At 70.0% G+C, this 57,671-nt stretch carries 46 protein-coding genes, 1 tRNA gene, 2 rRNA genes and 1 pseudogene (1 of these 50 running past the window's edge); 18 read left to right on the top strand and 32 right to left on the bottom strand.

Going from position 1 to position 57,671, the window contains the following annotated elements; all coding sequences use genetic code 11:
- The 4 genes from CP976_RS31775 to miaA form a co-directional block, all read right to left on the bottom strand.
- A protein-coding gene (locus CP976_RS31775; RefSeq protein WP_150483389.1) for a RelA/SpoT family protein crosses the window boundary here: on the bottom strand, positions 1 to 934 show its start. It extends 1,295 nt beyond the left edge of the window; the window shows 934 of its 2,229 coding nt (coding positions 1-934); the start codon lies at positions 932 to 934; the stop codon falls past the left edge of the window.
- A 293-nt stretch (positions 935 to 1,227) separates the two neighbouring features.
- Positions 1,228 to 2,100 (bottom strand): diaminopimelate epimerase, encoded by an 873-nt coding sequence (gene dapF, locus CP976_RS31770; protein WP_150483388.1) that lies wholly within the window; start codon positions 2,098 to 2,100, stop codon positions 1,228 to 1,230.
- A 150-nt stretch (positions 2,101 to 2,250) separates the two neighbouring features.
- Positions 2,251 to 2,781: a hypothetical protein gene (locus CP976_RS31765; RefSeq protein WP_150485583.1), complete on the bottom strand. Its 531-nt coding sequence runs from the start codon at positions 2,779 to 2,781 to the stop codon at positions 2,251 to 2,253.
- A 108-nt stretch (positions 2,782 to 2,889) separates the two neighbouring features.
- Complete coding sequence (gene miaA / locus CP976_RS31760) at positions 2,890 to 3,828, bottom strand: tRNA (adenosine(37)-N6)-dimethylallyltransferase MiaA (protein ID WP_150483387.1); 939 nt, start codon at positions 3,826 to 3,828, stop codon at positions 2,890 to 2,892.
- 182 nt (positions 3,829 to 4,010) lie between these two features.
- On the opposite strand from miaA, the gene CP976_RS31755 reads away from it, so the two are divergent.
- Together CP976_RS31755 and CP976_RS31750 are read left to right on the top strand one after the other, a co-directional pair.
- The gene (locus CP976_RS31755; RefSeq protein WP_150483386.1) at positions 4,011 to 4,283 is read left to right on the top strand and encodes a hypothetical protein; all 273 of its coding nucleotides are present in this window, start codon (positions 4,011 to 4,013) and stop codon (positions 4,281 to 4,283) included.
- Between the two features lie 26 nt (positions 4,284 to 4,309).
- The gene (locus CP976_RS31750; RefSeq protein WP_150483385.1) at positions 4,310 to 4,681 is read left to right on the top strand and encodes an antitoxin; all 372 of its coding nucleotides are present in this window, start codon (positions 4,310 to 4,312) and stop codon (positions 4,679 to 4,681) included.
- 165 nt (positions 4,682 to 4,846) lie between these two features.
- Here the strand turns inward: CP976_RS31750 and CP976_RS31745 are convergent, their stop codons facing one another.
- The 4 genes from CP976_RS31745 to CP976_RS31730 form a co-directional block, all read right to left on the bottom strand.
- Positions 4,847 to 5,575 (bottom strand): class III extradiol dioxygenase subunit B-like domain-containing protein, encoded by a 729-nt coding sequence (locus CP976_RS31745; RefSeq protein ID WP_150483384.1) that lies wholly within the window; start codon positions 5,573 to 5,575, stop codon positions 4,847 to 4,849.
- Positions 5,576 to 5,752: 177 nt separating this feature from the next.
- Positions 5,753 to 7,276, bottom strand: coding sequence for a tRNA (N6-isopentenyl adenosine(37)-C2)-methylthiotransferase MiaB (gene miaB / locus CP976_RS31740; RefSeq protein WP_150483383.1), 1,524 nt, complete (start codon positions 7,274 to 7,276; stop codon positions 5,753 to 5,755).
- A 64-nt stretch (positions 7,277 to 7,340) separates the two neighbouring features.
- A complete protein-coding gene (locus tag CP976_RS31735) occupies positions 7,341 to 8,033 on the bottom strand; it encodes a response regulator (protein WP_150483382.1) in 693 nt (230 codons plus the stop codon).
- Positions 8,033 to 8,980, bottom strand: a complete 948-nt coding sequence (locus CP976_RS31730; protein WP_150483381.1) for a sensor histidine kinase — start codon at positions 8,978 to 8,980, stop codon at positions 8,033 to 8,035. Before CP976_RS31730 ends, CP976_RS31735 begins: the two co-directional genes overlap by 1 nt.
- Positions 8,981 to 9,214: 234 nt before the next feature.
- Between CP976_RS31730 and CP976_RS31725 the strand changes: the two genes are divergently transcribed.
- The gene (locus CP976_RS31725; RefSeq protein ID WP_150483380.1) at positions 9,215 to 9,700 is read left to right on the top strand and encodes a cation:proton antiporter regulatory subunit; all 486 of its coding nucleotides are present in this window, start codon (positions 9,215 to 9,217) and stop codon (positions 9,698 to 9,700) included.
- A gap of 4 nt (positions 9,701 to 9,704) precedes the next feature.
- Positions 9,705 to 10,928, top strand: coding sequence for a cation:proton antiporter (locus CP976_RS31720; protein ID WP_150483379.1), 1,224 nt, complete (start codon positions 9,705 to 9,707; stop codon positions 10,926 to 10,928).
- A gap of 94 nt (positions 10,929 to 11,022) precedes the next feature.
- Here the strand turns inward: CP976_RS31720 and CP976_RS31715 are convergent, their stop codons facing one another.
- A complete protein-coding gene (locus CP976_RS31715) occupies positions 11,023 to 11,430 on the bottom strand; it encodes a pyrophosphohydrolase domain-containing protein (protein WP_150483378.1) in 408 nt (135 codons plus the stop codon).
- A gap of 108 nt (positions 11,431 to 11,538) precedes the next feature.
- On the opposite strand from CP976_RS31715, the gene CP976_RS31710 reads away from it, so the two are divergent.
- On the top strand, positions 11,539 to 12,540 hold the full coding sequence (locus tag CP976_RS31710) for a TAXI family TRAP transporter solute-binding subunit (protein ID WP_150483377.1): 1,002 nt from the start codon (positions 11,539 to 11,541) through the stop codon (positions 12,538 to 12,540).
- Positions 12,541 to 12,566: 26 nt separating this feature from the next.
- On the opposite strand, the gene CP976_RS31705 is transcribed toward CP976_RS31710, so the two are convergent.
- Positions 12,567 to 13,970, bottom strand: a complete 1,404-nt coding sequence (locus CP976_RS31705; RefSeq protein ID WP_150483376.1) for a sensor histidine kinase — start codon at positions 13,968 to 13,970, stop codon at positions 12,567 to 12,569.
- A 9-nt stretch (positions 13,971 to 13,979) separates the two neighbouring features.
- Positions 13,980 to 14,666, bottom strand: coding sequence for a response regulator transcription factor (locus tag CP976_RS31700; protein WP_086852879.1), 687 nt, complete (start codon positions 14,664 to 14,666; stop codon positions 13,980 to 13,982).
- Positions 14,667 to 14,956: 290 nt separating this feature from the next.
- On the opposite strand from CP976_RS31700, the gene CP976_RS31695 reads away from it, so the two are divergent.
- From CP976_RS31695 to CP976_RS31665, 8 genes are all read left to right on the top strand, one after another.
- Entirely contained in the window at positions 14,957 to 15,733 is a 777-nt protein-coding gene (locus CP976_RS31695; RefSeq protein WP_086600642.1) for an amino acid ABC transporter ATP-binding protein, read from the top strand.
- Positions 15,734 to 15,807: 74 nt separating this feature from the next.
- The gene (locus CP976_RS31690; RefSeq protein WP_190146839.1) at positions 15,808 to 16,653 is read left to right on the top strand and encodes a glutamate ABC transporter substrate-binding protein; all 846 of its coding nucleotides are present in this window, start codon (positions 15,808 to 15,810) and stop codon (positions 16,651 to 16,653) included.
- A gap of 132 nt (positions 16,654 to 16,785) precedes the next feature.
- Positions 16,786 to 17,463, top strand: a complete 678-nt coding sequence (locus CP976_RS31685) for an amino acid ABC transporter permease (RefSeq protein WP_150485582.1) — start codon at positions 16,786 to 16,788, stop codon at positions 17,461 to 17,463.
- Positions 17,460 to 18,368, top strand: a complete 909-nt coding sequence (locus tag CP976_RS31680) for an amino acid ABC transporter permease (RefSeq protein ID WP_150483374.1) — start codon at positions 17,460 to 17,462, stop codon at positions 18,366 to 18,368. Before CP976_RS31685 ends, CP976_RS31680 begins: the two co-directional genes overlap by 4 nt.
- A gap of 282 nt (positions 18,369 to 18,650) precedes the next feature.
- Positions 18,651 to 20,258: an FAD-dependent monooxygenase gene (locus CP976_RS31675; protein WP_150483373.1), complete on the top strand. Its 1,608-nt coding sequence runs from the start codon at positions 18,651 to 18,653 to the stop codon at positions 20,256 to 20,258.
- Positions 20,236 to 20,439: a putative leader peptide gene (locus CP976_RS44715; protein ID WP_425282099.1), complete on the top strand. Its 204-nt coding sequence runs from the start codon at positions 20,236 to 20,238 to the stop codon at positions 20,437 to 20,439. Before CP976_RS31675 ends, CP976_RS44715 begins: the two co-directional genes overlap by 23 nt.
- A gap of 99 nt (positions 20,440 to 20,538) precedes the next feature.
- Complete coding sequence (locus CP976_RS31670) at positions 20,539 to 21,114, top strand: cupin domain-containing protein (protein ID WP_150483372.1); 576 nt, start codon at positions 20,539 to 20,541, stop codon at positions 21,112 to 21,114.
- A 17-nt stretch (positions 21,115 to 21,131) separates the two neighbouring features.
- Positions 21,132 to 21,557, top strand: coding sequence for a rhodanese-like domain-containing protein (locus tag CP976_RS31665; protein ID WP_150485581.1), 426 nt, complete (start codon positions 21,132 to 21,134; stop codon positions 21,555 to 21,557).
- A gap of 48 nt (positions 21,558 to 21,605) precedes the next feature.
- Here CP976_RS31665 and recX read toward each other — a convergent pair whose 3' ends face one another.
- From recX to CP976_RS31645, 4 genes are all read right to left on the bottom strand, one after another.
- On the bottom strand, positions 21,606 to 22,442 hold the full coding sequence (recX, locus tag CP976_RS31660) for a recombination regulator RecX (RefSeq protein ID WP_150483371.1): 837 nt from the start codon (positions 22,440 to 22,442) through the stop codon (positions 21,606 to 21,608).
- A 3-nt stretch (positions 22,443 to 22,445) separates the two neighbouring features.
- On the bottom strand, positions 22,446 to 23,570 hold the full coding sequence (gene recA, locus CP976_RS31655; RefSeq protein WP_150483370.1) for a recombinase RecA: 1,125 nt from the start codon (positions 23,568 to 23,570) through the stop codon (positions 22,446 to 22,448).
- A gap of 231 nt (positions 23,571 to 23,801) precedes the next feature.
- Complete coding sequence (locus CP976_RS31650; RefSeq protein ID WP_150483369.1) at positions 23,802 to 25,085, bottom strand: AI-2E family transporter; 1,284 nt, start codon at positions 25,083 to 25,085, stop codon at positions 23,802 to 23,804.
- Between the two features lie 84 nt (positions 25,086 to 25,169).
- Positions 25,170 to 25,364, bottom strand: coding sequence for a DUF3046 domain-containing protein (locus CP976_RS31645; protein WP_086600650.1), 195 nt, complete (start codon positions 25,362 to 25,364; stop codon positions 25,170 to 25,172).
- A gap of 80 nt (positions 25,365 to 25,444) precedes the next feature.
- Between CP976_RS31645 and CP976_RS31640 the strand changes: the two genes are divergently transcribed.
- Complete coding sequence (locus CP976_RS31640; RefSeq protein ID WP_150483368.1) at positions 25,445 to 26,389, top strand: prenyltransferase/squalene oxidase repeat-containing protein; 945 nt, start codon at positions 25,445 to 25,447, stop codon at positions 26,387 to 26,389.
- On the opposite strand, the gene CP976_RS31635 is transcribed toward CP976_RS31640, so the two are convergent.
- From CP976_RS31635 to CP976_RS31625, 3 genes and pseudogenes are all read right to left on the bottom strand, one after another.
- The gene (locus CP976_RS31635) at positions 26,390 to 26,701 is read right to left on the bottom strand and encodes an AzlD domain-containing protein (RefSeq protein WP_150483367.1); all 312 of its coding nucleotides are present in this window, start codon (positions 26,699 to 26,701) and stop codon (positions 26,390 to 26,392) included.
- On the bottom strand, positions 26,698 to 27,360 hold the full coding sequence (locus tag CP976_RS31630) for an AzlC family ABC transporter permease (protein ID WP_279546003.1): 663 nt from the start codon (positions 27,358 to 27,360) through the stop codon (positions 26,698 to 26,700). The genes CP976_RS31635 and CP976_RS31630 overlap by 4 nt, the downstream gene beginning before the upstream one ends.
- Positions 27,300 to 28,274 (bottom strand): annotated as a pseudogene (locus CP976_RS31625) (helix-turn-helix transcriptional regulator). Before CP976_RS31625 ends, CP976_RS31630 begins: the two are co-directional and overlap by 61 nt.
- A 128-nt stretch (positions 28,275 to 28,402) precedes the next feature.
- Between CP976_RS31625 and CP976_RS31620 the strand changes: the two are divergent.
- The 3 genes from CP976_RS31620 to CP976_RS31610 are packed head-to-tail and all read left to right on the top strand — an operon-like array spanning position 28,403 to position 34,979.
- Positions 28,403 to 33,325 (top strand): ATP-dependent helicase, encoded by a 4,923-nt coding sequence (locus tag CP976_RS31620; RefSeq protein ID WP_150483364.1) that lies wholly within the window; start codon positions 28,403 to 28,405, stop codon positions 33,323 to 33,325.
- 29 nt (positions 33,326 to 33,354) lie between these two features.
- Complete coding sequence (locus CP976_RS31615; protein WP_150483363.1) at positions 33,355 to 34,182, top strand: Fpg/Nei family DNA glycosylase; 828 nt, start codon at positions 33,355 to 33,357, stop codon at positions 34,180 to 34,182.
- A gap of 32 nt (positions 34,183 to 34,214) precedes the next feature.
- Positions 34,215 to 34,979, top strand: coding sequence for an SDR family NAD(P)-dependent oxidoreductase (locus CP976_RS31610; protein ID WP_150483362.1), 765 nt, complete (start codon positions 34,215 to 34,217; stop codon positions 34,977 to 34,979).
- Positions 34,980 to 35,041: 62 nt separating this feature from the next.
- On the opposite strand, the gene CP976_RS31605 is transcribed toward CP976_RS31610, so the two are convergent.
- The 10 genes from CP976_RS31605 to CP976_RS31560 all read right to left on the bottom strand — a co-directional run bounded on the left by CP976_RS31605 (position 35,042) and on the right by CP976_RS31560 (position 50,052).
- On the bottom strand, positions 35,042 to 35,299 hold the full coding sequence (locus CP976_RS31605) for a hypothetical protein (RefSeq protein ID WP_150483361.1): 258 nt from the start codon (positions 35,297 to 35,299) through the stop codon (positions 35,042 to 35,044).
- Between the two features lie 190 nt (positions 35,300 to 35,489).
- Positions 35,490 to 35,960, bottom strand: coding sequence for a Dps family protein (locus CP976_RS31600; protein ID WP_150483360.1), 471 nt, complete (start codon positions 35,958 to 35,960; stop codon positions 35,490 to 35,492).
- 221 nt (positions 35,961 to 36,181) lie between these two features.
- Positions 36,182 to 36,562 carry a helix-turn-helix domain-containing protein gene (locus CP976_RS31595; protein WP_003993396.1) on the bottom strand — a complete coding sequence of 127 codons (381 nt, stop codon included), beginning with the start codon at positions 36,560 to 36,562 and terminating at the stop codon, positions 36,182 to 36,184.
- A 109-nt stretch (positions 36,563 to 36,671) separates the two neighbouring features.
- Complete coding sequence (locus tag CP976_RS31590; protein ID WP_150483359.1) at positions 36,672 to 37,217, bottom strand: CinA family protein; 546 nt, start codon at positions 37,215 to 37,217, stop codon at positions 36,672 to 36,674.
- Positions 37,214 to 38,062: a CDP-diacylglycerol--glycerol-3-phosphate 3-phosphatidyltransferase gene (gene pgsA, locus CP976_RS31585; protein WP_150483358.1), complete on the bottom strand. Its 849-nt coding sequence runs from the start codon at positions 38,060 to 38,062 to the stop codon at positions 37,214 to 37,216. Before pgsA ends, CP976_RS31590 begins: the two co-directional genes overlap by 4 nt.
- Positions 38,059 to 39,540, bottom strand: a complete 1,482-nt coding sequence (gene rimO, locus CP976_RS31580; RefSeq protein ID WP_150483357.1) for a 30S ribosomal protein S12 methylthiotransferase RimO — start codon at positions 39,538 to 39,540, stop codon at positions 38,059 to 38,061. The genes pgsA and rimO overlap by 4 nt, the downstream gene beginning before the upstream one ends.
- Before the next feature lie 92 nt (positions 39,541 to 39,632).
- Positions 39,633 to 40,481 (bottom strand): helix-turn-helix domain-containing protein, encoded by an 849-nt coding sequence (locus CP976_RS31575; protein ID WP_150483356.1) that lies wholly within the window; start codon positions 40,479 to 40,481, stop codon positions 39,633 to 39,635.
- A gap of 263 nt (positions 40,482 to 40,744) precedes the next feature.
- On the bottom strand, positions 40,745 to 43,480 hold the full coding sequence (locus CP976_RS31570; RefSeq protein ID WP_190146840.1) for an FtsK/SpoIIIE family DNA translocase: 2,736 nt from the start codon (positions 43,478 to 43,480) through the stop codon (positions 40,745 to 40,747).
- A 127-nt stretch (positions 43,481 to 43,607) separates the two neighbouring features.
- Positions 43,608 to 44,276 (bottom strand): response regulator, encoded by a 669-nt coding sequence (locus CP976_RS31565; protein WP_150483354.1) that lies wholly within the window; start codon positions 44,274 to 44,276, stop codon positions 43,608 to 43,610.
- Positions 44,277 to 44,583: 307 nt separating this feature from the next.
- Positions 44,584 to 50,052: a HAMP domain-containing protein gene (locus CP976_RS31560; protein WP_150483353.1), complete on the bottom strand. Its 5,469-nt coding sequence runs from the start codon at positions 50,050 to 50,052 to the stop codon at positions 44,584 to 44,586.
- A gap of 378 nt (positions 50,053 to 50,430) precedes the next feature.
- On the opposite strand from CP976_RS31560, the gene CP976_RS31550 reads away from it, so the two are divergent.
- On the top strand, positions 50,431 to 53,184 hold the full coding sequence (locus CP976_RS31550; RefSeq protein WP_150483352.1) for a SpoIIE family protein phosphatase: 2,754 nt from the start codon (positions 50,431 to 50,433) through the stop codon (positions 53,182 to 53,184).
- 43 nt (positions 53,185 to 53,227) lie between these two features.
- Here CP976_RS31550 and CP976_RS31545 read toward each other — a convergent pair.
- The 4 genes from CP976_RS31545 to CP976_RS31530 form a co-directional block, all read right to left on the bottom strand.
- Positions 53,228 to 53,303: transfer RNA gene (locus CP976_RS31545), tRNA-Thr, on the bottom strand.
- 73 nt (positions 53,304 to 53,376) lie between these two features.
- Complete coding sequence (locus CP976_RS31540; RefSeq protein ID WP_150485580.1) at positions 53,377 to 54,039, bottom strand: DegT/DnrJ/EryC1/StrS family aminotransferase; 663 nt, start codon at positions 54,037 to 54,039, stop codon at positions 53,377 to 53,379.
- A gap of 114 nt (positions 54,040 to 54,153) precedes the next feature.
- Positions 54,154 to 54,270: ribosomal RNA gene (gene rrf, locus CP976_RS31535) — 5S ribosomal RNA — on the bottom strand.
- A gap of 95 nt (positions 54,271 to 54,365) precedes the next feature.
- Positions 54,366 to 57,485: ribosomal RNA gene (locus tag CP976_RS31530) — 23S ribosomal RNA — on the bottom strand.
- Positions 57,486 to 57,671 lie beyond the last annotated feature (186 nt).

Genomic DNA, 57,671 nt, shown 5'->3' with positions numbered 1-57,671 from the left:
GGCCGAAGTCGGAGCCGCGGAGCCGGCCGCGTTTGCGGGAGACCCGGTGCACGGAGACGAAGTGACGGGGCCGGATGAGGACTTCGGCCGGGATGTCCGCCTCGCGCAGCACGGTGCGCACCTCGTCGGCGACCTCGGCGAGCGGGTCGTCCGCGCGGGCGGCGTTGCGGACGATCAACTCCCTTGTGTGTTCGTACTCCTCAGGGCGCAGGATCGCGAAGACGAGGTCTTCCAGTTCGGTCTTGAGCGCCTGGACGCCGAGCCGTTCGGCGAGCGGGATCAGCACGTCACGTGTCACCTTGGCGATGCGCTCCTGTTTCTCGGGGCGCATGACGCCGAGGGTGCGCATGTTGTGCAGCCGGTCGGCGAGTTTGATCGACATGACGCGGACGTCGTTGCCGGTGGCGACGAGCATCTTGCGGAAGGTCTCGGGCTCGGCGGCGGCGCCGTAGTCGACCTTCTCCAGTTTGGTGACGCCGTCGACGAGGTAGCGGACCTCCTCGCCGAACTGCTCGCCCACCTGGTCGAGCGTCACATCCGTGTCCTCGACGGTGTCGTGGAGCAGGGAGGCGGTCAACGTCGTGGTCTCGGCGCCGAGTTCGGCGAGAATCAGGGTCACGGCCAGCGGGTGCGTGATGTACGGCTCGCCGCTCTTGCGCATCTGGCCGCGGTGCGAGGACTCGGCCAGGACGTAGGCGCGCCGCAGGGGATCGAGGTCCGCGTCGGGGTGGTGGGCGCGGTGCGCGTCGACGACGTGGCTGATGGCGTCGGGCAGCCGGTCGCGGGCGGCGGGGCCGAGCAGGGCCGCGCGGCCGAGGCGGCGCAGATCGATCCGGGGGCGGGCCTTTCTGCGGGGGGCTGTCGGCGTCACCGGTCCTGACACCGCGCCCGGCATCGGGCCTGGGGTCACGGAATTCGTGGCCTCCGCACTCATGGGCACCTCCGGCTGCGTGGACCGGCGGACGGGGTGCCCCAGGGCGGACACGGCTCAGGGGGCGGCTTCGTCCCCCGTCCGGGCCGGTGCTTGATGCTACCGAGCCCACCATGCCCGGCTGACCGCCTCTCGCCGAGCGTGAAACTGATCACCCATTCGAGGGATGAATGTGAGGTTTGTGCCCCTGTACATCGTGACCCTGATGGTTCTGTTCCCGCCAAGTGGCCGGATCCGTACGGCGGTTTCGGGTCGAGGGGACAGCGCGCGGCACTTTCAGGACGGTCGGCTCCTGCTCACGCGCGCGTGGCGGTGTCCAGCCAGTCCGCGTCGATCTCGCCCTCGGCCACGATCACCGCAGGGCCCGTCATCTCGATCTCGCCGTCGGGCCGCTCGGTGATCACCAGGGTGCCGCCGGGTACGTCCACGGTGTACGTCGCCGGGGTACCGGTGGCCGTCGGGTCGGCGCCGTCGCGCCGGGCGGTGGCCACGGCGACCGCGCACGCGCCCGTGCCGCACGAGCGCGTCTCGCCGGCGCCGCGCTCGTGCACGCGCAGCGCTACGTGCCCGGGGCCGCGGTCGACCACGAACTCGACGTTCACACCGTCCGGGTAGGCGGCGGCCGGGCTGAAGGGCGGCGGGGAGAGCAGGTCACCGGCGTGGGACAGGTCGTCCACGAAGGCGACCGCGTGCGGGTTGCCCATGTTGACGTTCCGCGCGGGCCAGCTGCGCTCACCGACGCTGACCGTGACGTCGCCCTCGGGCAGCACCGCCTTGCCCATGCCCACGGTGACGTCGCCGTCCTTGGCGATGTGCACGGTCTTCACGCCCCCGCGCGTGGCGACCGCGAGGTCCCCTTCGCTGACGTGTCCGGCGCGCTGGAGGTAGCGCGCGAACACCCGCACGCCGTTGCCGCACATCTCCGCGATCGAGCCGTCGCCGTTGCGGTAGTCCATGAACCACTCCGCCTCGGCCGCCATGCCCTTCGCCTCGGGATGCGCCGCGGATCGCACCACGTGCAGCAGTCCGTCACCACCGATACCGGCGCGGCGGTCGCAGAGGGCTGCGACCGCGGCCGGGGGCAGGTCGACGGCGTTCTCGGGGTCCGGGACGATCACGAAGTCGTTCTCGGTGCCGTGGCCCTTGAGGAAGGGGATCCGCGTGCTCATTCCTCGATCGTACGGGGCGCTCCGCGGGTCGAGCCGAAGGAGGGTGCCAGGGGATCGGGCCGTGATTTCGTGCGGGTGCATCGTGGCCTGTCGCGCCCACGCGGCGGAGCCGCATATCGACACAGCCCCGCGCCCCTTATGGGGCGCGCTTCAGCGGAGGCGCGCTACCCGCCAGACCGCCAGTACGACCACCGCGGCCACCATCACCGCGTACGCGAGGACGACCCGCCAGTCGGGTTTGCGACCCGTGCCCTTGGCCGGCAGGCCCGGCCAGGTGTGGCCCACGCGGCGGGCGGCCATCATGCCCCAGCCGGCCGCGCACGAGCAGATCAGCAGCCCGAGCATGGCGATCACGGCTCCGCTGTCGCCGAAGTCGAAGGCGAGCGGGAACGCGAACATCAGGGAGCCGAGCGCGGCCAGGCTCACGATGGGCGCGAGCTGCCAGATGCGCAGCCGGCGCTGCGGGCGCAGCTCGACCTCGACCTCGCCCGCGAACATCTCCTCGGGCTCGGGGCCGTCGTCCGTCACACCCTGTGTCTCGTCGGGCCCGTCGGCGCTGAGACGGTCCGACTCCTGGTCCGGTCCGTCCCCGAGCTCCGGGTCGTCCCGGCGCTCCGGCACATCCCGGTCGGCGGTGATGTGATCGGTGCCTTGTGCGGTGTCGCGAGGGCCGGCCTCCATCGCCACGCGCCCTCCCAACTAGGACTCAACTCGGTCGATCGAAGCTCGATGATGGCACGCCGCCGCAGGCCCGGATGACGGCCTGGGCGTCCCGATGCCATGACGTGATCAGGCTGTAACCGGTCGTTCGACCAAAGACAGCGCGAGCTGCGGAAGTTCTGAGAGATCGGCCGCAGCCCCACTCAACCAGTGCACCCGGGGATCGCGCCTGAACCATGAATCCTGACGGCGCGCGAAGCGCTTGGTGGCACGTACGGTCTCAGCCCGCGCGTCCTCCAGGGTGCACTCCCCGGCGAGCGCCGCGAGCACCTGCTGGTAGCCGAGCGCGCGCGAGGCGGTACGCCCCTCGCGCAACCCCCGCGCCTCCAGCGCGCGCACCTCGTCCACGAGGCCGGCGTCCCACATCCGGTCGACCCGGCGCGCGATGCGCTCGTCCAGTTCGGGCCGGGCCACGTCGACACCGATCTGGATCGTGTCGTACACGGAGTCGTGGCCGGGGAGGTTGGCGGTGAAGGGCCTGCCGGTGATCTCGATCACCTCCAGGGCCCGGACGACCCGGCGGCCGTTGCTCGGCAGGATCGCCCGCGCGGCCTGGGGGTCGGCGGCGGCCAGGCGGGCGTGCAGCGCGCCGGAGCCGCGCAGCGTCAGCTCCTCCTCCAGGCGGGCGCGGACCTCGGGGTCGGTACCGGGGAACTCCAGGTTGTCGACGGCCCCGCGCACATACAGTCCGGAGCCGCCGACCAGGATCGGCCAGCGGCCCTCGGCGAGCAGGGCCTCGATCCGCTCACGGGCCAGGCGCTGGTACTCGGCGACGGACGCCGTGACGGTCACGTCCCAGATGTCCAGGAGGTGATGGGGGACGCCGCCGCGCTCCTCGGGCGTCAGCTTGGCGGTGCCGATGTCCATCCCTCGGTAGAGCTGCATGGAGTCGGCGTTGACGACCTCACCGCCGAGACGCTGGGCCAGGAAGACGCCCAGATCGGACTTTCCGGCCGCAGTTGGTCCGACGACGGCGATGACGCGGGGGGCGGGGGGTGCACTGCTCACCGACCCAGTCTCGCAAACCTCGAACCCTGCTCTCGAACGAGTTACGTGACGCCACGGCCGCGGGGTCGTTGCCCGTTGCGAGGTTCCTGCCGCCGGATCGCAGAGGCGGTGGCCCGGGTCGCGCAAACGGACGCACCGGGCGACGCGGGATTTCGCCCGCACGAGTAACGTATGGAGTGGATATGGGCGTTTTTGCACGACTTCTCCGGCGGTCCAAGGCGACGGAGGAGAAGCCTGCCGAGGCTCAGACCGACAAGGCGACGGCCGGGACCGAGGCGGAGGAAGCGGCAGGGGCAGGGGCAGAGGCGGCGAAGGGGGCTGAGGGGGCAGCGGAAGCGGCCGAGTCGGCGACCGAGGCGGCCGAGGTCACCGAGACCGAGGGCGTCGACATCCCGAAGCAGCAGTCCACCGACAAGGCGGCCGACAACGAGGCCGGCGAGGGCGCCCACACGTGACCGCCCCGCGCGAGGGAAGGTGAACCATGGGTCTCCTGGACAATGTGAAAGCCAAGCTGGGCCCGGCCAAGGGCAAGGTCTCGGACCTCGCGCAGCGGCACGAGGACAAGATCCAGCACGGTCTCGACAAGGCCGCGCACGCCGTCGACAAGAGGACCAAGGGCAAGTACAGCGGCAGGATCCAATCCGGCACGGGCAAGGCCAAGGGGGCCATGGACCGACTCGCGCGCAAGGGCGACAGCGGACCGGCCGCGAGCGGCACGACGCCGCCGGCTGCGGGCGGCACGACACCGCCGCCGGGCGCGGGCGGCAGCATGCCGCCGGACACGGGCCGTACGGCACCGCCGCGGGACGCCGGAGGCACGCCGCCGCCGGACGCACCACCGCCCACTTCCTGAGCGCACATCGGCGCAGCAGGTCCTGAACACAACATCGGCACACCGAAGGGCACATCGGCGGACGGCCGCGGAGCACGAGGGCTCCCGGCCGTCCGCCGTTTCCCGTACCCGCCGCCGTCTCCCGTGCCCGCCGCCGGGGTCGCCCTGGCGCCGTGGCCGCCGGGTCTAGGACCAGGTGGCCACGATGTATCCCACCCCGTACGGCGCGTCCTCGTACAGCAGTGACCCACCGAGGTCCGCGCCCTCGGCCGCGCCCGCCAGGACCTGCCAGGGGGCCCGGCCGGAGGCCTTCAGTTCACGGGCCAGCCCTGTGTCCAGCGTCGTGAGCGCGGCCATGTCCGCCGTGCCGAGCGCGCGTGCGACCTCCGCGTCGAAGGGCGCCGCCCGTTCGTCCAGATAGCCCGGGGCCTTGAGCGTCCGGCACGCGCTGGCGTCACCCATCACCAACAGCGCGACCCGCTCGGACCGTGTGGCGAGGTCCCGCCCCACCCGGGCGCACCGCTCGGGCGCGAGCCGGTCCCCCACGCCGAGTCCCTCGACGGGGGCGTCGGACCAGCCCGTCCGCTCCAGCAACCAGGCGGCCACCGCCAGCGAGTACGGCAGCCGCTGTTCCGCGGGCGAACCCTCGTCGCCCTGTCCCAGCCGTACGTCGAGATCGACGCCGAAGCCCCGGAACGAGCCCCGCGTGCCCTCCGGATACGTCTCGGGATTCGTCTCGGGTCCGGTGCGCTCCACCGGCCCGACGACCACGAGCCGGCCGGGCCGGGCGGCGGCGAGCACGCCCAGCGCGTCCGTGCAGGCGGCCCGCGCGGCGTCCAGCTCCGGAGCGGCGCCCGCGGCGACGTCGGGCACCAGGAGCGGCGGGCAGGGGCAGACAGCGGCGGCGACAAGCATGATCGGCAGGGTAACCCGCGAGCCCTTCGGAACAAGCCACGGCCGGAGTCGACCGCAGCCGTGACCAGCCGCTGTCAGGTCAGGCCGCGGCCTCACTCAGCCCCCGGCCGCGGCCTGAGCTCGGCTCAGCGGCCCGACTCAGCTGCCCGACTCAGCTGCTCGGTTCAGCTGCTCGGTTCAGTCGCAGCCGCAACCGCTCGCCGCCACCGGGAGCGGCTCGGGGACACCGATCTTCGGCAGGCCCAGGAGCACGCCGGCCGACTGGGCCGCCTTGCCCTCCTTCTCGGCGGTGCGCTTCTCCCAGGCGTCGCCCGCGCGCGTGCGGCGCACGTCCAGCACAGGGCCCTCGGCGAGGAGGTGGTGCGGGGCGGCGTAGGTGATCTCGACCGTGACGACGTCGCCGGGGCGGACCTCCTGGTCCGGCTTGGTGAAGTGGACGAGGCGGCTGTCGGGGGCGCGGCCGGACAGGCGGTGCGTGGTGTCGTCCTTGCGGCCCTCGCCCTCGGCGACCATCAGCTCCAGCGTGCGGCCGACCTGCTTCTTGTTCTCCTCCCAGGAGATCTCCTCCTGGAGGGCGACGAGACGCTCGTAGCGCTCCTGGACGACCTTCTTGGGGATCTGGCCGTCCATCTCGGCGGCCGGGGTGCCCGGGCGCTTGGAGTACTGGAACGTGAAGGCCTGGGCGAAGCGGGCCTCGCGCACCACGTGCAGCGTCTGCTCGAAGTCCTCGTCGGTCTCGCCGGGGAAGCCCACGATGATGTCGGTGCTGATCGCCGCGTGCGGGATGGCGGCGCGGACCTTCTCGATGATCCCCAGGTAGCGCTCCTGACGGTAGGAGCGGCGCATGGCCTTCAGGACCGTGTCCGAGCCGGACTGGAGCGGCATGTGCAGCTGCGGCATCACGTTCGGAGTCTCGGCCATGGCAGCGATGACGTCGTCGGTGAAGTCGCGCGGGTGCGGGGAGGTGAAGCGGACGCGCTCCAGGCCCTCGATCTTCCCGCAGGCGCGCAGCAGCTTGCTGAAGGCCTCGCGGTCGCCTATGTCGGAGCCGTACGCGTTGACGTTCTGCCCGAGCAGCGTGATCTCGGAGACGCCCTCCGCGACCAGGGTCTCGATCTCGGCGAGGATGTCGCCGGGGCGGCGGTCCTTCTCCTTGCCGCGCAGGGCCGGGACGATGCAGAAGGTGCAGGTGTTGTTGCAGCCGACGGAGATGGAGACCCAGGCCGCGTACGCGCTCTCGCGCCGCGTCGGCAGCGTCGAGGGGAACGCCTCCAGCGACTCGGCGATCTCGACCTGCGCCTCCTCCTGGACGCGCGCGCGTTCCAGCAGGACCGGCAGCTTGCCGATGTTGTGCGTGCCGAAGACGACGTCCACCCAGGGCGCCTTCTTCACGATGGTGTCGCGGTCCTTCTGCGCCAGACAGCCGCCGACCGCGATCTGCATGCCGGGGCGGGCGGCCTTCTTGGGCGCCAGGTGACCGAGGTTGCCGTAGAGCTTGTTGTCGGCGTTCTCACGCACGGCGCAGGTGTTGAAGACGACGACGTCGGCCGCGTCGGCGCCTTCGGGGGCGCGGACGTAGCCCGCGTCCTCCAGCAGACCGGCCAATCGCTCGGAGTCGTGGACGTTCATCTGGCACCCGTAGGTGCGTACCTCATATGTGCGCGTGCCGCCCACTGACTGGCTCCGGTCGATGCTGCTCATGGGGACAAGGGTAGGCGGTCGCCGGAGGTGGCTCGGTCGCCTGTGGACAACCCGGGGCCCGGGCTCACGCCTCTATGAGACCGGCGCGGATCGCGTACCTGGTCAGCTCCAGACGGTCGCGCATGCCGAGCTTCTGGAGGAGGTTGGCGCGGTGGCGTTCGACCGTCTTGGCGCTGATGAAGAGGAGTTCGCCGATCTCCTTGGAGGTGTGGCCCTCGGCGACCAGCTTGAGGATCTCCTCCTCGCGTTCGGTGATGGCCCGTTCCGGCAGGCCGTCGCCCCGGTGCAGCCGCTCCAGGTACGAGCGGACGAGGGCCCACTCGGCCCCCGGGTAGATGAACGGCTCGTCGCGCACGGCCGCCCGGCAGGCCTCTACCAGGTCGCGGTCGGCGACGGACTTGAGGACGTAGCCGCTGGCTCCGGCCCTGAGCGCCTCGAAGAAGTACTCCTCGTTGTCGTACATCGTCAGGATCAGGATGTGCAGGTCGGGCAGCCGGCGGGAGAGTTCGCGGGCCGCCTGGAGGCCGGTCATCCGGGGCATGGCGACGTCCAGGACGGCCAGGTCGACCTCGGTGTCCCGGGCGCGGGCGACGGCCTCGGCCCCGTCCCCGGCCTCGGCCACGACCGTCAGATCGGGCTCCCCGTCCAGGATGAGGCGCACTCCCCGGCGTACGAGGGTGTGGTCGTCGGCGAGCAGGACACGGATCGGGGGCCGGGCGATCGGCGGCGGGCTTCCCGGCGTCACCGGTGTGGACATCAGCGTGCTCCTTCCGGCACCGGTACGCGCAGGCGTACGTCGGTGCCCCGGTCGGGGGCCGGTTCGAGGGTGAGAGAGGCGCCGATCAGGAGGGCGCGCTCCCGCATGCCGGTGATGCCGGCACCCTCCGGGGCGTCACCGAGGCCCGTGCCGTTGTCGCGTACGAGGAGTTCGGCACCGCCGGGGACCGGCCGGAGGCGGAGTTCGGCACGATCGGCACCGGCGTGCCGGGCGGTGTTGGTCAGGCCTTCCTGGGCCACTCGGTAGACGACGAGTTCCGATTCCGGGGTCAGGGCGGGGAGGTCGCCGGTGACGTGGTGGCGCACGGTCAGCCCGTGGGTCGTGAACTCGGCGGCGAGCGAGCGCAGGGCGCTGGCCAGGCCGAGTTCCTCCAGGACGCCGGGGCGCAGCCGACGGGCGATACGCCGGATCTCGTCCAGGCCGGCCCGGGTCGCCTCCTGCGCCTGGCCGACCTCCTCACGCAGGTCCTGGGGTGCCCGGTCCGCGACGCGCTTGAGCTGGAGGAGGACGGCGGTCAGGGTCTGCCCGACCTCGTCGTGGAGCTCCCGGGCGATCCGGTGCCGTTCACTCTCCTGCGCGGACAGCGCCCGGGCGGCGCCCGCGGCCCGTTCGGCCTCCAGCCGGTCGAGCATCGCGTTGTACGTCGTGATCAGCCCGGCGGTCTCCGCGGGTCCGGCGACCACCGGGCGGGAGCCCGGGCGCAGCAGGTCCACGGTGGCCATGGCCCGGTCCAGCCGTTGCAGGGGCCCGAGGCCGAAGCGCAGCACGAGCGCGTTGCCGGCGAGCAGCACCGCCAGGCCGCCGAGCAGGACGAGCGCCTCGCCCGCCAGGACGGGGGTCGACACGGTGACCGGGCCGAGCAGCAATGCGGTGGCCACGATCAGGCCGGCCGCGTTGAGCGAGAAGATCCGCCAGAACAACGACACGTTCCTGGATCCGCTCCTTCCGGCTTTCGCGTACAACCCGCCTTTCGCGTCTGAGGCGGCCTTCGCGTATGGCACCGCCCCCTCCACCCTCTCCGGCGACCGGCCGCTGCGTATATCCGTCACGACACCCATGTCGTCACCGTACGGCTGGATGACAGCATGCGGACTTGACCCGTCCGTTGATCGACACCGTTCACCAGACCGACCAGAGCCGAACGAACAAGGGGAAGAAACGTGTCAGCTCCGCGCCTGAGGGCGACGCCGCTGCCGGGTATCGGGGTCCAGTACGACCTGGAGACCCGGGAACACCGTCATCTGTCGGTGGTGGCGCACCGCGACGGCACGCGCACGGTGAACGTGTACCGGGCCGACGATCCCGACTCCTGCGCGCACTCCCTGCGACTGTCCAGCTCGGAGGCGGGTTCGCTGATCGACGCGCTGAAGCCGTCCCACCACAGCCCGAGTCTGCTGTACACCACGGACCTGGGGCTGATCGCCGAGCGGATCGAGGTGGCCGCGACCTCGCACTGGAACGGGCGGGTCCTGGGTGACACGCGGATGCGGACGGACACGGGGGCGTCGGTCGTGGCGGTGCTGCGCCGGGCCGAGGCCATCCCGTCCCCCGCGCCGGACTTCCGGCTGGCGGGCGGTGACACGCTGATCGTGGTCGGCACCCGTGAGGGCGTCGACGCCGCCGCGACGATACTCGGTCGGGAGTGAGCCGGTGCACTCCGCGGTCCTGCTGATCGAGTTCGGTTCCATCATCCTCGGCCTGGGCCTGCTCGGCCGGTTCGCCGGCCGCTTCCGGCTGTCGCCGATACCGCTGTACCTCCTGGCCGGTCTGGCCTTCGGCGAGGGCGGTCTGCTGCCGCTGGGCGCGAGCGAGGAGTTCGTCGCCACGGGCGCCGAGATCGGCGTCATCCTGCTGCTGTTGATGCTGGGCCTCGAGTACACGGCGAGCGATCTGGTCTCCAACCTCAAGACGCATTACCCGTCCGGTCTCGTCGACTGCGCGCTCAACGCGCTGCCGGGGGCCGCGGTGGCGCTGCTGCTCGGCTGGGGGCCGGTGGCCGCCGTCGTCCTGGCCGGTGTCACCTGGATCTCGTCGTCCGGAGTGATCGCGAAGGTCCTCGGCGATCTGGGCCGGGTCGGCAACCGGGAGACGCCGGTGATCCTCAGCGTGCTCGTGCTGGAGGATCTGGCGATGGCGGTGTACCTGCCCATCGTCACCGCTTTGGTGGCGGGAGCCGGGCTGCTGGCCGGCAGCCTGACCCTGGCGATCGCGCTGGGCGCGGCCGGCCTCGTCCTGTTCGTGGCCCTGCGCTACGGCAGGGTCATCTCCCGCTTCGTCTCCAGCGACGATCCGGAGAAGCTGCTGCTGGTCGTGCTGGGACTGACGATCCTGGTGGCGGGGGTGGCGCAGCAGCTCCAGGTGTCGGCGGCAGTGGGCGCCTTCCTTGTGGGCATAGCGCTGTCGGGAGAGGTGGCTGAGGGTGCGCACACTGTCCTCAGTCCCCTGCGTGACCTGTTCGCGGCGGTCTTCTTCGTCTTCTTCGGACTGCACACCGACCCGTCCAGCATCCCGCCGGTTCTGCTGCCCGCCCTGGGCCTGGCCGTCGTCACCGCCCTGACGAAGATCGCCACCGGCTACTGGGCGGCGCGGCGGGCCGGGATCTCCGTCAAGGGCCGCTGGCGGGCGGGGGGTGCGCTGGTGGCCCGTGGCGAGTTCTCGATCGTCATCGCCGGTCTGGCCGTCTCGGCGGGCATCGAACCGTCTCTCGGCCCCCTGGCCACGGCCTACGTGCTCATCCTGGTCGTCCTGGGCCCCCTCACCGCGCGCTACACGGAGCCCGTGGCGACCTGGTGGAGGCGACGCCGCGAGTTGCCCCGGGGTACGGCGGAGACGACGCCCCGGGCGAAGGAGGCGGACGCGCCGGTGGCCGACTGAGGGTCGGCGCCGGGCCCGAACAGGGGAGCCGCCCGTCGGCCCTGGCGGCCGTCAGCAGCGGACAGGGGAGCCACCGTTGGCCCGGGCGGGTGGCTCAGACGCCCGCGGCCGGCTCCCACCCCTGCTTCCGCAGCACCCCAGTCACATCCGGTGCCTCATAGTGCTCCCCCTTGAGCACCTTCCCGTCCTCGCGGCGGGAGACGGAGCCGTCAGGGCCGATCTTGGTCATGTTGGAGCGGTGGATCTCCGCCAGTACCGCGTCGAGGTCGATGCCGTGGACGAGGGCGGTGCCGTAGGCGACGTAGACGACGTCGGCGAGCTCGTGGGCGAGCCGGTCGAGCGGGCCCGTAACCGACACCTCGGCGACCTCCGCGGCCTCCTCCGCGAGGAGTTCACCGCGGTGGGCGGCGAGCTCCGGGGACACCTCCGTCGGAGTACTGCGGGCGTCCAGGCCGAAGGCGAGGTGGAATTCACGGACCAGGTCTGCGGGCGACGAGCTCATGGGGGCGACTGTAGTGGCCGCCACTGACACTCCCCGCGCCCCTGTCCGACCCCACCCCGTGAGCCCGCCCCTGGTCAGCGGGGCACCACGGCTGGCAGGATCTCGCGCATGCCCAAGACGTTCCTCCCTCTCGGCAGGCGCCGGGCCCTTCAGGGCGGCGCCGCCTCCCTCGTGGTCCTCGGGCTGCTGCTGTGGTGGCTGCGCCCCTGGGCCGAGGAGCCTCCGAGCGGGACGATCAGGTTCAGCACGGGCACCCAGGCGGGGGTCTACCACGAGTACGGCAAGCTCCTGCGCACCGAGATCGACAAGGACATGCCCGATCTGAAGGTGCGGTTGCTGACCAGTGCCGGTTCGCAGGAGAACGTCGCGGACGTGGCGACGGGCAAGGCCGACTTCGCGATCGCCGCGGCGGACGCGGTCGCCACGTACAAGCTCGACAACAGCGCGGGCGCCGACCGGCTGCGCGGTGTCGCGCGCCTGTACGACGACTACGCCCAGCTCGTCGTGCCGCCGGACTCGGACATCCGCTCCGTCGCGGACCTGCGCGGCAAGCGCGTGGCCATAGGGCTGCCGAACTCGGGCGTACGGCTGATCGCCAACGGCGTGCTCAGGGCGGCCGGGATCGACCCGGAGAAGGACATCAAGCCGTCGTCGGACGGCATCGACACCGGTCCCAGACGGCTGGGGCACGGCCTCGACGCGTTCTTCTGGTCGGGCGGACTGCCCACGGACGGGCTCAGCCGGCTGGCCGAGAAGTCGGCGTCGGCCTTCCGCTTCGTGCCGATCGACGTCGGCCTCGTGGCCAAGCTGCACGACCAGGGCGGTGCCACTCGCTACTACCGCGCGACCAAGATGCCGGAGTCGGCCTACCCCACGATCCAGCGCGGCGACCCGGTCCCCACCCTGGCGGTGTCCAACCTGCTGGTCACGCGCAACGACATGGACCCCCGGCTCACCGAGTGGCTGACCCGTACGGTGATCGACAGCCGGGACGGCATCGGCTCGACCGTCCACTCCGCCCAGCTGGTCGACGTCCGCACGGCGATCTACACGGACCCGCTCAAGCTGCACGACGGGGCCCGGCGCTACTACCGGTCCGTCAAGCCGTAGCCCCGCGGGCCCCGCCTCCGGCTTCGCTACGCCGGTCCGACCCTCGGCACCGCCACCGTCACCTTCAGCCCGTGCGGCTCGTGACGGTCGTACACGATCGAGCCGCCGCCCGCCGCGAGAAGCGCCCGGGAGATGGACAGTCCGAGGCCGGAGCCCTTGATGTTCTGGTGGCGGCTGCTGCGCCAGAAGCGGTCGCCGATGCGGGCCAGTTCCTCGTCGGTGAGGCCGGGGCCCTCGTCGGTGACGACCACGGTGGAGGTGTCGCCGTTCGAGGCGACCGTCACCTCGACGGTCCGACCCTCCGGCGTGAACTTCACCGCGTTGTCGATGACACCGTCCAGCGCGCTGGACAGCGCCACCGGGTCGGCCCACGCGGTCGTCGGCGGGCAGTCGCCCACCAGGTGGACGCCCTTGGCCTCGGCGGTCGGGGACCAGGCCGCGACCCGTTCGGCGGCGAGCTCGCCGATGTCGGTGATCTTCAGATCGGCCTCGGTGTGCTCGGCCAGCGCCAGGTCGAGCAGATCGTCCAGGACCTGCGCGAGGCGCTTGCCCTCGGACTGGACCGAGGCGATCTCCTGGTTGCCCTCGGGCAGTTCGAAGGAGAGCAGCTCGATGCGCAGCAGCAGCGCCGCGAGCGGGTTGCGCAACTGGTGCGAGGCGTCGGCGACGAAGGCGCGCTGCTGCTCCAGCACGTCCTCGACGTTGTCCGCCATCTCGTTGAACGACCGGGCCAGACGCCTGAGTTCCGGCGGACCGCCGGCGGCGGCGACCCGGGACTTCAGCCGCCCCGTGGCGATGTCGTGGGTGGTGGCGTCCAGTACCCGTACGGGCTTGAGCACCCAGCCGGTCAGCCGCAGAGCCGCGCCGACGGCCAGCAGCATCGCGGCGAACTCGCCCGCGCCGATGACCAGCCAGCCGTGCAGCGTGCGGGAGCGCAACTGCCCGGTGGGCGAGTCGGTGACGACGACCGCGACGACGTCACCGTCCCGGATGACCGGCGAGGCGACCACGAGGTTGCCCCGCTGCCAGGGCCACACCTGCCGCGGGTCATGGCTGCGGCGGCTGAGCAACGCCTCGTCGAACGCGTCACGCACCTCGCCCTGCCTCGGCAGGGACCACCCGGCGGGTGCGTGGGCCATGGCAATGCGGCTGCGGTAGAAGACACCGGCCCGGATGCCGTAGACCTTGTAGTAGCTGTCGAGTTCGCTGCTGAGCGTGGCCAGGCGCTCGTTCTCGAACGCGCTGGCGGTCCCGGTGGGCGAGTCGGTGACGAACTGGGCGAGGGCCGCGAAGCGTGCCGTGTCGTCGATCCGGTCGACGACGACCTTCTGCTGCTGGGCACCGGCCAGACTGACGGCGAGCGGGACGCCGAGGGCGAGCAGTACGGCCGCCATCAGGACGATCAGCAGCGGGAGCAGACGAGTGCGCACCCGGCCCCGCTACCCGGCAGGCGCGACGAGCCGGTAGCCGACGCCGCGTACGGTCTCGATGAGGGCCGGCATGCGCAGCTTGGCGCGCAGGGACGCGACGTGCACCTCAAGGGTGCGCCCGGTCCCCTCCCAGCTGGTCCGCCACACCTCGCTGATGATCTGCTCCCGGCGGAAGACCACCCCGGGCCGCTGCGCGAGCAAGGCCAGCAGGTCGAACTCCTTGCGGGTCAGCTGGATGACCGAGCCGTCCACACTGACCCGGCGCGTGGGCAGCTCGATGTGCACGGGTCCGAGCCGCAGCTCGGTCTCGATGCCGCTGGAGGTGTCCTCGTGGGAGGTGCGCCGGCTCACGGCGTGGATGCGGGCGAGCAGTTCCCCGGTGTCGTACGGCTTCACCACGTAGTCGTCGGCACCGAGGTTGAGGCCGTGGATGCGGGAGCGCACGTCGGAGCGGGCGGTGACCATGATCACCGGCGTGCTGGTGCGCTTGCGGATCTTGCCGCAGACCTCGTATCCGTCCTGGTCGGGCAGGCCCAGGTCGAGCAGGACGACGCCGAAGCCGTCGACCTCGGGGACCAGCGCCTGGAGAGCCTCCTCGCCGCTGCGCGCGTGTGTGACGTCGAACCCGTGCCGCGCCAGGACCGCCGACAGGGCGGCGGCGACGTGGTTGTCGTCCTCGACGAGCAGCAGTCTCATCCGGGCCCCCTTCGGTTCACTGGACGTACGATCTGCATGTGTACAAAAAAGCGTGCGCGCGCGCGCGTGCACCTTGTGCAGTCACGCTGATGAATGAGGACGGCGTCAAGAGGGTTCCGGTTGCGGAGAGCTTCCGTTACCTGGCCGATATGAGCGCTGCTCATAAGTGCTACGACACGTGTCCGATTGCTATCGGATCGTGATGCTCAGATTCCCCTCAGATGTAATGACGCAGGTCGTAGAGGGTTACTACTGTCCTCCGAAACCGAGGAGGACGGAGCCTGAGAGCGATGACCGAAGTATCGGTGGCCAAGGAAGATGTGGCCGCGACCGGAGAACTGGTCGTCCTGAAGAGCGTCAACAAGCACTTCGGCGCGTTGCACGTACTCCAGGACATCGACCTGACGATCGCCCGCGGCGAAGTCGTCGTGGTCATCGGACCCTCCGGGTCCGGCAAGTCCACCCTGTGCCGCACCATCAACCGCCTGGAGACGATCGACTCCGGCACGATCGAGATCGACGGCAAGCCGCTGCCCGCCGAGGGCAAGGGACTCGCCCGGCTGCGGGCCGACGTCGGGATGGTCTTCCAGTCCTTCAACCTCTTCGCGCACAAGACCGTGCTCGAGAACGTGACGCTCGGCCAGGTCAAGGTCCGCAAGAAGGACAAGCAGGCGGCCGAGGAGCGGGCCCGTGCCCTGCTCGACCGGGTCGGCGTGGCCGCGCAGGCCGAGAAGTACCCGGCACAGCTCTCCGGCGGCCAGCAGCAGCGCGTCGCGATCGCGCGGGCGCTGGCCATGGAGCCGAAGGTCATGCTCTTCGACGAGCCGACCTCCGCTCTCGACCCCGAGATGATCAACGAGGTGCTGGAGGTCATGCAGCAGCTCGCCCGGGACGGCATGACCATGATCGTCGTCACCCATGAGATGGGTTTCGCACGATCGGCCGCAAACCGCGTGGTGTTCATGGCGGACGGCCGAATCGTCGAGGAGGCTGCGCCCGACCAGTTCTTCAGCAATCCGCGCAGCGACCGTGCCAAGGACTTCTTGTCGAAGATCCTGCATCACTAGGGCGCGCGTCGCGCCTGCCACGACCCGCGTCACCCGAAACGACGGTTTTTTCTTCACGGCAAAGGATGTTCACCATGAAGCTCCGCAAGGTCTCCGCCGCGGCCGCCACCGCTCTCGTTCTCGCCCTGACCGCTACCGCCTGTGGTGGCGATGACGGCGGTGACTCCAACTCCGGCTCCGGCGGCGGCGGCGACAAGATCAAGATCGGCATCAAGTACGACCAGCCCGGTCTGGGCCTGAAGGAGCCCGACGGTTCCTTCTCCGGCTTCGACGTGGACGTGGCGACGTACGTGGCCAAGGAACTGGGTTACGAGCCCAACCAGATCGAGTGGGTCGAGACCAAGAGCGCCGACCGTGAGAACGCGCTGTCCCGCGGTGACGTGAAGATGATCGCGGCCACGTACTCGATCACCGACGAGCGCAAGCAGAAGGTCGACTTCGCCGGTCCGTACCTGCTGGCCCACCAGGACCTGCTGGTGAAGGCGGACTCGGACATCAAGGAGGGCACCGACCTCAACGGCAAGAAGCTGTGCTCGGTGACCGGCTCCACCTCGGCTCAGAACGTCAAGGACGAGATCGCGCCGAAGGCCCAGCTCCAGCAGCTCGGCGGCTACTCGGAGTGCATCGCGGGTCTGCAGAGCGACCAGCTCGACGCCCTGACCACGGACGACGCGATCCTCGCCGGCTTCGCGGCGCAGGAACAGTACAAGGGGCAGTTCAAGCTCACCGGGCTCAAGCTGAGCAACGAGAACTACGGCATCGGTGTGAAGAAGGGCGACACCGAGACCGTGAACAAGATCAACGACGCGCTGGAGAAGATGGTCAGCGACGGCTCCTGGGACAAGGCCGTCAAGGAAAACTTCGGGCCGGCGAACTACAAGCACGAGAAGGCCCCGAAGATCGGCCAGATCGTCCAGTAACGCGGAACTCCGCCGACGCAGGATCCCCGCGATCACAGCGGGGATCCGCAGGCGCGCCGCCGCCCCTTGCTTCTCCGGCGGCGGCGCGGCACGTCCGCTGCCCAAGCCACACACCCGGAAGCGCGGGAGATCGTGTTCGACTTTCTATCTGACTATGACGACCCGACCCTGCTGGGTGCCTTCTGGGTCACGGTGCAGCTCACCGTCCTCTCGGCCATCGGATCGCTGATCTGGGGCACCCTGCTGGCAGCCATGCGGGTCAGCCCGGTTCCCCTGATGCGCGGGTTCGGCACCGCCTATGTGAACATCGTCCGGAACATCCCTCTCACCGTCATCATCGTCTTCACCTCACTCGGCCTCGCCAACATCTTCGGCGTGACGATGGGCGCGCCTGACGACTTCGAAGCCAAGGCGTTCCGCTTGGCGGTCCTCGGCCTCGTCGCCTACACCGCGGCCTTCGTCTGCGAGGCGATCCGCTCCGGCATCAACACCGTGCCTGTCGGACAGGCGGAGGCGGCCCGTGCCATCGGGCTGAGCTTCAGCCAGATCCTGCGGCTCATCGTGTTGCCGCAGGCGTTCCGCTCGGTCATCGGGCCGTTGGCCAACGTGTTGATCGCGCTGACCAAGAACACGACAGTGGCAGCCGCGATCGGCGTGGCCGAGGCCGCCCTCCTGATGAAGGAAATGATCGAGAACGAGGCGCAGACGCTGCTCATCGGCGCGATCTTCGCCTTCGGGTTCGTGGTCCTAACTCTGCCCACCGGCCTGATTCTCGGCTGGCTGAGCAAGCGACTGGCGGTGAAGCGATGACGTCCATTCTCTACGACGCCCCCGGCCCGAGGGCCAAGCGGCGCAACGTGCTGTTCTCGGTGGTCTTCTTCGTCCTGCTGGCCCTGCTCCTGTGGTGGATCTGGCAGACCATGGACGAGAAGGGCCAGCTGGAGTGGGCTCTGTGGAAGCCCTTCACCACCTCCGAGGCCTGGACGACGTACCTGCTGCCGGGCCTGGCCGACACCCTGAAGGCCGCGGCCCTCTCCATGGTCATCGCTCTCCCACTGGGCGCCGTCCTCGGCATCGCACGGATGTCCGACCACCGCTGGGTGCGCATCCCGGCCGGCGCGGTGGTCGAGTTCTTCCGGGCCATCCCGGTGCTGCTGCTGATGCTGTTCGCCAACGAGTTCTACGTCCGCTCCACTGGCATCCCCAGCGATGAGCGGCCCCTGTACGCGGTCGTCACCGGACTGGTGCTCTACAACGCGTCGGTCCTCGCCGAGATCGTCCGCGCGGGCATCCTCTCCCTGCCCAAGGGGCAGTCGGAGGCGGCGATGGCCGTCGGCTTGCGTAAGAGCCAGACCATGTCGAGCATCCTGCTCCCGCAGGCCGTCACCGCGATGCTGCCGGCCATCGTCAGCCAGCTGGTCGTCATCGTGAAGGACACGGCGCTGGGCGGCGTGATGCTCGGGTTCACCGAACTGCTCAACACGCGCAGCACGCTCGCGGCCAACTACGCGAACGTCATCCCCAGTTTCATCGTCGTGGCGGTCATCTTCGTCGTCCTGAACTTCATCCTCACGTCCTTCGCCTCCTGGCTGGAGGGCAGGCTGCGCCGCAGCAAGCGCAGCACGGGGGCTGTTCTCGGTGCCGACAAGGTCGACGACGTGAACGCGGCCGAGGTGGGCGGCACCTACGGCACCGGTGCCGGCGGCTCCATCTGACGGGCCGACAACCGCTAGGACCTGTGGCCCGCCGGGTATCCGGCGGGCCACAGTCGTGCCGAGCCCTGAGCCATCCGGCTCCGGCCAACCCTGAAACCCCATCAGGTGACGAGCGTGTCGCCCGGCTACCCTTGGTGCGGTGGCATGATCGCCACCGGCCGCCGGTCACTTGACGCAAGCACCGGCAATGGGTTGCATACGTTCTGTGATCGTGCACCCTGCTCCAACTTCCTGTTCACCTACGTCTCTCAGGACATCACCACGGGCAGGGGGCGCCGCGCCGTGGACCCGGTGATCATCGTCGGAGCGGGGCCCGTCGGGCTCACGCTCGCCCTGGCGCTGGCGCGGCAGGAGGTGCCGTGTGTCGTCCTCGACGAGGGGCCGGGCAAGGACGAACCCCGTGCGGCGCGCACCGTCGTCCTGCGCGAGGACACCGCCGCCCTCATGGAACGGCTGACCGGCGTGCCCCTGTCCCGGGCCGGTGCCCACTGGGCCGGATGGCGGTCGATGCGGCGCAAGCAGGTGATGCGCGAGATCGTCTTCGACGGCACCGAGCCCGCTCCCCTGCACATCGCCCAGCACGTGCTGACCGATGCCCTGCGAACCGCCCTCTCCGGCGAACGGCTCGCCAAAGTCGCGGTGGACAGCCGACTCGACGGCCTCGAGCAGGAGCCCTCGGGCGTCACGGCCCACACGCGCGGACCCAAAGGCACCTGGTGGCGCGGCAGTTACCTGGTCGGCTGCGACGGCCCCCGCTCGACCGTGCGCAAGCTCCAGGACATCCGCTTCCCGGGCCGTACGGCGGTGGAACGTCACGCCGTTGCCGCGCTGCGTACGGAACTGCCTTGGCACGACGAGGCGTTGCTGCACCGCATGCCGCCGTGGCGCATGTCGGGCCCCTCGGTCGGCGAGGTCACCGCGCGCCCGCTGCCGGACGGCGTCTGGCGCCTGGACTGGCTCCTGCCGCCCGGCAAGGACCTGGTCACCCCCGAACTGCTGCTGACCCGCATCCGGGAGACCCTGGCCGGCTGGGCGGGCGGCACGACCCCGCCGTACGAGCTGCTGGACACGGGCGTCCACATGGTCCACCACCGTCTGGCCCGCCGCTGGCGCGCCGACCGCGTCTTCCTCGCCGGCGACGCGGCACACCTGCTCGGCGCGCTGGGCACGCACGGGCTGGACGAGGGCCTCAGGGACGCCGACAACCTCGCCTGGAAGCTGGCCCTGGCCTGGCACCACGGGCCGCACGAGGCGCTCCTCGACAGCTACCAGACCGAGCGACGGGCGGTCGTCGCCGCCCGGCTGCGCGCCGCCGACCAGGCATTGCCGCTGCTGCGCGGCGGCGGAGGGCTGCGCTCCTACGTCCCCGGCTCGTCCCGGGGCCACGACGCGCTCCTCACGGACGGTCACTTGGGGCTCGGCCAGCTCGGCGCGCCGGGGGCGTACGCCGACTCGCCCCTCGCGCCCGGACGCCTCGAAGGAGAGACCCCTGTCGACACACCGCCCGGAGCGCCGGTCATCGACGTACGGGTCACCGCGGAGGACGGCACCTTCGTACAGCTGCGGGACCGGCTCGGCCGCGGCGCCCTGCTCGTGGTGCTGATCGCGCCGGGCACGGGTGTGTGGGAGCGCAAGCACTGGGTCGGCGCCGGCATCATGCCCCGGCTCGCGGCCGCGGTCACAGCGCTGCCGCACCCCGCCGAGCTGCTGGTCGCCGAGAGCTATCCGGGTGCTGCCGCGCACACGGTGCTCCTGGTGCGTCCCGACGGACACCTCGTCACCGCGCTGAGCGGAGTACGCCCGGACGACCTGTACGCGGCAGCGGAGGCCACGGTGGGCGGACCGGCGAAGGCGCAGGCCGAAGCCGGTGCGTCGGCAGGCGCTCGCTGACGTCCACACCGAGGGTGACGTGATCGCTGTCACCGTGCGTCCGCATGGTGACAGTGAGTTGACCGGTCCGGGCGGTCATGGTGTACTCCGGTGCGTGACCGACACCTGTGTGCGCCTGTGGCGGAGGGTCCATATGGACCTCGTCCGCTATGCGGGCTGCGTGTGTCGCCCGTCCTGCTGACTTCGCATCCCTCTTCCTCTGTGCGCGCGCCGCGCTCTGTCTGCCTCGGCCGACGCGCCTGACTCGCGAACCCTCATCAGGACCTTCAGGACGGCACCCGTGTCTGTATCCCCCTCCGCATCCCCCGATGTCTCCTCTTCCGGCTCCGTTTCCGGCTCCTCGTCTGTCTCCTCCGCCGTTTCGGCGCCCACTCAGGCCGACCTCTTCGACTTCGTGCGGCGCACGGCCGCCGACACCGAGCTGATCGCCTCCCTGCCGCTCGACCCGGAAGGCCGCACCTGGGTGCGGCTGGAGGGGCCCGGTGGCAGCGAGGCCTGGCTGATCGGCTGGCCACCCGGCTCGGGCACCGGCTGGCACGACCACGCCGACTCCGTCGGCGCCTTCCTGACCGCGTCGGGCGAGCTCAAGGAGAACTCGCTCGCCGCACGGCTGCCCACCGACGGCTGGAAGACCCTGGAACTCACCGACGGTGTCGACCGCGAACGCCGGCTGCCGTCCGGCCAGGGCCGCGCCTTCGGCCGTCACCACGTCCACGAGGTGCTCAACGAGTCCCTCGACCGGCACGCGGTCTCCGTCCACGCCTACTACCCGCCCCTGCCGCAGATCCGCCGCTACAGCCGCAGCGGGTCGATCCTGCGGCTCGAGCAGGTGGAACGACCGGAGGACTGGCAGTGAGCGCGACGCATGAGCGGGTGAGCGACGACGGCAGCGGCGGCGATGGCAGCGGCCGTGTCCACCGTGCCGTCGGCATCGACGAGTTGCTGGAGCGCGTACGGGCGGGCTACGAGCGGGTCGAGCCGCAGGACGCGTACGAGGCCGCTCGGTCCGGTGACGCACTGCTGGTGGACATCCGCTACGCGGCCCTGCGCGAACGGGACGGCCTGATCCCGGACGCCCTCGTCGTCGAGCGCAACGAGCTGGAGTGGCGCCTCGACCCGCAGGGCAGCCATCGTCTCCCGGAGGCCACGAGCCACTCCCTGCGCGTCGTCGTGATCTGCAACGAGGGGTACGCCTCCAGCCTGGCGGTCCAGTCCCTGCACCAGCTGGGACTGCACCGGGCCACCGATCTGGTCGGCGGGTTCCAGGCCTGGCGGGCGGCGGGGCTGCCGGTGGTGTGATCGCGGGGCTCGACAGCGGGCGCGGCCCCATGAGGGGCCCGCCTCGCCTCAGACCCCCTCGTCCCCGAGGAACTCCGTGTCCTCGCCCTCCTCCTCCAGCGCCTGCCGGACCACGCGCAGGGCCAGGCCCTCGGAGTAGCCCTTGCGGGCGAGCATGCCCGCGAGGCGCCGGAGGCGCTTGTCCCGGTCGAGCCCACGAGTGGAGCGGAGCTTCCGCGCGACGAGCTCCCGCGCGGTCGCCTCCTCCTGCTCGGAGTCGAGCTGGGAGACGGCCTCGTCGATCAGCGTGGAGTCGACGCCCTTGGTCCGCAGCTCCCGGGCGAGCGCACGCCGCGCCAGCCCCCGGCCGTGGTGCCGGGACTCCACCCAGGCCTCCGCGAAGGCGCTGTCGTTGATGAGGCCGACTTCTTCGAACCGCGACAGCACCTCCTCGGCGGCGTCGTCCGGGATCTGCCGCTTACGCAGGGCGTCGGCGAGTTGCTTGCGGGTCCGCGGGGTCCCGGTGAGCAGGCGCAGGCAGATCGCCCGAGCCTGCTCGACCGGGTCCCCCGGAGGCTCCCCCTGCTCGGCCCTCGACGAGGAGAGGGAACCTCCGTCCTCGGCCGCCGCGCCGAAGCCGCGCCGGCGGCGCCCGCGTCCACGCCCGTCAGACGACTCGCCGCCACGCGAGCCGTCCCTGGAAAAGCCGCCTCCGCGTGAGCCTCTGCGGGATGAGCCGCTGCCCTGGGAGGCGTCCCCGTACAGCCGGTCGTCCCCGTACGGACCGTCGTCCCCGTGCGCGTCCTCCCCGTCCACGGCCGAGCCCCTCTCCCCTCCGGTGCCCCTCCCCCGTGGGGCACCGGAGGCGGCGTACTCGTACTCCGCCCAGTCGGTTCGTCGTGTCACGGGTCAGCTCTTGGCTGCGGCGGCCTTGGACTTGGCGGACTTGGCCGCTGCCGGAGCGGGGACCGCCGCCGCGTCGGCCGGTGCCGGGGAGGCCGCCGCGTCCGTGCCCGGCTCGGCGGCCGGCTCCTCGGGACGCACGCCGACGCCCAGCTTCTCCTTGATCTTCTTCTCGATCTCGTTGGCCAGGTCGGGGTTGTCCTTCAGGAAGTTGCGCGCGTTCTCCTTGCCCTGGCCGAGCTGGTCGCCCTCGTACGTGTACCAGGCGCCGGCCTTGCGGACGAAGCCGTGCTCCACGCCCATGTCGATCAGGCCGCCCTCGCGGCTGATGCCATGGCCGTAGAGGATGTCGAACTCGGCCTGCTTGAAGGGCGGCGCGACCTTGTTCTTGACGACCTTGCAGCGGGTGCGGTTGCCGACCGCGTCCGTGCCGTCCTTCAGAGTCTCGATGCGGCGGATGTCGATGCGCACCGAGGCGTAGAACTTCAGCGCCCGGCCACCGGTCGTGGTCTCCGGCGAGCCGAACATCACGCCGATCTTCTCGCGGAGCTGGTTGATGAAGATCGCGGTGGTCTTGGACTGGTTGAGCGCGCTGGTGATCTTCCGCAGGGCCTGGCTCATCAGGCGGGCCTGAAGACCCACGTGGCTGTCGCCCATCTCGCCCTCGATCTCCGCGCGCGGGACGAGCGCCGCCACGGAGTCGATGACGATGAGGTCGAGGGCTCCGGAGCGGACCAGCATGTCCACGATCTCCAGCGCCTGCTCGCCGTTGTCCGGCTGGGAGAGGATGAGGTTGTCGATGTCGACACCGAGCTTCTTCGCGTACTCGGGGTCGAGGGCGTGCTCCGCGTCGACGAAGGCGACCTGGCCTCCGGCCTTCTGCGCGTTCGCCACCGCGTGCAGGGTGAGGGTGGTCTTACCGGAGGATTCCGGTCCGTAGATCTCCACGACACGGCCGCGGGGCAGGCCGCCCACGCCGAGGGCCACGTCGAGGGCGGTGGATCCGGTCGGGATGACCTCGATGGGCTCGTTGGTCCGGTCGCCCATGCGCATGACCGCGCCCTTGCCGAATTGCCGTTCAATCTGTGCGAGAGCGGCATCCAGGGCCTTCTCGCGGTCGGTTCCTGCCATGGGTTCCACCCGATTTGCTTGAGTCGATCGCTTCACGTCAAAGACGCTAACGCCTGCCACTGACAATGCGCCTCGACGCACGTCCGGCCTGTGGATAACTCGGGCACTTCTCCACCCAAAGTACGTCGAAACGCCCGTCGTTGAGCTGCACCGGAGACTCCATAAGAATGGATGTTCGATTTTCGTGTCAAGCGCACCACGCGGCACCTCCGTGCGGCAGGGCGCAGCGACTCAGACCGGGGTCTTCCCGGAGCCCCCGCCCTCGGAGCCCCCGCCGCCGGGCCGCTCCGTCCCTGCCCGCCGTGCCCACAGCTGCCTCGCGCGCGCGACGAGGCTCGGCCCCTCACCGCGTCGGTGATGGCCGTGGACCCGGGGGTCGTCCGTGACGTCGTACCGCTTCACGTACGCCCCCAGGAAGGCCTGGAGCGTGGCGATGGCGGGGATGGCGATCAGCGCGCCGACCGCGCCCAGGAGCGCGGTGCCCGCGATGACCGAGCCGAAGGCGACCGCGGGGTGGATGTCGACGGTCTTGGCCGTCAGCTTCGGCTGGAGCACGTAGTTCTCGAACTGCTGGTAGATCACCACGAAGATCAGCACCCACAGCGCGTACCAGGGATTGACCGTGAACGCGATCAGCATGGGCAGCGCGCCCGCGAGATACGTGCCGATGGTGGGGATGAACTGCGACACCAGGCCCACCCACACGGCGAGCACGGGCGCGTAGGGCACGTCCAGGGCCTGCAACAGGACGAAGTGTGCCGCGCCGGAGATCAGTGCCATCAGGCCGCGCGAGTAGATGTAGCCGCCGGTCTTGTTCACGGCGATCTCCCAGGCGCGCAGCACCTCGGCCTGCCGTGCGGGCGGCAGGAGGGAGCAGATCGTGCGGCGCAGGCGCGGGCCGTCCGCGGCGAAGTAGAACGAGAACAGCGCGATCGTCAGCAGCTGGAAGAGGCCCCCGATGACCTGGGCGGACACGTCCAGGACACCTGTGGCGCTGTTCTGCACGTAGTTGCGCAGCCAGTCGGAGCGGAGCAGGCCCTCCTGGATGTCCACGCGCTTCAGGTCGGTCTTGAAGTGCGTGTTGACCCAGTTGATGACGGAGTCGAGGTAGTCCGGGAAACCCTCGATCATCTTGATGATCTGGTCCGCCAGGATGGAGCCGAGCAGCGTGACGAAGCCCGCCGCCACGATGATCACGCCGATGAAGACGACGAACGTGGCCAGTCCTCTGCGCATGCCGCGCGAGGCCATCCAGCTCACCGCCGGTTCGATGGCGAGCGCCAGGAAGAACGCGATGAGGATGTTGATCAGTAGGCCGGTGAGCTGGTGGAAGGCCCAGCTTCCCAGCTGGAAGACGGCGACGAGGGCGAGTGCCAGCACGAGGGCACGCGGCAGCCAGCGCGGCATACGGCCGTTCGGCCCGGCGGCCCCGCCGACGGGGGGCGGGGCGGGCGGAGTCGTACCGAACGGGGAGGACTGCTGGGCTTCCTGCCCGGTCTCGTCAGTGCGTGCCACGCACCAAGTCTCGCCCACACCACCGACAGCCGTCTGCCCGCCTGCGATCTTCGTGGGCCGTCAGTCAGCGGTCTCCACGACTGGTCAACGCTTCTCCCTCGGCACGTCCATCACCGCGCACACCACCTGCCAGACCTCCTTGGCGTCCCAGCCGGCGTCGAGGGCCTCGTGCACGGTGCGCCCGCCGAGATCCGACATCACATGGTCGCGTGCGAAGGTGTCGGCGTAGCCCGGACCGAAGTGCTCCGCCATCCGCTGCCAGAAGACCGTCAACCGCATGACTCAAGTATCCCGCCCGTGGGGGTGGGCCTGAGCCGGGACCGCCTGCCGGCACCGTTTTCCGCCCTACGGTCTGACCCATGGCCGAAACAGGAGCTCCCCCACTCCCCCCGTCGCCCGCGCCGCACACCCCCGTGGCGCGCGCGGAACGCTTCGTCTGGCTCACCGCGCGCGTGCTCGAGCAGCGCCTCTTCGCCCACCACTTCGGGGGCGGCGCCGCCGACCCGGTGGAGACCGCCCTGGACGCCTACCGCAACGAGGACGGCGGATACGGCCACGCGCTGGAGCCCGATCTGCGCGGCCCGGTCAGCCAGCCGCTGCACACCGCCCACGCCCTGCGCGTCCTGGACGCCGTGGGACGCTGCGCCGGACAGCGTGTGGAGCGCATCTGCCGCTACCTGACGTCCGTCTCCACGGCGGACGGTGCCCTCCCGGCGATCCACCCGAGCCAGCGCGGCTACCCGACGGCCCCCTTCGTGCCGGTCGTGGACGACCCGCCCAGCGCTCTCCTGGCCACCGGGCCGGTGGTGGGGCTGCTGCATCGCAACGAGGTGTGGCACGCCTGGCTGTTCCGGGCCACTGACTTCTGCTGGCAGGCGGTCGAGTCCCTGGAGGAGTCCCACCCGTACGAGATCGAGGCCGCCGTGGCCTTCCTCGACTCCGCCCCCGACCGCCCGCGCGCGGAGGCTGCCGCCGACCGCCTGGGCCGCCTGGTACGCGCACACCGTCTCGCGGCCCTGGACCCCGACGGCCTGGACGCGTACCCGGTCTCACCCGGCTACGCCCCGGGCGAGCACCACTTCCCGTACGACTACGCGAGGACACCGCAGTCGCTCGCGCGCGCGTGGTTCACGGACGACGAGATGACGCGCTCCCTGGACCACCTCGCGTCCCAGCAACAGGAGGACGGCGGCTGGCCCGTCCGATGGCGTCGGTGGGCCCCGGCGCCTGCCCTGGAGGCACGCCCCTTGGTGACGGTCGAGGCCCTGCGCACGCTCCGGTCCCACGGCCGTCCCGTCGGCTGATCACCCCACGCCCATGGCCCGCACACCGGCGGTCACCAGGACGGCTGCCGCGACGACGAGCAGGAACGGGGCGCGCAGCACCAGCGCCACGGCCGCGGCTCCGAGCCCGGCGGCCCGCGCGTCCAGGACCAGCACCTGACCGTCGGCGAAGGTCTGCTGGGCCGTGAGGGCCGCCAGCAGCGCGACGGGCAGCAACGCGGCAAGGCGCTTCACCACGGGCCGCTCCAGAGCCCCGGCGGGCACCAGCAGCCCGGCCAGCTTGACGGCGTAGCACCCGAGGACGGTCACACCGATCGCGATCCAGACGTTCACCCTTCAATCCCCCGTCCCTTGCGCCGGCCGTCCGCCCAGAGCACGACCGGCGCCGCCAGCGCGGCCATCAGAACCGGCACACCGGCGGGCAGCACGGGCAGCAGCCCGAGCCCCAGCAGCACGGCGAGCCCGGCGACGGCCCGCTCGGTGCCGGTCTTCAGCATCGGCGCGAGCAGCGCCAGAAACACCGCGGGCCCCGCGGCGTCCAGCCCCCACGCGCCGGTGTCCCCGATCGCTCCGGCGCCCAGGGCACCGAGCAGCGTGGTGAGGTTCCACAGCACGTACAGGCTCAGCCCGGTCACGACGAACCCGAGCCGCGCCGCGCGCCGCGTGGGCTGTGCCAGCGCGACGGCGGCCGTCTCGTCGATCACCCACTGGGCGGCGAACGGCCGTACCGCGCGCGGGAGGGCCAGCAACTGCGACAGACGCAGTCCGTAGAAGGCGTTCCGCACGCCCAGGAAGAAGGCCCCGGCCGCCGCCGTGAACGGGCCGCCACCGGCCGCGAGCGCTCCCACCAGGGCGAACTGGGACGCCCCGGTGAACACCAGCAGACTGAGCGCGCACGTCTGCATCAGCGTGAGTCCGCTGCCGGCCGACGTCACGCCGAAGGCGAACCCGGAGAGCCCGACGGCCACCCCGACGCCCAGAGCGTCCCGCACGACGGCACGGTCCGCCTTCCCACCGGTTTCTGTATCTGAAACAGCTGTCCGATCTGCCACGCCCCGCACGCTACGAGGGGCCGCTACCGCACGTCTTGTACGTTCTTGCGCTCACGCTGGTACGCCCCCGGGGGCACACCGACCATCCGGCTGAAGTGCCGGTTGAGGTGCGGCTGATCGGTGAACCCCACGGCCACGGCGACCTCCGAGGGCGCCGTCCCCAGGTCCAGCATCCGCCGCGCCCGCCGTACCCGTGCGTCGGTGAGCCACGCGTGCGGCGGCATCCCGTAGGCGTCCCGGAAGGCCCGCAGCAACGCGAACGGACTGGTCCCGAGCTCGGCCGCCAACCGCTCCAGGCTCGGCGGCCGCGCCATCCGCTCCTCCAGCAGCGCACGCGCGCGTGCGGCGGTCCGGGCCCCCGCCGTGCGCACCTCCCGTCGCGGCATGGGCCCACCGTTCAGCCTCAGCAACCTGGTCACGGCGACCCGCAGCAGCGTGTCCGCGGCCAGCGGGTTGCCCTCGTCGGCGGCGCGCAGCACCTGATGCACCAGCCCGACGGCATACGGATCATCCACCACCGGGCTGACGAACCCGGGCGTCCCCCGCAGCGTCGTGGTCTCGGCCGCGATCTCCGCCACCACGTCGACGGGCGGATACACGGCCCCGTACCGCCACCCCTCGGGCACACCGGCCCGCCCGGTGTGCGGAGTGTCCGGATTCACCAGCGCGAGTGCCCCGGCTCCCGCGTACTGATCACCCCCACCGTGGTGGAACACCTCCACCCCGTCGGCGATGGCAGCGATCACGAAGTTCTCGTGCGTGTGCCGCACGAAAGTCTTGTGCACATACCGGGCCCGCAGCAGGTCCACCCCGGGCAGCTCGTCGTACTGCCAGTGCCGTGCGCGCTCGCTCATACGACCATTGTCCGCGGCCCGGAACCCACGGCGGCAAGCCTCCCCCACCCGCGCCCACCACCGGCGAGCAGAACCCCGGCCCAACCGCCGCAGACCCCGTTGTCAGTGGCGAGGTGCACGATGGACGCATGGCCAGCAACGCACACCGAGCCCTGGACGCCTTCTCCCCCGCGACCCGCGCCTGGTTCTCGGGCGCCTTCTCCGCGCCCACCACCGCCCAGGCCGGCGCGTGGCAGGCCATCCACCAGGGCTCGGACGTACTGGTCGTCGCCCCCACCGGCTCCGGCAAGACCCTGGCCGCCTTCCTCGCCGCCCTGGACCAGCTCGCCTCGACCCCTCCCCCCGCCGACCCCAGGAAGCGCTGCCGGGTCCTGTACATCTCCCCCTTGAAGGCCCTGGCCGTGGACGTCGAGCGCAACCTCCGCAGCCCCCTGACCGGCATCCGCCAGGAGTCCGTACGCATGGGCCTGCCCGAGCCCGAGGTCAAGGTGGGCATCCGCTCGGGTGACACGCCCGCCGCCGAGCGCCGCGCCCTGTCCACCCGCCCGCCGGACATCCTGATCACCACCCCCGAATCACTGTTCCTGATGCTGACCTCGGCCACACGCGACGCGCTGACCGGCGTGGACACGGTGATCCTCGACGAGGTGCACGCGGTCGCGGGCACCAAGCGCGGCGCCCACCTCGCGCTGTCCCTGGAGCGGCTGGACGACCTCCTTCCGAAGCCCGCCCGTCGCATCGGCCTCTCCGCGACGGTCCGCCCGGTCGACGAGGTGGCCCGTTTCCTCTCGCCCCGCCGCAAGGTGGAGATCGTCCAGCCGGAGTCGGGCAAGGAGTTCGACCTCTCCGTGGTCGTCCCGGTCGAGGACCTGGGCGAGCTGGGCGGCTCCCCGGTGGCGGACGGCTCGGAGGGCGCCGAGCGCCCGTCGATCTGGCCGCATGTCGAGGAGCGGATCACCGACCTCGTCCAGTCCCACCGCTCCACGATCGTCTTCGCGAACTCCCGCCGCCTTGCGGAGCGCCTGTGCAACCGCCTGAACGAGATCGCGTACGAGCGAGCCACGGGCGAGACCCTCGACGAGCACCACTCCCCCGCCGAGCTCATGGGCGGCTCGGGAGCCGCCCATGGGGCGCCACAGGTCATCGCGCGTGCGCACCACGGCTCGGTGTCCAAGGAGCAGCGTGCCCTGGTCGAGGAGGACCTCAAGGCGGGCCGCCTGCCCGCGGTCGTAGCCACGTCCAGTCTCGAACTGGGCATCGACATGGGCGCGGTCGACCTGGTGGTCCAGGTCGAATCGCCCCCCTCGGTGGCCTCCGGCCTGCAACGCGTCGGCCGGGCAGGCCACCAGGTGGGCGCGGTCTCCACCGGCGTGGTCTTCCCGAAGTACCGCGGCGACCTGGTGCAGGCGGCGGTGGTCACCGAACGCATGCGGACCGGCGCCATCGAGTCCCTCAGGGTCCCCGCCAACCCGCTGGACGTCCTGGCCCAGCAGATCGTCGCGATGACGGCCATGGACACCTGGCAGTTCGACGACCTCCTCGCGGCCGTCCGACGGGCCGCCCCCTTCGCCTCGCTCCCCGAGTCCGCCTTCACGGCGGTCCTCGACATGCTGGCCGGCCGCTATCCGTCCGACGCGTTCGCCGAGCTGCGCCCGCGCGTGGTGTGGGACCGCGTCACCGGCGAGATCACGGGCCGCCCCGGCGCACAGTGCCTCGCCGTCACCTCCGGGGGCACGATCCCCGACCGCGGCCTCTTCGGCGTCTTCCTCGCCGGCGCCGATCCCAAGAAGGGCGGCGGCCGGGTCGGTGAGCTCGACGAGGAGATGGTCTACGAGTCCCGTGTGGGCGACGTCTTCACGCTGGGCACGAGCTCCTGGCGCATCGAGGACATCACCCGCGACCGCGTCCTGGTCTCCCCGGCCCCGGGCGTACCGGGCCGGCTGCCTTTCTGGAAGGGCGACCAGCTGGGCCGCCCGCTCGAACTGGGCCGGGCGGTGGGCGCGTTCCTGCGCGAGGTCGGTTCGCTGCCCAAGGACGACGCCCGGCTCCGCCTCCTCGCCGCCGGCCTGGACGCCTGGGCGGCGGACAACGTGCTGTCGTACCTGGACGAACAGCGCGAGGCCTGCGGACACGTCCCGGACGACCGGACCATCGTCGTGGAGCGCTTCCGCGACGAGCTCGGCGACTGGCGCGTGGTCGTGCACTCCCCCTTCGGCGCCCAGGTGCACGCCCCCTGGGCCCTCGCGCTCGGCGCGAAGCTCTCCGAGCGCTACGGCATGGACGCGCAGGTCATGCACGCCGACGACGGCATCGTGCTGCGCCTGCCGGACGCCGACCTGATGGGCCTGGACCTGCTCGACCAGGAGCCGGTGAAGATGGGCCGGGAGTACGACGCCGAGCAGGCACCGGTCGGCGCGGCGGACGTGGTCTACGACAAGGGCGAGGTCGACCAGGTCGTCACCGACCAGGTGGGCAGCTCGGCCCTGTTCGCGGCCCGGTTCCGCGAGTGCGCCGCCCGCGCGCTGCTGCTGCCGCGCCGCAATCCGGGCAAGCGCACGCCGCTGTGGCAGCAGCGCCAGCGCGCCTCCCAGCTGCTCCAGGTGGCGAGCGAGTTCGGCTCGTTCCCGATCGTCCTGGAGGCGGTCCGCGAGTGCCTCCAGGACGTCTTCGACGTTCCCGGTCTCGTCGAGCTGATGGGCGACCTGGAGTCCCGCAAGGTGCGCCTCGTCGAGGTCACCACTGCCGAGCCGTCCCCGTTCGCTCGCTCCCTCCTCTTCGGCTACGTCGCCCAGTTCCTGTACGAGGGCGACTCACCGCTCGCCGAGCGCCGGGCCGCCGCCCTGTCGCTGGACTCACGGCTGCTGGCCGAGCTGCTGGGCCAGGCGGAACTGCGTGAGCTGCTCGACGCGGAGGTGCTGACGGAGCTGGAGCGGGAGCTTCAGTGGCTGACCGAGGACCGCCGCGTCAAGGACGCCGAAGGCGTCGCGGACCTCCTCCGCCTCCTCGGCCCGCTCACGGAGGAGGAGCTGGCCGAGCGGGGCGCCGATCCGCACTGGGCTCAGGAACTGGCCGGCGCCCGCCGCGCCATCCGGGTCCGGATCGCGGGCAGGGACCACTGGGCGGCGATCGAGGACGCGGGCCGGCTGCGCGACGCACTGGGCACCGCCCTGCCGGTCGGCGTCCCGGAAGCCTTCACGGAGCCCGTCAAGGACCCGCTCGGCGACCTCCTCGCGCGCTACGCCCGCACCCACGGCCCGTTCACCTCGACCACGGCGGCATCTCGCTTCGGCCTGGGCGTGGCCGTCACCGAGGGCGCCCTCCAGCGGCTGGCCGCGGCGGGCCGGATCGTCCAGGGCGAGTTCCACCCGGCCGGGATCGGCCAGGAGTGGTGCGACGCGGCCGTGCTGCGCCGGCTCCGCCGCCGCTCGCTGGCCGCCCTGCGCCATGAGCTGGAGCCGGTGGCGCCGGCCGCACTCGCCCAGTTCCTTCCCCAGTGGCAGCACATCGGCAAGGGGCACTCCCTGCGCGGCATCGACGGCCTGGTGCGCGCCATCGAGCAGGTGCAGGGCGCGTCCGTGCCCGCCTCCGCCCTGGAGAAGCTCGTCCTGCCCTCCCGGGTCGTGAACTACAACCCGGCCATGCTGGACGAGCTCACCGCCGCCGGAGAGGTGGTCTGGGCCGGGGCGGGCTCCCTCCCCGGCAAGGACGGCTGGGTCTCCCTCTATCTGGCGGACGCGGCTCCCCTGCTCCTGCCGCCCCCGCACCCCTTGGAGCTGACCGCTCTCCACCAGTCCGTCCTGGACACCCTCTCCGGCGGCTACGGCCTGTTCTTCCGCCAGATCGCCGACCAGGTCCGCGCCACCACCCACCCCGACGCCACCGACCCCCAACTGGCCGACGTCCTCTGGGACCTGGCCTGGTCCGGACGCCTGACCAACGACACGCTCTCTCCCATGCGCTCCCTGCTCGGCTCGGGCCGCACCGCCGGCTCCACGGCCCACCGCGCCAAGCGCACGGTCCCGCGCGGCCGCTACGGCTCCCTGACGGCCGCGGCCCGCCCGGCCTCCCGCTCCGGCCCGCCGACCGTCGCGGGCCGCTGGTCGCTGCTCCCGGCCCACGAGCCGGACCTCACGGTGCGGGCCCACGCCCTCGCCCGCACCCTCCTCGACCGGCACGGCGTGGTGACCAGGGGCGCGGTCTCGGCGGAGGGCGTCGAGGGCGGGTTCTCGGCGACGTACCGCGTCCTGTCCGCCTTCGAGGAGAGCGGCCAGGCCCGCCGCGGCTACGTCGTGGAGGGTCTCGGCGCCGCACAGTTCGCGATGGACGGTGCCGTGGACCGCCTGCGCGCGGTGTCCAACGCCCGAGACCGCGGCGAGGACCTGCCCGGCCCCCCTCCGGGCCCCGACCTCGACCCGTTCCCCGCGCACGACTTCGCCGGACTGGACGACTCACTCCCGTCCAACGACCACCCCGGCGACCCCGGCCCCGACGGATTCCCCGGCCTCGGTCCCGCCTACGTCACCCCGGCCCCGCAACCGTCCCGGGACGAGTACGTCTCGCCCCGGGACTACGCCCCGCAGGGCACCCCGCCGTGGCAGAACGGCGGAGGCGCACCGTACGGTGCCGGGTTCCCGGGCCGCCGCACGCGCCCGGACCCCGCCTCCCGGGCCGTCGTCCTCGCCGCCGCTGATCCGGCGAACGCGTACGGCGCCGCCCTGGCCTGGCCCGAGCCTCCTACCGGCGCCGGGCACAAGCCGGGGCGCAAGGCGGGTTCCCTGGTGGTGCTCGTCGACGGTGAGCTGACGCTCTACATGGAGCGCGGCGGCAAGACCCTGCTGGCCTGGGCCGCCGACCCGGACGGGGACCCCACGGAGGACCCCCGCCTCCACACCGCCGCAGAGGCGCTCGCCGCAGCCGCCCGAGCGGGCTCCCTCGGCACGGTCACGGTGGAGCGCGTCAACGGCGCCCAGGCCCTGACCTCCCCCATCGGCACCCTCCTGGAAGGAGCGGGTTTCATCGCGACGCCCCGCGGACTCCGCCTCCGCGCCTGATCGCCCCGCGCCCGTGCCACCCTTGACCCATGCCCGAAGGTGACACCGTCTGGCAGACCGCGAGGCGACTGCACGGCGCCCTCGCGGGCAAGGTGCTGATCCGCAGCGATCTCCGGGTGCCCCGGCTCGCCACGGCGGACCTCACGGGCCGCACGGTCCTGGACGTCACCCCGCGCGGCAAACACCTCCTGACCCGCGTCGAGGGCGGCCTGACCCTGCATTCCCACCTGCGGATGGACGGCTCCTGGAAGGTGTACGAGAACGGCCGGCGCTGGAGCGGCGGCCCCGGCCACCAGATCCGCGCGATCCTCGGCACCACCGACCGCACGGCCGTCGGCTACCGTCTCCCCGTCCTGGAACTCCTGCGCACGGCCGACGAGCACCGCGCGGTGGGCCACCTCGGCCCCGACCTCCTGGGCCCGGACTGGGACCCCGACCGGGCCCTCGCCAACCTCCTCCAGGACCCCGCCCGCCCCCTCGGCGAGGCCCTGCTCGACCAGCGCAACCTGGCCGGTATCGGCAATGTGTACAAGAGCGAGCTCTGCTTCCTGCTCGGCGTCACCCCCTGGGTCCCCGTCGGCGACCTGCCCGCCGAGCGCGCCGCCAAGCTGCCCGCGTTCGCCAAAAAGCTGCTGGAGACCAACCGCGACCGCCCGATCCGCACTACGACGGGCCGCCGCGGCCAGGACCTCTTCGTCTACGGCCGGGCTCCTCGCCCCTGTCTGCGCTGCCACACGTCCGTCCGCGTCGCCGACCAGGGCGACGGCTCCCGAGAACGCCCCACGTACTGGTGTCCCACCTGCCAGCCGGGCCCCGCCCCGGCCACTCCCCCACCGCGGCGAAGCCGCACCAATTGACGGTCCGTCAGAAACGCTCGTACGGTCCCTGTATGCCCGTCACGGCGTACGACCTCACCGGCCGCACCGCGTTCGTCACCGGCGCCGCGAGCGGCATCGGCCGCGCCTCGGCGCTCCTGCTCGGGGAGGCGGGCGCCACCGTGCACTGCGCGGACCGCGACACCGAGGGCCTGCACGAGACGGCGGCCCTGATCAAGGACGGCGGCGGTACGGCCCGCACCCACGACCTCGACGTCACCGACCGCGCCCGGATGAGGCAGGCCGTCACCTCCTGCGAACGCCTCGACGTCCTGGCCGCGGTCGCCGGGATCATGCACAGCAGCCCGGTCCTGGAGACCCGGGACGAGGACCTCGACCGGGTGCTCGACGTCAACTTCAAGGGAGTGCTGTACGCCTGCCAGGAGGCGGCCCGCCTGATGATCGCCCGGGGCACCGGCGGCAGCATCGTCACCATGGCCTCCGGTGCCGTCGACACCGGCGCCCCCGGCCTGCTCTGCTACGGCGCGGCCAAGGCGGCGGTGGTCCAGCTGACCAGGACCCTCGCGACCGAGGTCGGCCGGCACGGCATCCGCGTGAACGCGGTCGCACCGGGCTGGATCCGTACCCCCATGACCGACCGCCACGACAGCGAGGCCCAGGCGCACACCGAGGCCGTCATGGCCCGCATGTCACCCCTGGGCAGGGTCGGCTCCCCGGAGGACATCGCCCACGCGGTCCTCCACCTGGCATCCGACGCCTCGGCCTTCACCACGGGCCAGATCATCCGCCCGAACGGCGGTGTCGCGATGCCCTGGTAGCGCACACCCGCCCACCCAGGTCACGACCCCACGCCCCCGCCACGACCCCCACGCCCCCGATGTCACCCCCGCCGCGACACCACACCCCGGCCCCCCGTTCCCAGCACCCTCCGCCACCGCCCCGTACCGACCACCCCACTCGCCCGCCCCTTCGGCACGCAATGCACCGGCAGCACACTCAGCCCCCAGCCCCCGGCCGCGACCGTCGCCTCCAGCACCCCGGCCCCGGGCGCGACCGCCAGCCGCAGCACCGCCCACCACCACAGCGCCCCCAGCCCCAGCACGGCTCCACGGGCCCCCCAGCGCCCTATCCCCGCCATGGCCGCCACCTCCAGCCCGACGCTATTCGGCCGCTCGGGCCGGCGGACAGGGCGCACCAACGGCACACAGGCGCACCGCGCACCCCACTGCCCCGAACCCCCTTGCACCGAGCCGCGAGCCTGCGAGCAGCACAACGCCGAGCGGCGAGCCCTCCGGCCGGCCCGTCGCCCGCTGCCGTGCCCGCTGCGGTCACCCGTTCTCGGCCTGGAACATCCAGTGATGCTTCTCCAGGTCCGCCGTGATCCCGATGAAGATGTCCTGGCTCACCGGATCCGGCTCACCGGTCGCCTCGATCCGCCCGCGCATCCTCGTGATCACCGCGCCCAGTGCCTCGACGAGCGTCCGCACGGCGGTCATGTCGTCGACCCACCCCTCGGGGGTCACGCCGATGCCGCTGCCGACGGCCACGGTCGCGGCTCGCCCGTCGGGCGGGATCCCGAGCGCCGCGGCGCGCTCCGCCACGGTGTCGGAGTACTTCCGCGCGATGTCGACGACCTCGTCGAGCTGGAGATGCACGGAACGGAAGCGCGGCCCCACCACGTTCCAGTGGATCTGCTTCGCCACGAGGGCGAGGTCCACCAGGTCGACGAGGGCGCCCTGCAACGCCTCGGACACGGTCTTCAGGCTCGCGTCGGACAGCGGGCTCTTCACGACGTACATCCGCACCTCCGTTTAGCTGTCCCCCGCCATCCCCTCAACGATGACCGTCACACACCCCAGGGGCAAACGCAAACAAATCGGGCACAACCTGCCCAGTGCGCAGGCAAGCGAAAACCCCGACCGACACCCCTCCGGATCTCTCCCGGAGAACCCCGGCCGGGGCCTCACCACTCTCGGCGCCTGGTCGGCGCCGCTCGTTCATGCCACGCACGCGCGAAGCGTCACGCGGCGACGACGTCCACCGCCTCGGCGGGCGCCTTGATGGTCACCCGTTCCGGTGGCACACCGGTCACCGAAACAGAGCCCAGCATCGGACGAACCGGCGTGGGCACAGGTTCGCTGGGGGTGGCCGCAGCAGACTGAGCCAGCTCGGCAAGGGCGAGTTCGTCGCTCACTTCCCGCATGAGCTCGGACATCCGTACGTCCAGCGCGTCGCAGATGGCGGAGAGCAGTTCGGAGGAAGCCTCCTTCTGCCCCCGCTCCACCTCGGAGAGATAGCCGAGTGAGACTCGGGCGGACGAGGAGACTTCGCGCAGAGTACGGCCCTGGCGCTGGCGCTGCCGACGCAGCACGTCACCCAGCAGGCGACGGAGCAGAATCATCGGTGGCTCCCTCCTCGGACCGCGTAGCCGCATCCATTACGCCCCACCGTACCGCCTTGCGCCGCGGCCGTGCGGGGAGCGATGTCGTGTTCACTCAGGGCTGCAAACATCAAAACCCCCCGTTCCGTTCCGTATCCTGTGCCCGCTCATTCCCAGTCTGTTCGCCCGCAAGCTCCTTCAGGAGCAGTGCGAGTACGCTCCGTACACTCTCTCTACGAATTTCCTCGCGGTCGCCGTTCAACCGCAGAGCCTCCACTTTTCCGCCGCCGGCAGAACCGGAATCTGCCCTCAGGGGCCCGTCCACGGCGACGAAAACCGTCCCGACGGCCTGTCCGTCCTGCGGCTCGGGGCCTGCGACACCGGTGGTCGCGATCCCCCAGTCCGTGCCGAGCGCCTTGCGCACTCCGGCCGCCATCTGGGCCGCGACCTGCGGATCCACCGCTCCTCGCGCCGCCAGCAGGGTGGTGTCGACACCCAGCAGTTCATGCTTCAGCTCGGTGGCGTAGGCCGTCACCGAGCCCCGGAAGACCTTGGACGCCCCGGGGACGGATGTGATCTCCGCCGCAACGAGGCCGCCGGTCAGCGACTCAGCGACGGCAAGCGTCCTGCCCTTCACCGTGAGTAGTCGTACCACGTCGGTGGCCGTGGAACTCACGCTTCCTTCTCCTCCAACGCGGCCTTGCGCTCGGCGATTCCCTGCCTGCGCAGCACAATGGCCTGTTTCACATAGTCGAGCCCGGTCACCACGGTCAGAACGACCGCTGCCGCCATCACCCAGAACCTCAGGGTCGCCAGCCACCCCGTCAGCGCCAGCACGTACATGCCCACCGCCACGCCCTGGGTGAGCGTCTTGAGCTTGCCTCCGCGACTGGCGGGGATGACGCCATAGCGGATGACCACAAAACGCAGCAGGGTGATCCCGAGTTCCCGGCCGAGGATGACGCCGGTCACCCACCACGGCAGATCGCCGAGCACGGACAGACAGATCAGCGCCGCCCCCATGATCGCCTTGTCGGCGATGGGGTCGGCGATCTTCCCGAAGTCCGTGACCAGGTTGTACCTGCGCGCCAGATGGCCGTCGAAGAGGTCGGTGATCATGGCGATGGCGAAGGCCGCCCAGGCGAGGGACCGCCACACCGGGTCGTATCCGCCGTCCGCGAGCATCAGCGCGACGAAGGCCGGCACGAGGATCAGCCGGAGCATGGTCAGGAGGTTGGCCACGTTCCAGACGCTGGCCTGGTTGACGGCCGCGGCCGCCAGCTTCCCGCCCCGCGCGGGCTTCCCGTCGTCCTGCGCGTCGACGACGGAGCTCTCCGAGCCGTCACCGACAGCGGCCCCACTGCCACCCGCGCCGGGCGCCGCACCGGGCGCTCCGCCCTCGGACGACCGCGCGGCCCCACGGCCCATCGCAGCCCCGGGAGCCTTCCCCGAGGCCGGGCCCGCCGCGGCCCTCCTCGCGCCGGAGGGGCCTCCCGCCGCGGATGCCGGAGCACCGGTCATCTGCCCGCCTCCTCACTACACGCCGACGACGCGAACGAGCCCTGAAGCGGCTCGGCCACCAGGTCGACGCCCTCCGTACCGACCACCTTCGCCTCGACCATACGGCCGCTGCTCAGACCCGCGCCGCTCGTGAGCAGCACCTGGCCGTCCGTCTCGGGCGCCTGGTGCGCCGCACGGCCGTACACGCCCTCCTCGTCGTCGACGGACTCGACGAGCACGTGCACCGTCTGGCCGACGCGCTCCTCGGCGCGCTGCGAGACGAGCTCCTCGGCCAGCCGCGAGACGCGGGCCAGCCGCTCGGCGACGACGTCCTCGTCGAGCTTGTTCTCGTAGGTCGCCGCCTCGGTGCCCTCCTCGTCGGAGTAGCCGAAGACGCCGATGGCGTCCAGCCGCGCGCCGTTCAGGAACCGCTCCAGCTCGGCGAGGTCGGCCTCGCTCTCGCCGGGGAAACCGACGATGAAGTTGGAGCGCACGCCGGCCTCGGGCGCCTTGCTGCGGATCGTGTCGAGCAGTTCCAGGAACCGGTCGGTGTCGCCGAAGCGGCGCATCGCGCGCAGCACGCCGGGCGCGGAGTGCTGGAAGGAGAGGTCGAAGTAGGGCGCGACCTTCGGGGTCGACGTCAGCACGTCGATCAGGCCCGGCCGCATCTCCGCGGGCTGGAGGTAGCTCACCCGGACCCGCTCGATGCCGTCCACCTCGGCGAGCTCGGGCAGCAGCGACTCCAGCAGGCGGATGTCGCCGAGGTCCTTGCCGTAGGAGGTGTTGTTCTCGGAGACCAGCATGATCTCCTTCACGCCCTGCTCGGCCAGCCAGCGCGTCTCGTTCAGCACGTCGCTCGGGCGGCGGGAGATGAAGGAGCCCCGGAAGGACGGGATGGCGCAGAAGGAGCAGCGCCGGTCGCAGCCGGAGGCGAGCTTCACGGAGGCGACCGGGGAGCCGTCCAGGCGGCGGCGCAGGGGCGCGCGCGGGCCGGAAGCCGGAGCGAGGCCCTCCGGAAGGTCGGCCGGGGCGTGCCCGGGCAGTGCGACCGCGCCGGCCGACTCCTGCCGCTCGGCCGGGCTGATCGGCAGCAGCTTGCGCCGGTCGCGCGGGGTGTGCGAGGCGTGGATGCCGCCGTTGAGGATCGTCTGGAGCCGGTCCGAGATGTCCGTGTAGTCGTCGAACCCCAGGACGCCGTCGGCCTCGGGGAGGGCCTCGGCGAGTTCCTTGCCGTACCGCTCGGCCATGCAGCCCACCGCCACGACGGCCTGGGTTCTGCCGTGCCCCTTGAGGTCGTTGGCCTCCAGGAGGGCGTCGACGGAGTCCTTCTTGGCGGCCTCGACGAAGCCACAGGTGTTCACGACAGCGACGTCCGCGTCCCCGGCGTCCTCCACGAGCTGCCAGCCGTCCGCCTCCAAACGGCCTGCGAGCTCCTCCGAGTCCACCTCGTTACGGGCGCAGCCAAGGGTGACGAGTGCGACGGTACGGCGTTCAGGCATGGGCTCTAGAGTACTTCGTCCCGCTGACACCCCACGTCGACGGGGTTGGCCGTTCCCGGCCAACCCCGTGGTGACTGCGTCCCTCGGACCGGTTATCCGGCTTCGGGGTCGCCCTTCGTGTACGTCAGGCGCTCCACGGCGCCCGGCTGGAAGTCGTCCTTGATCTTCTTGCCGTTGACGAAGAGGTCGATCGCGCCGGCGTCACCGAGGACGAGTTGGACCTTCGAGCTGTCCTGGAAGGTCTTGGTGTCGCCCTGCTTGAGGACGCCGTCGAAGATCATCCGGCCGTTGTGATCCTTGGCGGCGATCCAGCTGCGGCCGTCGACGGCGGCCACCTGGACCGTCACCTTGTCCTGCGGCGCGGCCGCGATGGCGCTGTCGGACGGCTCGGGCTCGGGGTCGGCGGGCTTCTTGGTCTTGGTGGTCGGGGAGGCGGAGTCGCCGGGCGTGGAGCCCTCGGCCACGTTCGCCTCGTTGGCGCCGTCGTCGCCGCCCTGGAACATCGTGAACCCGACGAAACCGATCACGGCGACGATCGCGGCGACCATGGCGGCGGTCCAGTTGGGCCCCCGCCGCTCCGGACGGATACGTTCCGCCTCGAACAGGGGAGCAGCCGGTGTCGGTGCCGGGCGCCCGCCGTGCTCGTCGCCGTACTGGGCGAGCAGCGGGGCGGGGTCGAGGTGGACAGCCTTGGCCAGGGTCCGGATGTGCCCGCGGGCATAGACGTCCCCGCCACAGGCGGTGAAGTCGTCCGCCTCGATGGCGTGCACGATGTTCATGCGGACCCGGGTGGCGCTACTGATGTCGTCGACGGTCAGCCCAGCGGCGATTCGCGCCTGCTGAAGGGCACGGCCGATGGAGGGGCGGGCTTCCTCGCGGTCTTCTTCGACGCGCTCGTCTTCGAACGGACGCTCGTCTTCAGGGGAGTTGCCGATGGACACGGGGGCGCCTTTCGAGCGTGTAGCCGCCTGTGCTGGAGGTTCAGTCTAGGGGGGGTACAAAAGGGTGGGGCAACCGGGCGGTGGCACTTTGTACGCCATCGGAATGGCCCGACATTCCGATGGTGGGGAAGCTGTTCGTCGCTTCCCTCAACTTGACGTACGCCGACGGGAAACGGTTGCTCAATGATCCCTTACGGGTGAGTCACGATCCGGACACCCGATTGCAGTACCACTCGGCGAGGCGACCGGCGTGTCCCGCTTACCTACCCTTCAGACTCCCCCCGGATCAGCGCGAGCACGCCATCCAGCTCGTCAGGCTTCACAAGAACGTCACGAGCCTTCGAACCCTCGCTCGGTCCGACGATGTTGCGGGACTCCATCAGGTCCATCAGCCGCCCGGCCTTGGCGAAGCCGACGCGCAGCTTGCGCTGGAGCATGGACGTCGACCCGAACTGCGTCGAGACGACCAGTTCGGCCGCCTGGCACAGCAGGTCGAGGTCGTCACCGATGTCCTCGTCGATCTCCTTCTTCTGCTTGGTCCCGACGGTGACGTCGTCCCGGAAGACGGGCGCCATCTGGTCCTTGCAGTGCTGGACGACGCCCGCGATCTCCTCCTCGGTCACGAAGGCGCCCTGCATACGGGTCGGCTTGTTGGCGCCCATCGGCAGGAACAGCCCGTCGCCCTTGCCGATGAGCTTCTCGGCGCCCGGCTGGTCGAGGATGACCCGCGAGTCGGCCAGCGACGACGTGGCGAAGGCCAGCCGCGACGGCACGTTCGCCTTGATCAGGCCGGTGACGACGTCGACCGACGGCCGCTGTGTGGCGAGCACGAGGTGGATGCCGGCGGCGCGCGCGAGCTGCGTGATGCGCACGATCGCGTCCTCGACGTCCCGCGGCGCGACCATCATCAGGTCGGCGAGCTCGTCGACGATGACCAGCAGGTACGGGTACGGCTGGAGCTCGCGCTCACTGCCCTCGGGCGCCTTGACCTTGCCCTCGCGCACGGCCCGGTTGAAGTCGTCGATGTGCCGGTAGCCGTAGGCGGCCAGGTCGTCGTAGCGCAGGTCCATCTCGCGTACGACCCACTGGAGCGCCTCGGCGGCCCGCTTGGGATTGGTGATGATCGGGGTGATCAGGTGCGGGATGCCCTCGTAGGCGGTCAGCTCGACCCGCTTGGGGTCGACGAGGATCATCCGGACGTCCTCGGGGGTCGCCCGCATCATGATCGAGGTGATCAGGCAGTTGATGCAGGACGACTTTCCGGAGCCGGTGGCGCCGGCGACCAGCATGTGCGGCATCTTCGCCAGCGAGTGCATGACGTAGCCGCCCTCGACGTCCTTGCCGAAGGCGACCAGCATCGGGTCGTCGTCCTCCGCGGACTCCGCGAGCCGCAGGACGTCACCGAGGTTGACCATCTCCCGGTCGGTGTTCGGGATCTCGATGCCGACCGCGGACTTGCCGGGGATCGGGCTGATGATCCGCACGTCCGGGCTGGCGACGGCGTAGGCGATGTTCTTGGCCAGCGCGGTGATCCGCTCGACCTTCACGGCGGGGCCGAGCTCGATCTCGTAGCGCGTGACCGTCGGCCCGCGCGTGAATCCGGTGACGCTCGCGTCCACCTTGAACTCGGTGAAGACGTTGGTGAGCGCGGCGACTATGGCGTCGTTGGCGGCGCTGCGGGCCTTGCCGGGGCCCCCGCGCGTGAGGAGGTCGAGTGACGGCAGCGCGTACGTGATGTCGCCGGACAGCTGGAGCTGTTCAGCGCGCGGGGGCAGGTCGCGGGGCTTGGCGGGCGGGGACTTGGTGAGGTCGCGGACGCCCGCCTTCGGCTTCTCCTGCTCGGGCTGGTCCTGCTCGACCTTCTCCTGCTGCGGCCGGGCGGCCGGGACAGGCGTCGGCGTGGTGGGCTCGCGGTCCCCGACGGTCACGCCCTGGGTGAGGTCCGCGACGATCGGCGAGGGCGGCATCCCGTGCAGGACGGCCCCGTCCAGCGCGGCGGCAGCCGCCGCGGCGACGTCCACGGCGTCCCTGGGCCGGTCCATGTCCGGCTGCGGCACGGCCGACCGCCGGGGACGGCCGCGGCGCCGGGAGAGGGCCTCCTGCTCCGCGCTGTCGGGGTCGTACGCCGTCGGCTCCGGCGCACGCCTGCCGCGCGGCCGGGCGGGCAGCGCCTCACGCCACTGCTCGTCGTAGCGCTCGTCGTCCTCCCCGAACTCGTCGTCGGCAGGGTCGCGGACGATCCCCAGCCGCACCCCGAGCAGCCGCAGCCGCTGCGGGATGGCGTTGACCGGGGTGGCCGTGACGACCAGCAGCCCGAAGATCGTCAGCAGTACGAGCAGCGGCACGGCGAGCATGTCGCCCATGGCGTACGACAGCGGGGTCGCCATGGCCCAGCCGATGAGGCCGCCGGCGTCCCTTATGGCCTGCATGCCCTCGCCGCGCGCCGGTGAGCCGCAGGCGATGTGGACCTGGCCGAGCACGCCGATGAGGAGCGCGGACAGGCCGATGACGATGCGTCCGTTGGCCTCGGGCTTCTCCGGGTGGCGGATGAACCGCACGGCGATGACGGCGAGCAGGATCGGCACGAGCAGGTCGAGCCTGCCGAAGGCGCCGGTCACCAGGATCTCGACCAGGTCGCCCACAGGGCCCTTCAGATCGGCCCATGTGCCCGCGGCGACGATCAGCGCGATACCGAGTAGCAGCAGGGCGACGCCGTCCTTGCGGTGAGCAGGGTCGAGGTTCTTGGCGCCCTGCCCTATGCCGCGGAAGACGGCGCCGACGGCATGTGCGACCCCGAGCCACAGGGCGCGCACGAGCCGGTAGATGCCCCCGGTCGGGCTCGGAGCCGGTTTGGGCGCGGCCTTCTTGGCCGCGGCCTTCTTGGCGGGCGCCCTTTTCGCTGGAGCCCTTTTGGCAGCGGCCTTCTTCGCCGGAGCCTTCGCCGAAGCGGCCGCCTTCTTCGCGGGCGTCTTCTTGGCTGCGGAGGGACGTGAGGCCATGGGTGTGAGGTTACCGGTGGAGACGACAAGGGACACGTGTGCCTACGGCTTCACCCGTTCGTGTCGCTCCGGGAGAGGCACAGAACTGACGCGCGCTCATGGGCGGGCAACGACGCCTGCCCGGGCGTCAGTTCTGCGAGGACACCGACGACGTGCTCCCGGTGCCCGGCTCCAGCGCGTCCAGCGCCCGCCGCAACCCCGTGAGCTTGCGCTCCAGATGAGCCGCCGTGGCCACCGCCGCCGCGTCCGTCGAGTCGTCGTTGAGCTGCTTGGTCAGCGCCTCGGCCTGCTCCTCGACGGCCGCGAGCTCGGCGAGCAGACCGGCCGACTCCTTGGCCTCACCGTCCGCGTCCTTGCCGTTGCCCTCCAACTGGAGCCGCAGCAGCGAGGCCTGCTCACGCAGCTGGCAGTTCTTCATGTACAGCTCGACGAAGACGGAGACCTTCGCACGCAGCACCCACGGGTCGAACGGCTTGGAGATGTAGTCGACCGCGCCCGCCGCGTAACCCCGGAAGGTGTGGTGCGGCCCGTGGTTGATCGCGGTGAGGAAGATGATCGGGATGTCCCGGGTCCGCTCCCGCCGCTTGATGTGCGCGGCTGTTTCGAAGCCGTCCATGCCCGGCATCTGGACATCCAGCAGAATGACCGCGAAGTCGTCCGTGAGCAGCGCTTTGAGCGCTTCCTCCCCGGACGATGCCCGCACCAGCGTCTGATCGAGCGCAGAGAGGATCGCCTCCAGCGCAAGCAGATTCTCCGGCCGGTCATCGACCAGGAGGATCTTGGCCTTCTGCACCATGGCCCGCCCTCCTCGCCCCGGCGTGGGGCCTCCCCTGTCCGCAGGACCTGGGGTCGCACCGGTGGGTGCCGCCCCAGGGGACGACTCCCTTGCGCCGCCCGTCCTTGTGCCGGTCATCGTAGCCGCACCCCGCCTGTCGCCACACCCTGTCACCGGGATGTCACTGTGCACATAGCAGAAACGCAGCAGGAGACCAGAAGGTTCCCCAGATCTCGTACTTCTACACGACTATGCGCACACTGAGTCCGCAACTCCGTGTGAACACCGAACCTTCCCGCCAACGTTGCGTAACGGTCCAACGTTCCCCTCATTCCCCTCGCATCCACTGATCCATCACCGTCAGCAGGTGATCGGGGTCGACCGGCTTCGTGACGTAGTCGGAGGCGCCCGACTCGATCGCCTTCTCCCGGTCGCCCTTCATCGCCTTCGCGGTCAGCGCGATGATCGGCAGCCCGGCGAACTGCGGCATCCTGCGGATCGCCGTGGTCGTCGCGTACCCGTCCATCTCGGGCATCATGATGTCCATCAGGACGACCGCCACGTCGTCGTGCTGCTCCAGGACCTCGATGCCCTCACGGCCGTTCTCGGCGTACAGCACGGACAGGCCGTGCTGCTCCAGGACGCTGGTCAGCGCGAAGACGTTGCGGATGTCGTCGTCGACGATCAGGACCTTCTGGCCGCCGAAGCGGATGCCGCGCCGCGGCTTCGGCGCCGCCTCCTGCTCCGCGGGCGTCCACTGCTCCGGCTGCGCCGGGCGCGGTGCCAGCTCCGGCATCCTGCGGCGCCGCCGGAACAGGGCGGCCGGACCGTTCTGCGTCTCGTTGTACGACTTCACCTCGGCCGGCGTCTCGACCTCGACCTCGGACAGCTCGGACAGCTCCGGCGTTGCCATCAGGTCACCGGGCTCCAGGGCCGGGAGCTGCTGCTGGTAGCCCTGCGGCGGCAGTTCGCTGGGGTGCAGCGGCAGGTACAGCGTGAACGTCGAGCCGCGGCCCGGCTCGCTCTGCGCGTAAATCTCACCGCCGAGCAGCTGGGCGATCTCCCGCGAGATGGACAGCCCGAGACCCGTACCGCCGTACTTGCGGCTGGTCGTGCCGTCGGCCTGCTTGAACGCCTCGAAGATCACCCGCATCTTGCTGGACGCGATGCCGATTCCGGTGTCGGTCACGGAGAACGCGATCAGCTCGGCGTCCGGGTCGGTCAGCGACCCGGTCTCCAGCAACTGCTCCCGGATCTTCTGCGGCACGTCGTCCCGCGCCGGCCTGATGACCAGCTCCACCGACCCGGAGTCGGTGAACTTCACCGCGTTGGACAGCAGGTTGCGCAGCACCTGGAGCAGCCGCTGCTCGTCGGTGTGCAGCGTCGCGGGCAGCTCCGGCGACACCCGGACGGACAGGTCCAGGCCCTTCTCCGCGGTCAGCGGGCGGAAGGTGGCCTCCACGTAGTCCACGAGCTGGACGAGCGCGATCCGCGTCGGGGAGACATCCATCTTGCCCGCCTCGACCTTCGACAGGTCGAGAATGTCATTGATGAGCTGGAGCAGGTCGGAACCGGCTCCGTGGATCGTCTCGGCGAACTCGACCTGCTTCGGGGAGAGGTTCCCCTCGGCGTTGTCGGCGAGCAGCTTGGCCAGGATCAGCAGCGAGTTGAGCGGCGTACGCAGCTCGTGCGACATGTTCGCCAGGAACTCGCTCTTGTAGCGCATCGACACGGCGAGCTGCTCGGCGCGCTCCTCCAGGACCTGGCGCGCCTCCTCGATCTCGGTGTTCTTCACCTCGATGTCGCGGTTCTGCTGGGCCAGCAGCTCGGCCTTCTCCTCCAGCTCGGCGTTGGACGCCTGGAGGGCCTTCTGCCGCTGCTCCAACTCCGCGGAACGCTCACGCAGTTGCTCGGTCAGCTCCTGCGACTGCGCCAGCAGCAGCTCGGTCTTGGTGTTGACGGAGATGGTGTTGACGCTCGTCGCGATCATCTCGGCGATCTGGTTGAGGAAGTCCTTCTGAATCTGCGTGAACGGCGTGAAGGACGCCAGCTCGATGACGCCGAGCACGCTGCCCTCGAACAGCACCGGCAGCACGATCACCTGCGCGGGCGGCGCCTCACCGAGCCCCGAGGAGATCTTCAGATAGCCGCTCGGCGCGTTCTCCACCAGGATCGTGCGCTTCTCCTCGGCGGCCGTCCCGACCAGCGCCTCACCCGGCTGGAACGACGTCGGCATGGAGCCCATCGAGTAGCCGTACGAGCCGAGCATGCGCAGCTCGTACTGGTCCTCGTCCGCGGCGTTCATGTCCTCGCCGTCGACGAGCGGCATCGCCACGAAGAACGCGCCGTGCTGCGCGGACACCACCGGCGTCAGCTCGCTCATGATCAGCGAGGCCACGTCCTCCAGGTCCCGGCGGCCCTGCATCAGCGCGGAGATCCGGGCCAGGTTGCCCTTGAGCCAGTCCTGCTCCTTGTTGGCGATCGTGGTGTCGCGCAGGTTGGCGATCATCTTGTTGATGTAGTCCTGGAGCTCCTGGATCTCCCCGGACGCGTCCACGTCGATCTTCAGGTTCAGATCGCCGCGGGTCACCGCGGTCGCCACGCGCGCGATGGCACGCACCTGCCGGGTCAGGTTCCCGGCCATCTCGTTCACCGACTCGGTCAGGTCCCGCCAGGTGCCGTCCACGTCACGCACGCGTGCCTGACCGCCGAGCTGTCCCTCCGTACCCACCTCGCGGGCTACTCGGGTGACCTCCTCGGCGAAGGACGACAGCTGGTCGACCATCGTGTTGATGGTCGTCTTCAGCTCCAGGATCTCGCCGCGCGCGTCGATGTCGATCTTCTTCGTCAGGTCACCCTTGGCGATGGCCGTGGTCACCATGGCGATGTTGCGCACCTGGCCGGTGAGGTTGGACGCCATCTGGTTCACGGACTCGGTCAGGTCCTTCCACGTGCCGGCCACACCCGGCACGTGCGCCTGCCCGCCGAGGATGCCGTCCGTGCCCACCTCACGGGCCACCTTGGTGACCTGCTCGGCGAACGAACTCAGCGTCTTCACCATCGTGTTGATGGTGTCGGCGAGCTGCGCGACCTCACCGCGCGCCTCGATCGTGACCTGCCGCGTCAGGTCGCCGTTGGCGACGGCAGCGGAGACCTGGGAGATGTTCCGCACCTGAGTGGTGAGGTTCTTGGCCATCAGGTTGACGTTGTCGCTCAGGTCCTTCCAGATGCCCGTGACCCCGGGCACGTGCGCCTGGCCGCCCAGGATGCCCTCGGTGCCCACCTCGCGGGCCACCCGGGTCACCTGCTCGGCGAAGGAGGACAGCTGGTCCACCATCGTGTTGACCGTCGTGACGAGCTCGAGGATCTCGCCCTTGGCGTCGACGGTGATCTTCTTCGACAGATCACCCCGGGCGACCGCGGTCGTGACCTCGGCGATGTTGCGCACCTGGATGGTCAGGTTGTTCGCCATGCCGTTCACGGACTGGGTGAGGTCCTTCCAGGTGCCGGAGACACCCTGCACCTCGGCCTGGCCGCCCAGGATGCCCTCCGTACCCACCTCACGGGCCACACGCGTGACCTCCTGGGCGAACGACGACAGCTGGTCCACCATCGTGTTCAGGGTGTTCTTCAGCTCCAGGATCTCGCCGCGCGCGTCCACGTCGATCTTCTGCGACAGATCACCCCGGGCCACCGCGGTCGCCACCTGCGCGATGTTGCGCACCTGCGCGGTGAGGTTCCCGGCCATGCCGTTCACGGAATCGGTGAGGTCACGCCACACACCGGCGACGCCGGGCACCTGCGCCTGACCGCCCAGCCGGCCGTCCGTACCCACCTCGCGCGCGACCCGGGTCACCTGGTCGGCGAAGGCCGAGAGCTGATCGACCATCGTGTTGATGGTGTTCTTCAGCTCCAGGATCTCGCCGCGCGCGTCCACGTCGATCTTCTGCGACAGATCACCCCGGGCCACCGCCGTCGTCACCTGCGCGATGTTGCGCACCTGGGAGGTGAGGTTCCCGGCCATGGAGTTGACGGAGTCGGTGAGCTCCTTCCACGTGCCGGACACGCCGTCCACCTGAGCCTGACCGCCGAGACGGCCCTCCGTGCCCACGTCCCGGGCCATCCGGGTCACCTGGTCGGCGAAGGACGACAGCTGATCCACCATGGTGTTCACGGTGTTCTTCATCTTGAGCATCTCGCCGGAGACGTCGACCGTGACCTTCTGCGAGAGGTCACCGTTGGCCACCGCCGTCGTCACCTGCGCGATGTTCCGCACCTGTCCGGTGAGGTTCCGGAACGCCGTGTTGACGGAGTCCGTCAGGTCCTTCCAGGTCCCGGCCACTCCCGGCACCTGCGCCTGACCGCCCAGCTCACCCTCGACACCGATCTCGCGGGCCACACGGGTCACTTCGGCACCGAAGGCGGAGAGCTGGTCGACCATCGTGTTGACGGTGTTCTTCAGCTCCAGCATCTCGCCGGCCACGTCCACGGTGACCTTCTGCGACAGATCACCGTTGGCCACGGCCGTCGTCACGGCGGCGATGTCCCGCACCTGAGTGGTCAGATTCCGGAAGACCGTGTTCACCGAATCGGTGAGGTCCTTCCACGTCCCCGCCGCACCCGGCACATTCGCCTGACCACCGAGCCGCCCCTCGGCCCCGACCTCGTTGGCCACACGCGTGACCTCGTCCGCGAAGATCCGCAGCGTCTCGGTCATCTGGTTGATCGTCTCGGCGAGCTGCGCGACCTCGCCCCGCGCCTGCACGGTCACCTTCCGCGACAGGTCACCGTTGGCGACCGCCGTCGTCACCTCCGCGATCCCGCGCACCTGGGCCGTGAGGTTCCCCGCCATGGTGTTGACGGAGTCGGTGAGCTCCTTCCACACACCGTCCACCCCGGGCACCTGCGCCTGCCCGCCCAGCGCACCCTCGGTGCCCACCTCGCGGGCCACCCGGGTCACCTCGGAGGAGAACGCCGAGAGCTGGTCCACCATCGTGTTGACGGTGTTCTTCAGCTCCAGCATCTCGCCGGCCACCTGAACCGTGACCTTGCGGGACAGATCACCCTTCGCGACCGCCGTCGTCACCAGTGCGATATCCCGCACCTGAGCGGTGAGCCGGTACGCCATCGTGTTGACGGAGTCCGTGAGATCCCGCCACGAACCCGACATACCACGCACTCGGGCCTGCCCACCCAGCTTGCCCTCGGTGCCCACCTCACTGGCCACACGCGTGACCTCGTCGGTGAACGTCGACAGCTGGTCGACCAGGTTGTTGACGGTCCGCCCGACCTTCAGGAACTCGCCGCGCAGCGGCTGCCCGTTCCCGTCCGGCACCTGCGTCCGCAACTCCATACGCGGCGACAGATCACCCTCGGCCACCGCGGACAGCACCCGGCTGACCTCGGAAACGGGCCGCACCAGGTCGTCCACCAGGGCGTTCGAGTTGTCGATCGCGGTCGCCCAGGAGCCCTCACAGGCCCCCGTCTCCAGCCGCTCGGTGAGCTTGCCCTCCCGGCCCACCATCCGCCGCACGCGCGAGAGCTCACCCGTCAGATGCAGATTGCGGTCGGCCACCTCGTTGAAAACCGCCGCGATCTCGGCCATCACGCCGTCCCCGGACACGGTGAGCCGCTTGCGGAAGTTGCCGTCCCGCATCGACACCAGGGCAACCATCAGCCGGTTCAGGGCTGCCGTGTCCACTTCAGTCGTGCCGCTACGCACTTTGCCCTGACTACTTGGGGACTGTCCGCCTTTCGCGCGCGCCTTCTTGCCACGCGTCGCTGCGCCAGACTCCACTGTGTCCCTCCCGCAGGGGTCGACCGTCACTGCTGTGCTGAGGTACCACGCTCGGCGTACCGGTTACTACTGCGTATTCTCCGCCCTGCATACCAGGCCGTTCCCAGGGGGCTGCTGCCCCCCGTACGCAGAAGACACTCAGCCTGCCCGGACTTTCACAAGAAGCTTGCCCAGTGTTTCACCCTGGCCGAACCAGGCCATAACAGTTCGGCAGCTTCGCACATCGTCCGCACACCCTCCGGACGGAAACACTGCAGACCGGCATCCGCATGGACCGCGAAGGTAAGTAACCTTGCATCCGGCTGTCCAGCCACGCCGGTCCGTCCGGCCTGGGCGGTGGCACGAAGACGAGCGGGCATCGGAGGGGCGGCCGCACACATGACCACCGGACTGATCCCTGGGGGACAGCCCCCGGACCCCCGGCCGACGGGCGGCCTGCCGCAACAGCGGCGCGAGCCGGTCGGCCACGCAGCCCAGCACGTCGAGAACCGGTCGAGGAGTTCTGTGATCACCGCGCGAGCGGCCGCCAGTTTCGAGCCTGTCGGGCGATCTGTCGCGAGCGCCCGCTCCTTCGTCCGCGACACCCTCCAGGGCTGGGGCTTCGCCGACATCGTCGACGACGCCGTTGTTCTCACCAGCGAACTGGTGACCAACGCCGTGGTCCACGCCGGCACCTCCGCCGACCTGCTCTGCCTGCGCAGCGACGAGGGCGTGCGCATCGAGGTCGCCGACCGCTACCCCGAGCGGGAGATCCCGCTCCAGGCTTCGGCCATCAACATGGGCAGCCCCGACCGCGAGGGCGGACGCGGCCTCCAGCTGTGCGCGGCCCTCGCCGGCCACTGGGGCGTCGAGTACACCCCCACCCACAAGACCGTCTGGTTCCAACTCGACCTCCCGGCCCGGGCGGTGGGCACGCGCGCGGCCGGCCCGGCCCTCCCCGCGGACCTCCTCCCCCTCGCCGACGGCCGGGTCCGCGTGGCCGTCGTCCAGATCGACCGCACCGGCCACATCACCGCCTGGAACGAGGACGCCGAGGACATCTTCGGCTACCCGGCCGAGCAGGTCACCGGCAAGCCCCTGACCGACCTCGCGGCCTGGCCGCACACCCCGGGCACCAGCACCGGCATCGCGGAGGCACTCCAGCTCTCCCGCTGGGAGGGCAGCTACGGCATCCGCGCCGCCGACGGCCGCGTGACCCCCGTCTACGCCTCCCACCTGCGCGTCCGCGACACCGGCGGCGAACCGTCAACCGTGTGCCTCCTGGTACGCGACCACGAACGGGCAGTTCTTCAGACGCCTCTGCGCGTCCCCGCGTCCGACACCGGCGCCACCTCCGAGGGCCAGAGCACCGACCCCTTCGAGGTGTTCATCGGCTACCCCGCCCCGGACGACCTCGACGGCCTCCTCCAGCGCACGGTCGAACGCGCCCGCGACATGCTCGACGGCGACTCCGCGTTCCTCCTGCTGGCCACCGACGACGAGACGGAACTGGAGGTCCGCGCTTCCACGGGCCTGCCCTCCGCCCGCCAGCGCTTCGCCCGCGTTCCCGTCGAGGCAGGCTCCGGCCGCTACGGCTCCGCCCGCATGCCGGCCGTCCACGACGACCTGACGGCCGTCCCCGGCGCGGTGCCGCTGCTGAACGGCACGGGCATGCGCTCGGTCGTCACGGTCCCGCTGAAGGTCGAGGGCCGCCTCACCGGCTCCCTCGGCGTCGCCGCCGAAGCCCCCGGCAGATACTCCAACGAGGAGGCCCTGCGCCTCCAGTTCGCCGCCGACCGCATCGCACTCGCCGTCGAATCGGCCCGCCTCGGCGAACTGGAACGCCTGCGCCGCGGCTCCCTGAACTTCCTCGTCGAGGCCTCCGACCTGCTCGCCGGCACCCTGGACCGCGACCAGACCCTGGCCCTGATGGCCCAGATGACGGTCCCCACCCTCGCCACCTGGTGCGCCGTCTACACGATCGCCCACCAGGCCTCCGAGCCCTACCTCTCGTACGTCCTGCACGAGGACGAGGAACTCATCGACGGCATCAAGTCCCTGCTGTCGAAGGTCCCCCCGCCCGACCCGGTCCCCACCCCCGGCGCCCGCGTCTGGACGGCCCCCGCCGAGGTGGCCCACCAGGCGGCCCTGCGCAGCTCCATGCGCAGCCTCGGCCTCAGCGGCGGCCCGACCCACCAGGTCACCCCAGGCATCGGCCCGACCCTCGCCACGGCATCCGCGGTGGGCGGCGAGACGGTCGTCCTCCCCCTGGTCGCCCGCAACCGTGTCATCGGCATGCTGACCCTCGGCAAGCCCACCGACGAACACTTCCGCCAGGAGATCCTGGAACTCGCCGAGGACCTGTCCCGCCGAGCCGCCCTGGCCCTGGACAACGCCCGCCTCTACTCCGAGCGCACGGCCATCAGCCAGTCCCTTCAGCGCAGCCTCCTCCCGCCGGAACTCCCCACGATCGAGGGAGTCGAGGTCGAGGTCATCTACCGCGCCGCCGGCGAGGGCAACGAGGTCGGCGGCGACTTCTACGACGTCTTCCCCATCCGCGACGGCGCCTACGGCTTCGCCATCGGTGACGTCTGCGGCACGGGCCCGAACGCGGCGGCGGTCACGGGCCTGGCCCGCCACGCCCTGCGCCTCCTGGCCCGCGAGGGACTCAGCGGCCCGGCGGTCCTGGAGCGCCTCAACTCCGCCATCCTCGACGAAGGCGCCCGCAGCCGCTTCCTCACCCTCCTCTACGGCGAGATGCGCCCCCAGGAGGACGGCAGCGCCGAACTCAAGGTCGTCTGCGCCGGCCACCCGCTCCCGCTGCGCCTGCGCCAGGACGGCTCGGTGGAACCGGCGGCCGAACCCCAGCCGCTCCTCGGTGTCATCGACGACCTGGAGCTCTACGAGCAGACGGTCACCCTCGACCCGGGCGACGTCCTGCTGTGCGTCACGGACGGCGTCACCGAACGCCGTGAGGGCGCCCGCATGCTGGGCGACGACGGCCTCGCCGACGTCCTCACGACCTGCACGGGCCTCACGGCCGGCGCGGTCGCGGCCCGCATCATGCGCGCGGTGGAACGCTTCGCGTCGGACGCCCCGTCCGACGACATGGCGATCCTGGCGATGCGCGTCCCGGGACTCCACAAGGACTAGGACATGAAAAAGGCCCCACCCTCACGGGTGGGGCCTTTTCTGCTGGAGCCCCCAAACGGAATCGAACCGTTGACCTTCTCCTTACCATGGAGACGCTCTACCGACTGAGCTATAGGGGCCTGTCGCCAGCGGGGTTTCCCGCGCGGCAACGGAATAGATCATACCCCGAACAGACCCGTGCTCCCAACCACGTCAGAAGGCGGGCTGGAGAAGCCCTCCAAGGGCATTACAGGCGGACACGATCCGCTGCATGTCCCGCTTGGTCAGCGTGGCGTCCACAGGCAGTGCGAGCGTCTCGTCGGAAGCCCGCTCCGTCTCCGGCAGAGAAACACACCGCCGGAATTCGGGCAGGCGATGCACCGGAGTCTTCACCGGGACCCGGCACTCGACTCCCTTGGCCCGCACAGCCCGCGCGAACGCGTCCCGATCCGGTCGCCCGTTGCCCGGAACCCGCACGACGTACTGCTGATAGGTGTGGCCATCACCGTCGTCCGGCGTCCGCACACCCCTCAACTTCGCATGGAGATAAGCCGCCCGCTCCCTGCGCTGGGCTATCTCGTCGTACGGCGCCTCGGACTCCCCCTGCTCGAGCACGAGCAGTCCGTGCCGCGCTCCCAGCGCGTGCAGCCGCGCGATGTCGGCGAGCCGCCCGAAGCGGTGTACGACCACCACGGCCGCGGTCCGCGCAGTCATCGCCGCCTCCACAGCGGAGGCGTCCAGGCAGTAGGTGACCGGATCTATGTCGGCGAACACCGGCATCGCCCCGGCCTTGGCCACGGCCTCGGCGACCTCGACGTTCCCGAAGGCCGGCACGACGACCTCGTCACCGAGTCCGACACCGGCGGCCCTGAGCATTGCAGCAGTACCCATACCGTGGATGCTGATCGCGCAACGTGAACTCCAAGTGACGGAGAACAAAAAAGGGCTGGACCCGTAACCGAAGTTACGGGTCCAGCCCTGTCAAAATTTGTTCGGCGGCGTCCTACTCTCCCACAGGGTCCCCCCTGCAGTACCATCGGCGCTGTAAGGCTTAGCTTCCGGGTTCGGAATGTAACCGGGCGTTTCCCCTACGCTATAACCACCGAAACACTATGAAACTGTGGAACTATGCCGCACCATACCGTGGCCATGGCATGGGGCTGTTCGTGGTTTCAGAACCAACACAGTGGACGCGAGCAACTGAGGACAAGCCCTCGGCCTATTAGTACCGGTCAACTCCACACGTTACCGTGCTTCCATATCCGGCCTATCAACCCAGTCGTCTACTGGGAGCCTTACCCTCTCTAGGAGGTGGGAGTCCTCATCTCGAAGCAGGCTTCCCGCTTAGATGCTTTCAGCGGTTATCCCTCCCGAACGTAGCCAACCAGCCATGCCCTTGGCAGAACAACTGGCACACCAGAGGTTCGTCCGTCCCGGTCCTCTCGTACTAGGGACAGCCCTTCTCAAGACTCCTACGCGCACAGCGGATAGGGACCGAACTGTCTCACGACGTTCTAAACCCAGCTCGCGTACCGCTTTAATGGGCGAACAGCCCAACCCTTGGGACCGACTCCAGCCCCAGGATGCGACGAGCCGACATCGAGGTGCCAAACCATCCCGTCGATATGGACTCTTGGGGAAGATCAGCCTGTTATCCCCGGGGTACCTTTTATCCGTTGAGCGACGGCGCTTCCACAAGCCACCGCCGGATCACTAGTCCCGACTTTCGTCCCTGCTCGACCCGTCGGTCTCACAGTCAAGCTCCCTTGTGCACTTACACTCAACACCTGATTGCCAACCAGGCTGAGGGAACCTTTGGGCGCCTCCGTTACTCTTTAGGAGGCAACCGCCCCAGTTAAACTACCCATCAGACACTGTCCCTGATCCGGATCACGGACCCAGGTTAGACATCCAGCACGACCAGACTGGTATTTCAACGACGACTCCACACTAACTGGCGTTAGCGCTTCACAGTCTCCCAGCTATCCTACACAAGCCGAACCGAACACCAATATCAAACTGTAGTAAAGGTCCCGGGGTCTTTCCGTCCTGCTGCGCGAAACGAGCATCTTTACTCGTAGTGCAATTTCACCGGGCCTATGGTTGAGACAGTCGAGAAGTCGTTACGCCATTCGTGCAGGTCGGAACTTACCCGACAAGGAATTTCGCTACCTTAGGATGGTTATAGTTACCACCGCCGTTTACTGGCGCTTAAGTTCTCAGCTTCGCCACCCCGAAGAGTGACTAACCGGTCCCCTTAACGTTCCAGCACCGGGCAGGCGTCAGTCCGTATACATCGCCTTACGGCTTCGCACGGACCTGTGTTTTTAGTAAACAGTCGCTTCTCGCTGGTCTCTGCGGCCACCCCCAGCTCACCGTGTAAAACGGATCACCAGTGATGGCCCCCCTTCTCCCGAAGTTACGGGGGCATTTTGCCGAGTTCCTTAACCATAGTTCACCCGAACGCCTCGGTATTCTCTACCTGACCACCTGAGTCGGTTTAGGGTACGGGCCGCCATGAAACTCGCTAGAGGCTTTTCTCGACAGCATAGGATCATCCACTTCACCACAATCGGCTCGGCATCAGGTCTCACCCTCAAGTCATCCGGATTTACCTAGATGACGGGCTACACCCTTACCCCGGGACAACCACCGCCCGGGCTGGACTACCTTCCTGCGTCACCCCATCACTCACCTACTAACCGCTTGGTTCGGCGGCTCCACCACTTTCCTTTCCCCGAAGGGTCCGGAACGGCTTCACGGCCTTAGCATCACGATGCTCGATGTTTGACGCTTCACAGCGGGTACCGGAATATCAACCGGTTATCCATCGACTACGCCTGTCGGCCTCGCCTTAGGTCCCGACTTACCCTGGGCAGATCAGCTTGACCCAGGAACCCTTAGTCAATCGGCGCACACGTTTCTCACGTGTGAATCGCTACTCATGCCTGCATTCTCACTCGTGAACCGTCCACAACTCGCTTACGCGGCTGCTTCACCCGGCACACGACGCTCCCCTACCCATCACAGCACCCGTTGGGGCTATAGCTGCAATGACACGACTTCGGCGGTACGCTTGAGCCCCGCTACATTGTCGGCGCGGAATCACTAGACCAGTGAGCTATTACGCACTCTTTCAAGGGTGGCTGCTTCTAAGCCAACCTCCTGGTTGTCTCTGCGACTCCACATCCTTTCCCACTTAGCGTACGCTTAGGGGCCTTAGTCGATGCTCTGGGCTGTTTCCCTCTCGACCATGGAGCTTATCCCCCACAGTCTCACTGCCGCGCTCTCACTTACCGGCATTCGGAGTTTGGCTAAGGTCAGTAACCCGGTAGGGCCCATCGCCTATCCAGTGCTCTACCTCCGGCAAGAAACACACGACGCTGCACCTAAATGCATTTCGGGGAGAACCAGCTATCACGGAGTTTGATTGGCCTTTCACCCCTAACCACAGGTCATCCCCCAGGTTTTCAACCCTGGTGGGTTCGGTCCTCCACGAAGTCTTACCTCCGCTTCAACCTGCCCATGGCTAGATCACTCCGCTTCGGGTCTTGAGCGTGCTACTCCACCGCCCTATTCGGACTCGCTTTCGCTACGGCTTCCCCACTCGGGTTAACCTCGCAACACACCGCAAACTCGCAGGCTCATTCTTCAAAAGGCACGCAGTCACGAGGCAAGCACAAGTGCTTGCCCGACGCTCCCACGGCTTGTAGGCACACGGTTTCAGGTACTATTTCACTCCGCTCCCGCGGTACTTTTCACCATTCCCTCACGGTACTATCCGCTATCGGTCACCAGGGAATATTTAGGCTTAGCGGGTGGTCCCGCCAGATTCACACGGGATTTCTCGGGCCCCGTGCTACTTGGGTGTCTCTCAAACGAGCCGCTAATGTTTCGACTACGGGGGTCTTACCCTCTACGCCGGACCTTTCGCATGTCCTTCGCCTACATCAACGGTTTCTGACTCGTCTCATGGCCGGCAGACCATGAAAGAGAGATCCCACAACCCCGTATACGCAACCCCTGCCGGGTCTCACACGCATACGGTTTGGCCTCATCCGGTTTCGCTCGCCACTACTCCCGGAATCACGGTTGTTTTCTCTTCCTGCGGGTACTGAGATGTTTCACTTCCCCGCGTTCCCTCCACACTGCCTATGTGTTCAGCAGCGGGTGACAGCCCATGACGACTGCCGGGTTTCCCCATTCGGACACCCCCGGATCAAAGCCTGGTTGACGACTCCCCGGGGCCTATCGTGGCCTCCCACGTCCTTCATCGGTTCCTGGTGCCAAGGCATCCACCGTGCGCCCTTAAAAACTTGGCCACAGATGCTCGCGTCCACTGTGCAGTTCTCAAACAACGACCAGCCACCCGTCACAGCCCGCTCACGCGAACTTTTACCGGGGCCAGCGACTGAGGAAAAATCCATTCCCTCAGACACCCAACAGCGTGCCCGACACCCCTGGCCTCTCGTGGTCCGCGTTCCACGCTCCGAAGAGCAGTACTAGCA

Source organism: Streptomyces coeruleorubidus (genome assembly GCF_008705135.1).
Lineage (GTDB): Bacteria > Actinomycetota > Actinomycetes > Streptomycetales > Streptomycetaceae > Streptomyces > Streptomyces coeruleofuscus.
This window is presented reverse-complemented; position numbering and strand designations above follow the sequence as displayed.

Excerpts from the sequence above, each read along its gene's own strand:
- dapF (WP_150483388.1), bottom strand. The coding sequence starts at position 2,100 with ATGAGCACGCGGATCCCCTTCCTCAAGGGCCACGGCACCGAGAACGAC.
- CP976_RS31765 (WP_150485583.1), bottom strand. The coding sequence starts at position 2,781 with ATGGAGGCCGGCCCTCGCGACACCGCACAAGGCACCGATCACATCACC.
- CP976_RS31755 (WP_150483386.1), top strand. The coding sequence starts at position 4,011 with ATGGGCGTTTTTGCACGACTTCTCCGGCGGTCCAAGGCGACGGAGGAG.
- CP976_RS31750 (WP_150483385.1), top strand. The coding sequence starts at position 4,310 with ATGGGTCTCCTGGACAATGTGAAAGCCAAGCTGGGCCCGGCCAAGGGC.
- CP976_RS31745 (WP_150483384.1), bottom strand. The coding sequence starts at position 5,575 with ATGCTTGTCGCCGCCGCTGTCTGCCCCTGCCCGCCGCTCCTGGTGCCC.
- miaB (WP_150483383.1), bottom strand. The coding sequence starts at position 7,276 with ATGAGCAGCATCGACCGGAGCCAGTCAGTGGGCGGCACGCGCACATAT.
- CP976_RS31735 (WP_150483382.1), bottom strand. The coding sequence starts at position 8,033 with ATGTCCACACCGGTGACGCCGGGAAGCCCGCCGCCGATCGCCCGGCCC.
- CP976_RS31715 (WP_150483378.1), bottom strand. The coding sequence starts at position 11,430 with ATGAGCTCGTCGCCCGCAGACCTGGTCCGTGAATTCCACCTCGCCTTC.
- CP976_RS31710 (WP_150483377.1), top strand. The coding sequence starts at position 11,539 with ATGCCCAAGACGTTCCTCCCTCTCGGCAGGCGCCGGGCCCTTCAGGGC.
- CP976_RS31700 (WP_086852879.1), bottom strand. The coding sequence starts at position 14,666 with ATGAGACTGCTGCTCGTCGAGGACGACAACCACGTCGCCGCCGCCCTG.
- CP976_RS31695 (WP_086600642.1), top strand. The coding sequence starts at position 14,957 with ATGACCGAAGTATCGGTGGCCAAGGAAGATGTGGCCGCGACCGGAGAA.
- CP976_RS31690 (WP_190146839.1), top strand. The coding sequence starts at position 15,808 with ATGAAGCTCCGCAAGGTCTCCGCCGCGGCCGCCACCGCTCTCGTTCTC.
- CP976_RS31680 (WP_150483374.1), top strand. The coding sequence starts at position 17,460 with ATGACGTCCATTCTCTACGACGCCCCCGGCCCGAGGGCCAAGCGGCGC.
- recA (WP_150483370.1), bottom strand. The coding sequence starts at position 23,570 with ATGGCAGGAACCGACCGCGAGAAGGCCCTGGATGCCGCTCTCGCACAG.
- CP976_RS31645 (WP_086600650.1), bottom strand. The coding sequence starts at position 25,364 with ATGCGGTTGACGGTCTTCTGGCAGCGGATGGCGGAGCACTTCGGTCCG.
- CP976_RS31640 (WP_150483368.1), top strand. The coding sequence starts at position 25,445 with ATGGCCGAAACAGGAGCTCCCCCACTCCCCCCGTCGCCCGCGCCGCAC.
- CP976_RS31620 (WP_150483364.1), top strand. The coding sequence starts at position 28,403 with ATGGCCAGCAACGCACACCGAGCCCTGGACGCCTTCTCCCCCGCGACC.
- CP976_RS31615 (WP_150483363.1), top strand. The coding sequence starts at position 33,355 with ATGCCCGAAGGTGACACCGTCTGGCAGACCGCGAGGCGACTGCACGGC.
- CP976_RS31610 (WP_150483362.1), top strand. The coding sequence starts at position 34,215 with ATGCCCGTCACGGCGTACGACCTCACCGGCCGCACCGCGTTCGTCACC.
- CP976_RS31605 (WP_150483361.1), bottom strand. The coding sequence starts at position 35,299 with ATGGCGGGGATAGGGCGCTGGGGGGCCCGTGGAGCCGTGCTGGGGCTG.
- CP976_RS31600 (WP_150483360.1), bottom strand. The coding sequence starts at position 35,960 with ATGTACGTCGTGAAGAGCCCGCTGTCCGACGCGAGCCTGAAGACCGTG.
- CP976_RS31595 (WP_003993396.1), bottom strand. The coding sequence starts at position 36,562 with ATGATTCTGCTCCGTCGCCTGCTGGGTGACGTGCTGCGTCGGCAGCGC.
- pgsA (WP_150483358.1), bottom strand. The coding sequence starts at position 38,062 with ATGACCGGTGCTCCGGCATCCGCGGCGGGAGGCCCCTCCGGCGCGAGG.
- rimO (WP_150483357.1), bottom strand. The coding sequence starts at position 39,540 with ATGCCTGAACGCCGTACCGTCGCACTCGTCACCCTTGGCTGCGCCCGT.
- CP976_RS31570 (WP_190146840.1), bottom strand. The coding sequence starts at position 43,480 with ATGGCCTCACGTCCCTCCGCAGCCAAGAAGACGCCCGCGAAGAAGGCG.
- CP976_RS31565 (WP_150483354.1), bottom strand. The coding sequence starts at position 44,276 with ATGGTGCAGAAGGCCAAGATCCTCCTGGTCGATGACCGGCCGGAGAAT.
- CP976_RS31550 (WP_150483352.1), top strand. The coding sequence starts at position 50,431 with ATGACCACCGGACTGATCCCTGGGGGACAGCCCCCGGACCCCCGGCCG.
- CP976_RS31540 (WP_150485580.1), bottom strand. The coding sequence starts at position 54,039 with ATGCTCAGGGCCGCCGGTGTCGGACTCGGTGACGAGGTCGTCGTGCCG.